Raw genomic sequence first — 56859 nt, 5'->3', positions numbered from 1 at the left:
CGGCCGGGTGCAGGAGGTGAACCTGCCTACGCGCTGGCTGCCGCTGTTCCAGATCGTCGAATATCTGCGGGCCTTCCTGATGGCGCGGCTGGCCTGGAGCCGCATCAACACCCTGATGCTGGTCTCCGGTGCCTTCGGCGTGTTTCGCCGCGCCGAGGTCGTCGCCGTCGGGGGCTTCACCAAGGGTTCGATGGGCGAGGATCTCGATCTCGTCATCAAGCTACATCGCCACATGATCGACGCCGGACGGGCCTACCGCATCCAGTTCATTCCCGAACCGGTATGTTGGACTGAGGCACCGGAGACGCTCGGCGTTCTCGGGCGGCAGCGTTCGCGCTGGCAACGTGGCGCGCTCGAATGTTTCTTTCGCTATCGCTCGATGCTGTTCAGGCCGCGTTATGGCCGCGTAGGCTTCCTTGGCCTCGGTCACATCCTGGTGGTCGACGTGCTCGGGCCGATCGCCGAGGTGCTGGGCTATGTCCTGATTCCGGTAAGCTGGTTCCTCGGCTTCCTCTCCACGCCCTATATGCTGGCTTTCGCCGCGCTGGTCTTCGTCTATGGCGTCTGCGTCAGCGTCGGATCTCTGGTGCTGGAGGAAATGGAACTGCAGCGTTTTCCGCGAGCGCGTGACCTCGCCATCCTGACCCTGGCCGCCGTGGTCGAGAATTTCGGCTACCGCCAGCTCAACAATTTCTGGCGCATCAAGGGGTGGTGGCAATATCTGCGCGCCGACCAGAACTGGGGCGAGATGACCAGGACTGGCTTGTCGGGGGCACGCAAATAGCGCTTTGCGGCACCCGTCAGGCCAAGGCACCTTCGAGCTCGGCGATAAGCCGGGCGAGCAGCCGGTGAGCGGCGGCCGGATCCGTGCCCTCGGGTGCCGTAAGGGCCGTTTCGAGCTCGAATGCGCAGCGGCTTACTTCGGGAAACCCGAAAGTGCCAGCGGCGCCTGACAGCGAATGCACGATCTTGACCAGATCCGCATGTTTTTCCGGAGGAATCGGCATTGGATCTCCGGCAAGCGTCTTCAGGGCGGCGAGTTGCCCTTGCGCGCGTTCGACGAACCGCAGCCGCAGGCGCGCAATGGGATCTTCAATAATCGAAGCCTCCTGTGTCCGAAAAGAACCGCATCCATCCTACAGCGCCGGGCGGCATGTGCAGCACACAATCTATTGGGCGCGAATTCGATCCAGATTCATCTTGTCGTTCCTGTAGGTTGCAGCGAGCGGCGTGCAGCTTTGAGGTCCAGCCTTCCGCTCGCCGGGGCGAGCCGGCGCTTCCTGTCTCAGGCATTTGTCCAGCCGCCGCTTGGTGTCAGCGGCCTTGCGTTCGGCGGATTTGACGTCGTCGGCTTTCATGTCCGCGGCGTTGGACCTGAAGGTGAAGCAACTCTTAGAAGGGCTGGTATTGCCGGCATAATTGCAGTTTCCGAAGGTGAAATAGATGCGACCGCCGACATCGACGACTTCGTAACCGCCGACATTGCGCTGATAGGTCACCTTCTGGAATCGCCGCAGCTTGATGCAATCGGAGGGAAGCGGACGCCCTGCCTTGATCTTGTCGAGGGAGACGAAAAGCGTGCAGGCAGGCTGGTCGGGATATCGCGTGTATTTCTCGCCGAGCATCTGGGCAGATGCCGATGTCGCTGCCGCAAGCGACAACGACAAGATCGTGACGAGAGACGAACTATGCATGACTCGCTCCTACTCAACCGTGGCTGCACAAATGTGATCACCCCGGTGTGGAGTAAGTGAGGCCTACAGCATCGAACCTGATTTCTGAATCAGGCTCGATGCTGTAATTCCTTGTTGCCGCATCTTTTTTGCCGAAAACCGGTACCCACTTTTCGGCGCGATGCTCTAAGGCTGCCTGCGAGTCCTTGCAGGCCGGTTTTGTGCCGATCCGGCCCACCGATAGGGCCGCGAAATCGCTTTTCTAGCCTTGGATCCGGCGCAGCACGGCGTCACAATGGTCGACGAAGGCGTCGGCATGCTCCCGGGCGAAGCAGAGGGGCGGGCGGATCTTCAAAGTGTTGCCATAGGCGCCGGCGGCGCCGATCAGGACACCGCGCTCGCGCAGCCCGTTGATCATGGCGCTGGCCGTTTCCGGCGCCGGTGTCTTGCTTTCGCGGTCGGTGACGAATTCCAGGCCGATGAACAGGCCCGCGCCGCGCACTTCGCCGATGGCAAGATGGCGATTGGCGATCTCCCGCAGGCTGTCGCGCAGATAGCGGCCGACATCGCGGGCATTCTCGATCAAACCTTCGTCGCTGATAACGTCGAGCACGGCAAGGCCGGCGGCGGCGGCTACGGGATTGCCGCCGAAGGTGTTGAAATATTTGTCGCGCGCGTTGAAGGCGGTGAGCAGGTCCGGGCTCAGCGCCATGCCGCCCATGGGGAAACCGTTGCCCATCGGCTTGCCCATGGTGACGATGTCCGGGACGATGCCGTGACGCTGAAAGCCCCAGAGAGCATCGCCGGTGCGCCCGAAACCCGGCTGGACTTCGTCGGCGATGAAGAGGCCGCCCTCGGCGTGTACGGCGGCGATGACCGGTGCCAGCAGGCCGGGCGGATCGGCATGAACGCCATCGCTCGAGAAGATGGTGTCGGCGATCATGCCGGCAAAGCGGATGCCCTTGTCCGCCATGTCCGCGATTGCCGCGGTCACGGCGGCAGCCATGGCCTCGCCGGGATGCTCGTCCGGCTTGCGATAGCTGTCCGGAGCAGGGACGGTGCGTACATGCTGCGCGAGCGGCCGGCCGGGGCGCGACGACGGCGAGATGTCGGTCACCGCCGCCGTGTTGCCGTGATAGGCCATCTCGGAGACGATGAAACCCGTGCCGCCGCTGGCTGCCTGAGCGACGCGCAAGGCCAGGTCGTTGGCCTCGCTGCCGGTGCAGGTGAGAACCACATTGCCGATGGAGGCGGGCATGGTCGCCAGCAGGCGCTCGGCATAGCTGTCGACGACCGCATTGAGATAGCGCGTGTGGATGTTCAGCGTGCCGACCTGGCGCCGGATCGCCTCGACCACGCGCGGATGGCAATGCCCTACCGATGGCACATTGTTGTAGACGTCGAGATAGCGCCTGCCATCCGCCCCCTGGATCCACACGCCCTCGGCGCTCACCGCCTCGATGGGCTCGCGATAGAACAGCACGGCACTGCGCCCGAAAGCACCCAGGCGCCGCTCCACGGCGCGGCGCGTCTGCTCGTCGCTCGGTTCGGCCGCCTGCGGGTCATAGGCGTTGAGGGCGAGGATTTCCTTCTCGATCTGCATGGCAGGGTCCGGACGGGTTTCGACGGGCTGGCCGGCATCTCGCCAAGGAGATGCGCAACTTTGCAACCACCATCGAATTGTGTGTGAGGTTCCACAATCGTCAAACACGCTCAGCACACAATTTGAAGAATATCGACATCCCGTTCCTCTGTGCCCAGAAAACTATATGAAAACCGACATGGATTTTATCCATTTGGTCAAGAAAGCAAGCGGTTGCGGGAGGGCGGTATTATGTGGATGTGAGGAAAGTTCCGCATTTTTTGTGGACATTCCACATTTATCGGAACAAGATCATGGAAGAGGACGCCAAGTCCCCTTTCCAGCAGCGACGCCAATTGGTGGGGTTATCGATGGCAAGCGATGCGCCGTCCGCGGAGAAGGAAGACAGATATCCCCGCTCGGCTCAGCCGAACCAGGAGCGGGACCGGCTTTCCAAGGAAGTGCGCCAGCAACGCATCATCGCCCAGCTTTCCGCTGCGCCGACCTTGAGGGCCTCGGAACTTGCCGCTGCCCTCGGTGTCTCCGGCGAGACCATCCGGCGCGACCTGCTCGAACTGCATGAACAGGGCCTGATCAACCGCACCTATGGCGGTGCTTCCCGGCCCTTCGCCCACGAACCCTCGCGCAGCGATCGTCGCCATGTGATGATTGCCGAGCGCGAGGCCATCGCCGCAGCCGTCTCGGCCATGATCCTGCCCAAGGAAGTGCTGATGCTGGGCGGCGGCACCACCACCTATCACGTTGCCCGCTTCCTGGCCGCGCGCAACCGCGACATCACCGTCATCACCCATGACTTCGCCGCCGCAATGGCGCTCGGCACCAATCCGACCATCCGCGTGCTGTTCTGTGCCGGCCGCCTCCACGCCAGCGAAGGCTATCTGTTGGGATCGCAGACCATCGCCAGCATCAATGGCTACGAGGCCAATCGCGCCATCGTCGGGGCCACGGGCTTGGGCGCCCGCGGCATCTATGATGCCGACGAGGAAGCCGGCGCCGTCTACGCCGCCATGGTCCAGCGTGCGGCCGAGGCGATCGTGGTGGCCGATCACGCCAAATTCGATCAGCTCGCGGTCGCCATCTGCTCGCGCTGGGATGCGATCGACCGCCTGGTCACCGATCGGCAGCCGCAAGGCTCGCTCGCCGGTGGCCTCAAGGAGGCCGGCACCGAGGTGATCGTCGCCGGTCCGCGAAGCGAGAATACCGGGGAGGGGACACGCTGACCCTCCACGCCAGGTGGCCGCAGAGCCGCTGACAGGCCCGGTCATCACCAGATTGCCGGCCAGTCATAACAAGACCGAACATCATCCAGACAGACGGAACGGGGCCACCTCATGCATCATCCTGCCATCCGCACGCGACCCGCGGCATCACGGCCGATCCATATCGGCCGGCTCACGTTGGAAATCACGCAGGCCGAGGGAGAGCGGGTCAGTCACTGCGAGCCGGCCAAAGGCGCAAGCGAGGCCTGCTACATGCTCCTGGTTCCCTTGAGCGGGAGGCTGCACTATGCGCAGGCCGGTCGTACGGGCAGTGTCGGGGCAGGAGAATATGTACTGCTCAGCCAGATGGAGTTTCACGAATTCGCCGCGCAGGCGAATACCGCGCTCATGATCCTGCGCATTCCCGTGCTGGAATTGCGGGGACGGCTGACATCGGTCGACGACCACATCGGCCGCCGCTTCGGTGCCAATGTGCAGATGACGCGCCTCATGGTGGATCTGCTGCGCAGCGTCGCCGAGGTCTTCGTCGATTGCCCGCCGCCCAATCCCGAAGCGCTCGCCACCGAGATCTTCAGTTTCGTAGCCCTCGCCATCGGCGCGGAGGACCGCGGTTCGACCGTCGATGTCCGCAATGCGCGCTACCATCTGCGCCGGCGCATCTTCGAGTTCATCGAGAAGAATCTCGGCGACCAGGAGCTGACGCCCCGCAAGATCGCCGCCAGCAGCAGGATCTCGCTGAGCTATCTCTACAGCCTGTTCAACGACGACGACACCACTGTGAGCCAGTTCATGCAGCTCAGGCGCCTGCAGCGGGCCTATGAACTGCTCGTGGCCGATCCGGGGGGACGCCTCACGGTCTCGGAGATCGCCTATCAGGTCGGCTTCAAGAACGTCTCGCATTTCTCCCGCAGCTTCAGCCGCCAGTTCAGCATGGCGCCGCGCGATGCCCGTCGTTCCGCGCAGGAGACGCCTGAGCTGAAGATGCCGCTGCCGGCGGTGGAGACGCAGGAACGCTTGCCGCGCCGCGGCTTTACGGCCCATACTCTGCAGGCTTCGCCCTGATAGCAGTTCCGGGTGCGCGGACGTCTCGTCCGCACCTTCCCTATCTCAAGCGCGGTGCGTCTCAAGAGCGGACGAGACGTCCGCGCACCCGGAAGCAAACTCAAATCTGCCGCAGCCAGCTTTCCCAGCGCGGGTCGTACATCACCTGGCGGGCGCGCATATATTTCCACACGCCATATTTCTGGTAGTCGAAATCCCAGCTGTTGAGCTTGCGGTTGACCACCGCCCAGCTCGCCCATTTCACATCGGCCAGGGCCCGGTTGAGCATGACGCGGGCGACCATGTCGGGCCGGACGGAACCGCAATATTCCTCGATCAGTTCCAGGGTCTTTCGCTCGTCGTAGAACATCTCGGCGAATAGCACGCCGAGCTCGTAGGCCCGTTCATTGTTGGAGGCGAACTCGTAGTCGATCAGTTTCATCGGCCTCGAATTGGGGGCGCCATCGGCACTGATCAGGAAGTTGCCGGGCATGGGATCGTTGAAGCAGGGCACGAGATCGAGGCCGGAGGCCAGGAAGGCAGCCTTGGCCTGGCGATAGCGATGCTCGATCCACGGCATGGCCGGCGGGAAATGCGCGCCGAGTTCGCGGCCCTGCTCGATATGCTCCTCGATCATGTCGAAGATGGTCTTGGTCAGGCCGAGCGCCGGGCTGGCATGCAGGCGGCGATAGATGCCGAGCACGTCAACCTGGATGGCGGGATCGGAGAAATCGGCATTGGTGCAGGCCCGGTAGCCGTCGAGGAATTCGCTGATCTCCAGGCCGTCGGCCGCATCGAAGAATACTACTTCCGGCGCCACGTCGATGGCATGGGCGTTGCGGGCGGCTTCGTTGGCGGCGACGCGGTCGATGAACATTTCCGAGCCCGCGCCGGGCACCTTGATGAAGTAACGCCTGGTATCGCCTTCGACCTCGGCAACCCAGTTCTGGTTCATCAACCCGCCGACGAGAGCCGTGTAGTTGATGTTGCGGCCCTGCCAGGACGGCACCCTGGCGACCGCCTGTTCCAGGCGGTGTTCGGCTTCGCTGGCGGCCTCGCCGAGACGTTTCTTGACCGACATCAGATCCTCCGCAGCGCTTCGCCGAAACGCGGCGAGTGCACGGCCATCCGGCAGCGCACCAGGCGCCAGCTGGCGAATTTATGAAATTCCAGGGTGTTTCGCGGCGAGCGGGCGGCCACCAATGTACCGATCAGGCCCCAGCGCAGGTCGTCCGCCACGCCATAGAGCCAGGCGCGGTTGTAGGCGGCCTCTTCGAAGCCTCCCTGTGTGCGGGCGAAGGCGTCGCGTGCCTCCGGCTCCTGGTCGAAGGCTTCGGCGAGGAAGCTGCCCATATCTTCGAGCGGATCGGCGTTCCCGGCGCGATCCCAGTCGACCAGACGGATCTCGCCGGCCTCGCTGATCATGATATTCGAGACATTGCCGTCGCCATGGCTGGGCACCGGCGCCTTTCGGCCTGGCGCCAGCGCTGCCCCGGCATAGCGTAGTTCCGCCAGCAGCCAGTCCGCATCGGCAGGCAATTGGCCTTTGGCCGCGCGGGTATCGCGATGGAAGCGTTCGATCTCGTCGAATACGCTGCTGGTTCGGGAAAGCGCCGGACCTTCCTGGAAACGTCGGCGTGCGGCTAGAACGCGATCGACGACGTCCTGATCGAGCAGGCGCTCCAGGGTGGCGGTACGCCAGCCGGCGTCGAGATCCTCCATCACCAGGGCTCCGGCATTCTCATCCGCCACATGGACATGGGGGCCGATGCCGAGTTCCGAGGCCCGCCGCGCCGCCTGGAAGGCGCAGGCGACGTCGATATAGAAGGCGGCGTCGGGATGCATGAGCTTGACGAACAGGCTCTCGCCGCTCGCCTTGTCGCGCACCCGCCAGGGTGAACCGTCGACACCCCGCCAGCTCGGTGAGGCAAGCACCGGTATGGCGGGCTCCGTCGTGATCGTACGCGCTGCCCAGCCGGGCAGCTGCCGGACATGGGATTCTACCCGTGCCCGCTCCTCCTCGAACATGCTCATTCCGTCGTCGGTCCCCCGGAACCTTTGCGATATCGCCAAGACCTTTGCGAAATCGCCTGGAATCGCAAAGGCATGTCGAAACATGGAGCTAGAGCAGGAGCGTTTCGTTTGACGCATTTTGCCCTAGCGATGGTGATTTTGGAGGCGATGGCGCAGGCCAGTGCCCCGAGCCTATCTTTGCCGCGAAAGGCTGCGGTGAGGATGCCTGATGCTCCATGATTTCTTGTCCGGCAGACCGCGCCCCTACCCGAGCTTCGGCAAAACCCGTTAGGTCGGCGATATCACCGGCGCTCGAATCCGCGCCGGAACAGGGAGCCTTCCATGTCCATCACCAGCCTTGTCGCCATGAGTGTCGGTGAGATCGTCGACGCCTATGCGGCAGGGGAGCTATCCCCGGTCGAGGTCACGCGCACGGTGATCGAACACGCCGAGGCGACCAATGTCGCGGTGAACGCATTGTTCTGCCTGCGGCCGGACGAGGCGCTCGCCACGGCCCGGGCCTCCGAGGCCCGCTACCGGGCCGGCACGCCGGCCGGCGTGCTCGACGGCATCCCGGTCACCGTCAAGGACAGCGTCGCCATGGTGGGCTGGCCCTATACCCACGGCATCGCCGCCAATCGCGACCAGCCGGCCTCTACCTACAATTCGCCGCCGGCCCTCGCTCTCATGGAGACCGGGGCCCCCATCTTCGCCAAGACGACCATGCCCGATTGCGGGCTGATGGCATCCGGCATCAGTTCGCTGCATGGCATCACCCGCAATCCCTGGGGCCTGTCCTGGAACACCGGAGGCTCCTCGGCCGGCGCCGGCGCCTCCGTCGCTGCCGGCATGGGGTTTCTATCGGTCGGCACCGACATTGCCGGCTCGGTGCGCCTGCCTGCGGCCCATTGCGGGCTCGCCTCGCTCAAGCCGAGCCATGGCCGGGTGCCGCATCTGCCGCCCGATACCATGCGCATGGCCGGCCCGATGGGACGGCGCGTCGAGGATATCGCCCGCATGTTGAGCGTGCTGACGCGCCCCGACGAGCGCGACACCTGGAGCTTTCCGGGGGACGGTATGCAATATCACCGGCATCTTGAGCGCGACCTCAAGGGGCTGCGCATCGGCGTCCTCACCGATATGGGGTTCGGGCCGAAGCCGGAGCCCGCCGTGCAGGCCGCCGTGGAGGCCGCAGGCCGGCTGCTGGAAGGAGCAGGGGCAATCGTCGAGCCCTTCGTCTCACCGCTCGATCAGGACGCCTATGCGCCCATCGACCTCTATCTGCAGGTTCGGGGCTTCGTCGAGTATAGCGATTTGCCGCCGCATGACGGCAACGGCATCAACCACTATGTGCGGGATTGGGCCCTGCAGGGGGCTTCGCATTCGGGCGAGGATCTTTTCCGCAGCCTCGGCGCCATCACGAAGATGAAGGCAGCCCTGCTCGCGGCCTTCGAGGGCTGGGACTATGTGATCGCCCCGACCCTGCCCGTGGTGAATTTCCCCGCCGAGGAGCCGGGCGTCTCGCGCGAGGTACCGCTGGCGCACACCGTGTTCACGGCTCTCTTCAACCAGACGGGCCAGCCGGCCTCCACCGTCTGCACCGCCTTCGACGATCGGCATCTGCCGATCGGCATCCAGATCATTGGCCATCGCTGCGACGATCTCGGCGTCCTGCAGGTGACCAAGGCGCTGGAGGACCTCAGGCCGATCACCATGGATTGGCCGCTCCAGCCCCGGGCATGAGGCGCGCATGAGTTCGACATTGAAACGCCTGCTGCAGATCTTTGCAAAGATCGGCGCCACGCCGGATGGTGGGGTCTGCCGTCTCACCGGAACGCCTGAAGATGGGGGCGCGCGGGTGCGCCTTGCCGCCGAGATCATCAGCCGCCAACTCGACCTGCATGTCGATCCCATCGGCAACATGTTCGGCATTGCTCCCCTGGCGCCGTCGTCGCAGGAGGCGGTGATGGTCGGTTCCCATCTCGACAGCCAGCCGACCGGCGGGCGCTATGACGGCGTCTATGGCGTCCTGGCGGGCCTGCTGGCGGTGGAAGCGGTTGCCGCGCGCGCGGCGGCCGAACCGGGCAAGGCCAGGCGCAATCTGGTTGTCGCCAACTGGACGAACGAGGAGGGCGCCCGTTTCCAGCCGAGCCTGACCGGCAGTTCGGTCTTCGCCGGTACGCTGGCGCTCGACGCTGCCCTCGCTCTTGCTGACGGCGCCGGCGTCACCCTGGGGGAGGCGCTGGCCGGCATCGGCTATCGCGGCACGGGGGACCTGCCCCTGGAGGTAAGCCGCTATGTCGAGCTTCATGTCGAGCAGGGGCCGCTCCTGGAGGAAGAAGGCGCCGAGATCGGCGTCGTCACCGGCTGCTGGGCGGCCCGCAAGCTGTCGCTGGTCTTCCTTGGCGAGCCCTCCCATACCGGGCCGACCCGTATGGCTCGCCGCCGGGATGCGCTGCGAGCGGCCGCCAGGGCGATCGATCTGCATCACCAGTTGATCGAGGCGAGCGGCAGCGGTGCCCATGCTTCGGCGGCCCGCATCACCGTCGATCCCAATTCGCCCAATGTGACGCCGAGCCGCGTGCAGGTCTGGTTCGAGTTTCGCCATGAGGATGCGGCTGTGGCACTTGCCCTCGGCGATGCTTTTCTGGCCGAGGCACGGGCTGCGATAGCGCCTCTGGGTGTCGACATCGAAGTCGCGGTCGACGAGCAGCGCGGCACGGCAACCCTCGATCCGCATGGCGTGGCATTGACCGCTGCGGTCGCCAGAGAGTTGGAGCTGTCTTCGATGGAAATGAAGACGATCGCCGGCCATGATGCGCTGGCCCTCAACAAGCGTATGCCGGCGTCGCTGATCTTCGTGCCGAGCCGGGACGGCCTCAGCCACAACCCCGCCGAATTCACCGACGGGGCTTCGCTGGAGAAGGGGCTGGCGGTGCTCACGGAAGTGCTCTGGCGCATGGTGACGGAGGAGTAGGGGACTGGGGTACTTGAAACCCGGCCGTTGCCGCCTCATGCTTCCTTCATGGAGGATCCGCGTCCCTATCGACAATCCAGCCGCAAATTCGCGCGAGAACGCCGGCGGCTGATGACCAGGTCGGAGAGCATGCTGTGGTGGGAACTGCGGGGCGGCGGTCTCGGTGTCAAATTCCGCCGACAGGTGCCGATAGGTCCCTATGTCGTGGATTTTGCTGCTCATGAGGTCGCTCTGGTCATCGAGGTCGATGGCCGTACCCATGAGAATGAGGAAGCGGCGGTTTATGATCGGGAACGCCAGGCATGGCTGGAAAGCCAGGGATGGCGTGTCTTACGCCTGCCGGACGATCTGGTGATCGGTTCATTGCAATTGGCGGTCGACCGCATCAAGGCGGCGTGTGTCAACCAAGCCAGATGAAACGCGACCAGCCTTCTCCACGAAGTGGGGAAGGTGTCATTTCGAAGAAATGACGGATGGGGTGTGGCGGGCAGCGCTCTGGGTGCAACGCGATGGCACGACCGTCGTGCCAGCTTTCGAAGAATAGAGCGTTGCCCGCCACACCCCATCCGACCCGGCTTCGCCGGGCCACCTTCCCCACTTCGTGGAGAAGGCTTTTTTGCGCTTTATTCTAAACCGTTCGACCCACTCAAGCCGCCGCCGACTTCTCATCTGCCCCTACGTCGAGCAGATGGCAGGCGGCAAAGCTGCCCGGGCGATGTTCCTTCAATGCCGGCGTCTCGGTGCGGCAGCGCGCGAAAACCTTGGGGCAGCGGGAGGCGAAGCTGCAGCCGGGTGGGATGTCGATGGGGCTCGGCGGTTCGCCTTCGAGCAGGTAGTCCTGCGGGTCGAAGGGCTTTTCCTCCAAGGTCGGCGCAGCCGAGAGCAAGGCCTTGGTGTAGGGATGCTGTGGCTCGAAGAAGAGATCGTGGTTGTCGGCGATCTCGACCATCTCGCCCAGATACATCACGGCTATGCGGGTGCACACCTTCCGGACCATGGCGAGGTCATGGGAGATGAAGACATAGGTGAGATCGTTCTTCTCCTGCAGGCTGGAGAACAGCTCGATGAGCTTGGCCTGTTCGCGCTGGTCGAGGGCGGACAGGGTCTCGTCGAGGATCAAGAGCTTGGGCGAGAGCACCAGGGCACGGGCGATCGAGATGCGTTGGCGCTCGCCGGTGGAGAGGGCGTTCGGCAATTCGTCATAGAGCCGGGGCGACAGGCCGACCTCCTGCATGGCGGCGATGACGCGCTCGCGCAGGGCCTTGCCGGAATGGCTGCCGCGGATCAGCAGGCTCTCCTCGATCATTCGCCCCACGGTCGTGCGTGGCGGCAGGGCGTTGTAGGGATCCTGCAGCAGGAGCTGGAACTCGCCGCGCTTGGCCAGCAATTGCTGGGAGGAGAGCGTACGCAGCGAGACGCCGCCGAGGATGATGTCACCCTGGTCCGGCGCCTCCAGCCAGGCAAGCAGGCGGGTCAGGGTCGACTTGCCGCAGCCGGATTCGCCGACGATGCCGAAATTCTCGCGCGGCAGGATGTCGAAGCTGACGCCGCGCACCGCCTGGATGTGGCGATAGGTGTTGAAGGTGCCGCGCTTGCGGGCAAGATAGGTGCGATGGGCCTCGGCCACCCGCATCAGCGGCGCGTCACTGTCGTTTCGGCGCGAGACCGGCTGCTCGCGTGTCGACCAGATCCGGGGCACGCTGGCGATGGCACGGCGGGTGTAGTCGTCGCCGGGTGCCTGCATCAGCTCGGCGAAAGGCTGTTCCTCCACCAGGCGACCCTGATGCAGCACGGCCGTGCGGCCGCCGAACTGGCCGAGCGTCGCCAGCGAGGCTGACAGATAGATGGTTGCCATGTTGTGGCGCTGGCACAGGTCATGCAGCAGCGCCACGATCTGGGCGGCGATGGTGACGTCGAGCGGCTGGGTGATGTTGTCGGCGATCAGCACGGCCGGTTCCGCGCAGATCGCGTCGACGATCATGGCGCGCTGCATCATGCCGCCGGAGAATTTGGAGGGATATTCGAAGTAGCGTTCCCTGGGGGAGGGGATACGTACTTCGCTGAGCAGCTGGACGACGCGCTCCTGGCACTCCTTCCGGCTCCAGGCCGGGCGCACGCTGCGCAGCTTCTCGCAGATCTGCACGCCGACCGGCTGGGTCGGGTCGAGCGAGCTCTGGGGCTTGGAGCCGATATAGGCGATGTCGCGGCCGATGATGAAACTGTTGCCGGTGGAATCTGTCGTGACGTCTTTACCCGCGAACAGCACCGAGCCGCGGCGATAGGCGAGGCTCTCGGGCAGCCAGTTGGCGAGGGCGCGGCTCAGCACCGTCTTGCCGGCGCCGCTCTCGCCATAGATGCCGAGGATCTCGCCAGTATGGAGAGTGAGCGCGATGTCGTCGAGCACCGGGGCCTCGTCGCGCGGCGAACCGACGGTGAGATGGCGGGTTTCCAGGATCGGGGAATTGTCCATCTCAGGCGCCTCCATAGATCTTGTTGCGCGCCTTTTCGAGGGCGGATCCCATCAGGTTGATCGATGTCAGCGCCAGGGCCAGGAACACGCCGGGGCTGGTGGCGATCCACCAGGCATTGATGAGATATTTGCGGCTGTCGGAAATGATCGAGCCGAAGCTCGGTGTCGGCGGCTGGATGCCGAGGCCGAGGAAGCCGAGGATCGCCTCGAAGATCATCATGCGGGCGACGTCCAGCACGGCGACGAAGGCGATCGGCGGCAGGATGTTCGGTGCCGCGTAGAGCAGCAGGATGCGCCAGTCGCCGGCGCCGAGCACGCGCAGGCCGCGCACATATTCCTTGCCGCGCTCGGTGACGGCGGCGCTGCGCGCGACGCGAGCATAGAGCGGCCAGCCGGACAGGGCCAGCACGATGATGATGGTGTGCACCTCCGGCTTGGTCACGCCCAGGATGGTGATGGCCAGGATGATCATCGGGATCGAGAGCTGCGCGTCGGTGATGCGCATGATGACGGTGTCCCACCAGCCGCCCTTGAAACCGGCGAGCAGGCCGAGGCCGCAGCCGATCAGGAAGACGAGGGCAACGGTGACGATGCCGATCAGCAGCGAATAGCGCAGGCCGATCAGGCAGCGCAGCAGCATGTCGCGGCCGAGCTGGTCGGTGCCGAGCGGATGCAGCCAAGTCCATTTGTCGCCGAGGAAGAGCGGGGGAATGAACTTGTCCTTCACCACCATCTTGGTGGCGGAGATCGAGGACAATTCCGGATAGATCGCCGAGGTGAGGAGCAGCGCCAGGAAGACGAACAGGCCGACGCGAAAGCTCGGCATGGCCCAGGCGCTGGCGAGGATGCGGCGGCTGATCGACTGGGCTCGCTCGAGGCTGGGAGCGGCGTCGCTGGTCACGGTGCTCATGCTCAGATCTCCACGCGGGGGTCGATGAGATAGGCCACGAGATCGACCAGGATATTGATGAAGACGAAGACGGCGCTGGTGGTGATGGCGATGCCCTGGATCACAGGAAAGTCGCGGCCGAGTACGGAAACCACGGTGAGATTGCCCAGGCCCGGATAGTCGAAGATGTATTCGATCACCAGCACGCCGCCGATCAGGGTGGAGAGCTGGATGCCGAGCAGGTTGACCAGCGGCACCGAGGCGTTGCGCAGGGCGTGGGAATAGACGATGCGCCGGCGCGACAGGCCACGCACCCGGGCTTCGTCGATGAAGGGCGCCTGCATCACCTCGCCCAGGGAGGTGGTGAGGGTGCGGATGATGAAGGGCGAGATCTCTACCGCCAGCACGAAGGCCGGCAGGAGCACATAGCTGAAGCCCTTGTAGCCCAGTGCCGGCAGCCAATCGAGCTTCACCGACAGGAACAGGATCAGCACGATGGCGAGCCAGAAATTCGGGATAGAGACGAAGAGCGACTGCACGCCGAAGGCCAGCGCGTTCTGCCAGCCATGCTGGTTGAGCCCGCCCGCGAGCCCGATCGGAAAGGAGATCAGCAGCGCGAAGACCAGGGCGACGCCGGCGAGCTGCAGGGTCAATGGCAGCCGCTCGAGGATGAGGTCGGCCACCGGCGCCATCTCGGCCTTGGTCGGGTCGACATATTGCCCGCCCGCCGCGACGCCGCCGCTGCGCGGCCTGATATAGGACTGGCCGAGATCGCCCTTGGCCAGGCCCATCATGTAGCGGCCATACTGCACGATGATCGGGTCGCGCAGGCCCATCTTCGTCGCGACTTCCTCGACGACATTGTCCGGCGCCATGCCGCCCACGATCAGGCGGACGGGGTCGCCGGGGACCACGCGCAGCAGCGTGAAGATGATCAGCGACGTCAGGGCCACGATGAGCAGGCCCTGGGCGATCCGCTTGATCAGGAATTCGACTATCAGCATCGGCAAACGGTCTCGCGTGCAAACAACCGCTGGAAAAAAGAGGAGCCGGCCGGGGGGACCGGCTCCAGTCCCTTGCGGCTCAGGCCAGGTTTGCCTTGCTCATGTCCTGCATGCCGTTCGGGTAGATGTAGAGACCATCGAGCTTCTTGGAGTAGGCGTGGATGAACACCGAGGTGAACAGGGCCAGCGCCGGCGCCTTGCGCGCGATGGTCGGCAGGGTTTCCGTCTGCAGGATCTTCTTGCGCTCCTCGATGGAGCCGGCGTTGCGCTCCTTGTCCAGCACCGCGTCGATTTCCTTGTCGACGATGCCGGTGATGCGCTTGGAGGAGGAGTGGAAGTGGGTGCGGATCACCAGGTCCGGCTCGGGCGAGCCCGTGCACCAGCCGCAATCGATCATGTTGCCTTCGCCGCCGCCCGGCTTGTCGTAGAGCAGATTGCCCCAGGCCGCGACTTCCAGGGTCTGCAGGTTCACCTTGAAACCCTGTTCCTCCAGCATGCCGGTGATCAGCTCGGCATATTCCTTGGTCTTGGGATAGAAGCCGACCGAGGAATAATAGGTCAGCTCCGGCAAGCCCTCGCCCTTGGGGAAGCCTGCCTCGGCCAGCAGCGCCTGGGCCTTGTCCGGATCATATTCGGGATAGTCGGCGACTTCGGTATAGCCGAACTTCACCGGCGAGATATGGGCCTTGGAGAAGGTGCCGGAGACGCCGAGGACTTCCAGCACCTGCTTGCGGTCGATCGAATGGCAGGCGGCGAGGCGGATGCGCGGATCGTCGAAGGGCTTCTTGGAGCAGCGGAAGAACAGATATTTGTTCTCGACCGAAACCGCCTTGTGGATGGCGAAACGATCGTCCTTGGCGATGGTGTCGACCTGTTCCTGCTCCAGCCGCTCGATGATATCGGCCTGGCCGTTGAGCAGGGACAGCGTGCGCGTCGTGGTGTCGCCGACGAAATGATATTCGACGCCCGGGATCTTGGGCGCGCCGAATATGAAGTCGGTATTGGCGGCCAGGATGGTGGTGTCGCCCTTCTGGTCGACATATTTGTACGGGCCGGTGCCGTTCATGCGGGCCGAGAGCTGCGCCTTGTTGGCGACGTCCTTGGCCGCCATGATCGGCAGGAAGGACGAGAGGTAATAATAGAGCGCGGCCGGATAGCCATAGTCCTTGGTATTGATATGGCAGGTGTGCTCGTCGACGATGTCGACTTTGACCTGGCCCGGATACCATTGCGCCGGCCGATCGGGCTGGGAGCCGTATTCGTAGGTCGCCTTGACATCGGCCGAGGTGAAGGGCGTGCCATCATGGAACTTCACGCCTTTGCGCAGCTTCACTTCGAGCGTGTAGGTGTCGATCGGCTTGAGGGACTCGGCCAGCTCGAACACCAGCTCTTCCGGATTGTCCGGCTTCATGGGCGCGCGGGTGAGATAGCCGAAGACGAAGCCCTCGACGATGAGCTGGCCGAGATTGGTATGGGTGGTCGGATCCCAATTGCCGGTCAGCGCTTCGGCGCCGAGGAAGCGCAGTGGCCGGCCTTCGGCGGCGAAGGCCGAACTGACCAGGAAGTCGGGGTTGACGCGGCCGAAGCCGAAGGCGCCGGCTCCAGCCAGCGCGCCCAGCATAAGGTCTCTGCGGTTGATCATCTCTCGTTCCTCTGAATGGGGGCGCAGAAGTTTTTCGGGCTCGCCTTCCGATCCGACGCAGTGCCGAGCCGTCCCGCCTTGTGGTTGGCGGGTAATGAAACTCTAGACCAGATGGCGCCGGAGCCTGATGCCTGCCGCTCCACGATTCCATTGCTGACCCTTCTCGCGCCATGCCCAATCAAGAGGCATGGAAACGGCACCATGTATCGAGGCGGTTGCCGGCACAGGAATGGAGGAGTTCAGGCAATAGCCGCTGCGTGCCGGGCCGGCCTATGATCCCCGCCGAATCGTGTCAGGGAATCTCGTCGATGCCGTCATTCGAATCCATGAATCTGAAGGGGATCATCTCGGATCTCGATGGGGTGGCCTATCGCGGCGACAGCCCCATTCCCGATGCCGTCGAGGCCTTCCAGCGCTGGCATGCGGGTGGCGTTCCCTATGCCTTCGTCACCAACAACGCCACGAAATCCGCGGCCGATTTCGCCGCCAAGCTGACGCGGATAGGCATCGCGACCGCGCCCGAGCAGGTGTTCTGCGCGGTCTCGGCCACGGCCAGCCTGATGCGCCGGCGCTGGCCCGCAGGAGCGCGGGTCTTCGCCATCGGCGAACAGCCCTTGTTCGAGGCCCTGGAGGCAGCTGGCTTCACCCTGGCGGGGGACGATGCCGAGGTCGTGGTGCTCGGCTTCGACTATCAGCTGAACTACGCGAAATTGAGCACGGCGGTGCGCGCGGCGCTGGGTGGTGCGGCGGTGGTAGTGACCAATCCCGACCTGCTGGTGCCCGTCGAGAACGGCTATGAGCCCTGTGTCGGCGTGCTGGCGGCGGCGGTGCAGGCGGCGGTGCCGTCCTGCCAGCCGATCGTGGTGGGCAAGCCCGAGCCGCTGATGATCGAGGAGGCGCTTGGCTTTCTCGGCACGCCACGCGAGGGGACGATCATGATCGGCGATCAGATCGCTACCGACATCCTGGCCGGCCAGCGGGCGGGCCTGCGTTCCGTGCTGGTGACGACCGGCGTGGCTCCGGTCGCTAGGCCGGACGTCACCCCCGATATCGAGGTGTCGAGCCTGCTGGAACTAATCGCCGATTGACGTGCAACCCGGAGGGTCGATCTCCTCAGCTCCATCCCTCGATGGGGCTGAGGAGATCGACCCTCCGACCCTAGCCCTTCCCACCCTCAGGCGAAATAAGTGCTCACGGTGCCGCAGGGGCCGAAATCGGCCACGATGGTGTCGCCGTGCCGCGCCTCGATGGGGCGGATGAAGGAGCCGGCGAGCACGATCTGCCCGGCCTCGATGCCCTGGCCATACTCGGCCAGCCGGTTGGCGAGCTAGGCGATGCCGCGTGCCGGCTGGTTGAGCACGCCGGCGCCGAGTCCGGTTTCCTCGACCTCGGCATTGCGCGAGACGATGGCGCCGTTCGGTTCCCTCGTGCAGGCCAGCAGCCCGCGATTTGTCCTCAGAATCGTGGAGGCGGACTTGGTTTCTTCGAATATCATCCAGGCCACGCCGCGCGTAGCGCTGCCGCAGGCGTCGAGCGTCGAGCCATCCGGGTTCCAGAAGGTCAGGCGGGCTGCGGCGTCCTCGCAATCGGTCATGACCGCGAGCTGATTGAAGCCGATGCCGCGATTACGGTCTCCCAGACGCCTGGCGATATCGCGGTCGATGATATTTGTCTGGCCGCGCAGATCGACGATGACGAAGTCGTCGCCATTGGCATGCATTTTCTGGAAATGGAGAGACATGGCTGGCTCGGGAGGCTGTTCGACGGGCAGTGCAGAGTGCGCCGCGTCGCTGCCGAGATTGGGTCGATTCCAGGCGCCAGGCAACGGGGTCGACAGGTCTTCCAGGAATTGCCTGCGAAAGACAGGGGAAGAGGCCGCCTTTGCGGGTGCGACCTCTTCAAGCATGGAATGCGACCAGGGCACACAATGCCGGGCGCCCGGCCACTTGGGACGAAACTATTGATTGATCTCGGGCTCGACCAGCCGCGCCAGGTTGCGTAGCGAGTCCTGCCAGCCCAGATAGCAGGCCTCGGGCGGGATGAGATCGGGGATGCCGGCCTGCTCGATGTTGAGCTCGGTGCCGCAGGACACCTTCTTCAGCGCTACCGTCACCACGATCTCGCCGGCCAGGTTTGGGTCGTCGAAATTGTCCGTGTAGCGCAGCCGCTCGCCCGGCACGAGCTCGAGATATTCGCCGCCGAATGAATGGCTATGGCCTGTGGTGAAGTTGCGGAACGACATCTTGAACGTGCCGCCGACCGCCGGCTCGGAATGATGCACCGTGCAGGTGAAGCCGTTCGGCGGCAGCCATTTTGCGAGGGCATCCGCTTCGAGGAAGGCCCGGTAGACCTTCTCGGGGCTGGTGGCGAGAACGCGGTGCAGGCGGATGGTGCTGGGCATGGTCATTGTCCTCTTGACTGAGAGAGCGGGAAGTCATGGTCGAAGGCATTTGCCATGCCCCGAGGACGAACACCGCTCCGCCCGTCCGACAGGGCGGCACAGATTTTTTTGGCACCCGCCTTGATCAGCCAAAGCCTCGCGGGGATTCCATTAAGGAACGGTCCGGTCGATGGGGGCCTTCACATCCCTCCGGAAGGTAGGCTTTCGGGCAAGCGGATCTGCCTTGCTTCACCGCCGCCGCTCCAGCTTTCCAGGTCGAGCTTCCACAGCGGCGGCAATTTTGCGAAGGGAGGCGTGGTATGGGCGATCACGATCGCCGCGCGCCGGCTGTCGGAATCGACCTTCAAATTGATCGCTTTGACATGGGCCTTGATGGCGTCGAGCCCGATCTCGAGAATACCGGCGATCTCCTGGTTCGACTTGCCCTGGGCGATCCAGGATGCCACCTCGACCTGGCGCGGCGTCAGTGTGGGAAATGCCAATCGCAGCCGGTGGGCCGGCGTGAGCTTGGCCAGGGTACGCTCCTGGGCCTGACGGTAACATCGCAGGATATGAGTGCGGAAGGCCTGCAGCCGATCACGATCGTCATCGCTGAAAGCCGGCCGGCCCACGATGCGATGGCCGACGATCGAAACGGCATAGCCTGAGTGTTCCATCACGATCCCGATCATCCGGCGGGCTCCGGACGGCAGGAATGCTTCCTTCGCGATCGGGAGCTCGATGAATTCCTCGTCGCTGAAGAAGTCCGACTCGCGCAAGGCCTGCTCGCCATAGAAGGCCGGGTCATGCTGCCAGAACGGATGGGAGTGCATATGCCGCGCAAAGGCCTGCATGGCAGTCGCCCGCCGGCCCGGGTCGTCGCCGACGGACACCAGAGCGCGAAAGTCGCGGCTAGGATGATGAAATTCGGTGAAGCTCACCACTTCCGCGTCGACTAGGCGGCCGATGGCGGCGAATAGAAGAGCGGGAAGCGTCTGCAGATCCGGCTCCGCTTCGTAAAGGCGAATGATCTCGGTATCGAGTTTGCTGTCCCTGTCCATGGGATCCTGCGGAAAAATCTGGGGTGTGATTTCAGTTTTTGCGTCGTTTCACCGATTGCAGAACCTACCTGCCGCAGTAACGCTCTACGATCGACACCCATATCAGCACAATCATACCCCTTCGGGTAATAGTCAGATGAAGATTTATTGGGAATGTTGCTGTTCTATCCACCGCGGCGCAGCGCGTTGGATTCGTCAGTGGCCGGCGTTGCCGTGATCGGTCCTGACCCTTCGACATTCTATCGACGGCCGCCGGGGGCATTGCGGTGACGACATGGGAAGGCGCGGCGGCGAGTTCCGCCGCAGGGCAATCTGGCGGCCGGCGTGGCGGTCGTTCCAAAATGGCATCGAGCAGGCGCCGTCTATGGGCGTTGGCCACGGTTTCTCCTCTTGCAATGATGCTCGGTGTGACCAGCCTGGCGGCCCCCGCCCGGGCCGGAGCCTGTACGGTTGACACCACCGCCTGCGACGCTGCCGGCGGTGCGGGCTATGATCGTGGCGGCATCGGCGGGGCCGGCAATGGCAGTGGCGGCAACGGCACCGCCTTCGGGCCGGGTGACATCACCGTGCAAGTCCCCGGCACGCTCGGGGATGCTGGCGAGGGCGGGAACGGCGGGGCAGGGGATGGCGCAGGAGGGACCGGCGGCGGGCGCCAGGTTATTTACGGCGTGGTTGTGGCTACTCCTGTCAAAGCCGACGACGGCTCGCCGGGATCGAATGGATTCAATTTTTCATCCGGCGGCGGTGGTGGCGGCGGCAACTACATTGTCGGAACGAATCTCAGCGTTGCGGGCATTGGGGCTCTCCGTGGCGGCAATGGCGGCACCGGCGGTTTCGGAACGTCGGGCTCGGCAAGCAATGGTGGTGGCGGGGGCGGCGGTGGCGCGGGCGTGGTCTCCATTCAGCCGAATACCGTCATCGGCAACCAAGGGCTGATCCAGGGAGGCAATGGCGGCGATGGCGGTGGTGGCGGAAACCCGGGCGGCGGCGGTGGCGGTGGCGACGGGCTGCTGGTTTTCGGCAACGCTACAAACATCGTCAACCTGGGAACGATCGTCGGGGGCGTTGGCGGAAGCGGCACGGGCGGATCGATCGGAGGCAATAGTGGCGCCGGCGTCAACCTGGTCGGCAGCGGCGTCAACCTTGTAAACTGGACGGATATTGTCGGTGGGGCCGCCAATGGCGCCGAAGCCGGCATCGGTGTGATGACCAACGGCAACAGCACCATCCAAAATCATGGGAAGATCAGTGGTGGGCTCGAGGCCAATGGCCTGACCTATGGCGCCTCCATTCGCTTCGGCGGGACCGGCAATACGCTGAAACTGTGGTCCACCTCGATGCTGGTGGGCGACATCCAGCTGATCACCAACGCTGCTGCGACAATAGCCGCACAGGATGCCGGTGTGCCGGTGGTGAGCAATGCGATCACACTCGGCACCGGCTCCTCGGTGACGTTCGACACGACCGACGGCGATCTTTCGATTTCAGGCGTGATATCCGGCGCGGGGCAGGTCACGGCTACGGGCGGCGGCACGGTCGTGCTGTCAGGCGACAACAGCTATACAGGCGGCACCATCATCTCTGCCGGGACATTGCAGCTCGGCGTCGGCGGCACCTCGGGCTCGATCGTGGGGAACGTGACGGACAACGGCCTATTGGTCGTCAATCGTTCTGACACCTCGACGCTGTCCGGTGTCGTCTCGGGTAGCGGGGCGCTCGTGCAGAGGGGCACCGGCACCACCATCCTGACCGGCGCGAATACCTATAGCGGCGGGACCACCATCGAGAAAGGCACGCTCGCGCTCGGCGCCGCAGGCAGCCTCGCGGCGAACGGCAATGTGTTCATCACCGGAGTGGGCGGCAGCTTCGATATCAGCGCTTCGGGCGGCAACCAGACCATCGGCGCCTTCGCGGGTAATGCGGGCACCACGATCGTGCTCGGCTCGAATAGCCTGACCTCGAACACTGCCTTGAACACGACCTATGGCGGGGCCATCGGCGGTACGGGCGGGCTCGTGAAGCAAGGCACCGGAACATTGAGCCTGTCCGGGCAGAACACCTATGGCGGCGGCACCACCGTAGCCGGAGGTACGCTGGCCCTTACGGGCGCGGGCAGGCTTGCTGCCAATGGCGCCGTGACACTGTCGGGCCCTGGCGCGGCCTTTGATATCAGCCTTGGATCTGGTGATCAGGCCATCGGCGCGCTCGCAGGTGTCTCCGGCACCGCGGTATTCCTGGGGAGCAACTCCCTGATCCTGAACACCGCCACATCGGTCGATTTCGGCGGCGGGATCACCGGCCAGGGCGGCCTCGTCGTGCAGGGGGCGGGTATTCAGATCCTTACCGGTGCCAACACCTACACAGGCGGTACGACGATCGCCGTCGGCACGAGTCTCCAGCTCGGCAATGGCGGCGCGGGTGGCTCGATCGTCGGGAATGTGGCGGTCAACGGCGCTCTCATTCTCAATCGATCCGACAGCCTGACCTTGGATGGCACCCTGTCGGGCAGCGGCGGGATCCTGCAGCGCGGCCAGGGCACGACGCGGCTGACGGGCGACAGCAGCGCTTTCACAGGCCGCGCCAGTGTTGTCGGCGGCAATCTCGTGATCGCCGGCCAGCTCGGCGCGCCCACTTCGGTCACGGGCGGGACCCTCACCGTGGACGGCGTGCTCGGCGGTCGGGTCGATGTCTACGGCTCTGGTATGGTGACCGGCGGGGGCACGATCGAAGGCGATCTTGTTTTCTCCGGCGGCGTTCTGGCGGGCGCGGCCGGCAAGTCCCTGACCGTCGACGGCAATCTCGACCTCGCCTCCAGCACGAACGTCAATGTTGCCCTGGGTTCGGCCTCGGCGACACCGCTCTTCCAGGTCGGCGGCAACCTCACGCTCGACGGCACGCTCAACGTCACCAACCAGGGCGGCTTCGGCCCCGGCGTCTACACCCTCATCGGTTACGGCGGCAGCTTGACCGACAACGGGCTGGAAATCGGCACGTTGCCGGCCAGTGTCGTCCCGGACAACCTGACCATCCAGACCTCGGTCGCCGGTCAGGTCAACCTCATCTCCACCGCCGGTCTGGCGCTCGGTTTCTGGGACGGTGAGAATGCCGGCCAGCGCGACAATGGCGCCGTGGACGGTGGCGGCGGCGTTTGGCGCGCCGACGGGCGCAACTGGACCGACAAGGACGGCTCGATCAATGGCCCCTATCAGCCCAACCCGACCTTTGCGGTCTTCCAGGGCACGGCCGGCACTATCCGCGTCGACGCCAGCGCCGGCGCGATCGCGTCCGCCGGCATGAATTTCGCCGTGGACGGCTATCGTATCGAGGGCGATGCCATCGCCCTCGCGGCGCCCCAGGGCGAGAGCATCATCCGCGTCGGCGACGGCAACCCGGCGAGTGCCATGACGGCGACCATCGCCTCCCAGCTCAACGGCAGCAACAAGCTGGTCAAGACCGATTATGGCCGACTGATCCTCGAGGCCGACAACAGCTACAGCGGTGGCACCCGGATCGAAAGCGGCACGCTGCAACTCGGCAATGGAGGCACCACCGGCTCGATCGTCGGCGATATCGCCAATGACGGCCTGCTCGCCGTCAACCGCTCCAACGCCTTGACCCTGTCCGGCGTGATCTCCGGTTCGGGCGGGCTCTGGCAGGCCGGCAGCGGTACGACCATCCTGGCCGGCACCAACACCTATACGGGCGGCACCGAGATCGGAAACGGTACGCTGCAGATCTCGGCCGACGCCAATCTCGGCGCGACTTCCGGCGGCCTGATTTTCAACGGTGGCAAGCTGGCGACGACGCAGACCTTCGACATGGCTCGCGCCATCACGCTGGCGCAGGCCGGCGAGTTCAATGTCGGCGGCCATACCGTGCTGGGCCTGACCGGTGCCGTCTCGGGACCGGGCGACCTGCTCAAGACCGGAGGCGGGATCCTGCGTCTCGACAATGCCGGCAATGCCTATGGCAACACCCTGGTGCGCGAGGGCGGGCTGATCGGCAATGCCGCCTCGATCTCGGGCAATATCGGCAATGCGGGGATCGTCTTGTTCGACCAGGCCACCGATGCCAGCTTTGCCGGCGATATCGTCGGCCTTGATGGGACCTCCGGTGTCATGGATAAGCGGGGAACCGGCAGCCTCACCCTCACGGGCATTTCCAGTCTCGACTGGGCGATTGAGGCCGGCAACCTCACCAGCGCCGCCGAGCGCTTCGGCGGCAGGGCGCAGATCGTCACCGGCGCTTCCCTCACCTTCGACCAGACGGCGAATGCCTTCTATGGCGGCTCCCTCCTGGGGGCCGGAAAATTCATCAAGGCCGGCTCGGGCACGCTCCTCTATGACGGCGACAGCTCGGCCTTCGCCGGGACGACGGACGTCACCGCCGGCGCGCTGATCGTCGGCTCTGACGCCGGCCATGCCAGTGCCGTGCTCGGCGGTTCGCTCAACGTCGAGGATGGCGCCTTGCTCGGCGGCCACGGTACTGTCGGTTCCGGCGTCGGTTCCGTCATCACCATCGCTTCCGGCGGCACGCTCGCGCCGGGCAACTCCATCGGTACTTTCACCGTCAACGGCAATCTCGTCTTCGACGCGGGCTCGCATCTTGCCGTGGAGGTCGATCCCGCCGGCACGGATGCCGATCTCGTCCATGTCACCGGCGATGCCACGCTGAAGGGGGGCTCCGTCGCCCATATCGGCGCTGACGGTGCCTACAAGCTGCGCTCAAGCTACACGATCCTGTCCGCCGACGGCACCTTGTCGGGCAGCTTCGACAGCGTCACCACCGATTTCGCCTTCCTGACCCCGGAGCTCGCCTATGACTATGGGGCGGGCACCGTCGATCTCAACCTCAAGCGCAATTTCATCGACTTCAGCAGCGTCGGCCAGACCCGCAACCAGCGGGCGACGGCCGGCGGCATCGAGAGCATCGGGCTGGCCGCAGGCCATCCGGTCTACGACGCGATCGCCCTCTTGCCCGACGACAAGGCGCTGATCCGCGCGGCTTTCGACCAGCTTTCCGGTGAGATCCATGCTTCCGCCAAGAGCGCGCTGATCGAGGACAGCCGCTTCATTCGCGATGCCGCCACCGGCCGTATCCGCGCCGCCTTCGGCGATGTCGGCGCTTCGTCCTTGCCAGTCACCGTCTATGGCGCGGGCGGTCCGCAGGCGGCTTCGCCCACCGCAGATCGGCTTGCCGTCTGGGGCCAGGGCTTCGGCGCCTGGGGCCGGATCGACAGCGACGGCAATGCCGCCAAGCTCTCGACCTCGACCGGCGGCTTCCTCGTCGGCGCCGACATGCCGGCTTTCGAGACCTGGCGCTTCGGTGTGCTCGCCGGCTACAGCCGCAGCGACTTCAAGGCCCGGGATCGTGCCTCTTCCGGCACCAGCGACAATTACCATTTTGGCCTCTATGGCGGCACGAGCTGGAGCGTGCCAGGCGGCCGGCTCGGCCTGCGCACTGGCCTTGCCTATAGCTGGCACGATATCGACACCAGCCGCTCGGTCATCATCCCCGGCCTCATCGACAGCCTGAAGGGCGATTATCGCGCCGGCACCTTCCAGGCCTTCGGCGATCTTGGCTATCGGGTGGATACATCCTATGCGTCGCTGGAGCCTTTCGCCAATCTCGCTTATGTCAGCCTCGACACGGGCTCCTTCACCGAGCAGGGTGGGGCGGCCGCGCTACATGCCGATGGCCAGGCTACCGACACCTATTTCTCGACCCTCGGCTTGAGGGCCTCGACGAATATCGATGTCGGCGGCACCACCGCCACGCTGCGCGGCTCGCTCGGTTGGCGCCACGCCTTCGGCACCACCACGCCGCTCTCGACCCAGGCCTTTTCCGCCGGCAACGCCTTCACTGTGGCGGCCGTGCCGATTGCCCGGGATGCGGCAGTGGTGGAAGCCGGCATCGACGTGGCGCTCTCGCGCACCGCAACCCTCGGTCTGTCCTATGACGGGCAGCTCGCCGCCTCAGCCCAGCAGCATGCCTTCAAGGCGAATTTCAACTGGAGGTTTTAACGCCCGTCGCCTGTCGATTGCCTCGCAAAGCTGATTTCCGGTATATTATTCACCAAACCCGACAGTAATGACGGCTCATAGTCGGGTCGGGCGCGGCATCATCGCGGATCGAGGCTGGGGAACGTCATGGCGAGTTTCGTGCAGTTCCTGCAATATTCCGGTGTGTTCGCCGAGCAAAACTTCCTGGTGGTCCCGGAGGGCGGCTTCAACCTGGTCTGCCTGCGGGATGCCAAGGGCGTGCACCTGGCCTATGATCATGCCCGGCTGCAGGTCGACGACGTCAAGCTCGAGCAGGTCGAAAGCGTTGCCCAGGACTATATCGATGTGCGCTACGGCGCGCAGAAAAGCCAGGAGCGCGACGACCAGTTGCTGCGCCTGCGCACCGCGCTCTATGGCACCATTCGGCCGCAGGCCGGGGCACGCGCTCTCAAGGTCCAGGCCAGAGGGACCGGCATTCCCCCGCTCACCGGCACGCGCGGTGGCACGGTCATCAAGCTCGATGTCGCCATCATGCCGCGCAAGAGCTACTCGATCGCCTTCAAGTTCCTCAGGCACTTCGACCAGGCAGGCCAGGTTGTCAACGCCACGAAATTCAAGCCCGACGACGCGTCCTGGTTCCTCACCCGGCTGAACTGGATCTTCGGGGCCCAGACCAACATCTTCTTCACCCCGGCCGGCGCCGACTGGATCACGGTGGAAAAGGCCCTGGGGCCGAAGATCATGCGGGATGTCTTCCGCCAGGACATCGTGCCGCGCAAGCAGAGCGGCGCCGATCTCACCTGCTTTCTCGTTGGCGACTACGATGCTATGGCCAGCGAAGCGGCCGGGCAATTCCTGCCCGACGAGCAGGTCTGCGTGGTCGTCGACCAGGGAAATCCGGGGGTGTTCGATTATGGCGAGGCTTTCATCGGCGTGATGGCGCACGAAGTCGGCCACTTCCTGCACCACAAGCGCAATCTGGGCGGAAGCGGACACCACAACCGCGGCGGTATCCTGCTTTCCAGCGGCCTGGAAAGCCTGTCGCTGGACAGGCAGCTCGTCAGCGACCTCAACGCCTGGACTTAGCGCCCGATTTTCCGGCGCGCCAATCCTCCTTCGGCGGATCGAGGCCGCAATGCTGCGACCTCAACGGCAGGCAACGATACGTCAGGAAACCGTACCGGGCCTTAGCCTCAGGCCGGCAACACGACCACTTTCGTCCCCACCGGCGTCTGGTTGTAGAGGTGGAGCATGTCCTGCGTGAGCAGGCCGGTGCAGCCGCTCGTAACGCCGGAGCCGATCGACTGGGGAATGATGGTGCTGTAGAGGGTGTAGAGCGTGTATTTGCCGTTCTGATAGAGATAGAGCGTGCGGGCGCCGAGCGGGTTGTTCAGGCCGGGCGGCATGCCGCCGGCATATTTGGCGGCCTCCGGCTGGCGCGCGATCATCTCCCTGGGCGGCGTCCATACCGGCCATTCGGCTTTGCGCCCGACATAGGCGTCGCCATGCCACAGGAAGCCCTGGCGGCCGACATTGGCGCCGTAACGGGTGGCGATTCCCTCGCCCTCGATGCGGTAGACATAATATTTGCTCGGATCGACGATGATCGTGCCGGCCGCTTCCTTGCTGGGGTATTGCACTTTCCGGCGATAATACTTCGGGTCGATCTTGCTGACATCGACCGCCGGGATCGGGAATTTCTCCTCGGGCACCGCCGCATAGAGCCTCGCCGCCTCGGCCCGGCTCATGCCGCCGGAGGTGGCGCAGCCGGCCAGTCCCAATGCGCCGAGACCGGCGGCGGAGCCGACCAGAAACGACCGGCGGCTGAGAAGCCCCGATCCGAGCCCGAGCCTGGCGCTCTCGTCCATCTCGCCGGCATCGGCAATCCCACCGTCCATGATCATGATGTTCGCGTTCCCTTGTCCCATTGCCCGACCAGAGAAGACAGCGGCAGGGGCCGCCGAATGTCTCGCTGGGCTGAAATTGCCCTCACACGGCCCGATTGGCAAGCTCGGGCCTTCGCGCGGCGGTCGCCATGCACCAAAATCGGTGGCGTCTGGCGGGCTCGCAATCGCATTTTCGCGGAACTTCGAGAAAGTCCCGCAGATCATCGCATCTGCATCCTGGATGGGGCCGGGGGCTTCATGCCTTGCCTATGGCGAAGGCAGCCCGCGGTTCTTCCACTCGTTGCGCGGGACCGGACTGCCGACCTGGAAGGCGAAGGTGACCACCTTCGTCGCCTGCGCATCGACTTCGCAACGATAGCTCAGATCGTACCATTGCGAATTGGAGGCGAACGCCGCCTTGGAGTCCTCGAGGATGCTCCCTTGCTCGAGCTGTTCGCGAGGCAGCATATCGGGGACATAGGAGGGCGAGGCATGCAGCAATTGCTCATGCAGTTCTGTAACGCAAAGCTGGCCGACCCGCTCGCCGCGAGACATATTGCCCATCGCAAGCATCGTGTTGATGTCGTTGGTTGTTTCCTGCGAAAACAAGGTCTTGGCTTCGGGAAGCTTGGAATTTGGTTGAGCTTGGACTTGAGCTTGGACTTGGGTTTGGGCGGGTGCAGCCGCCGTCTTCGCCGAGGCGTCCTGGGAAACCGGCTCGGTCGTGGCCGTCGCTGCGGGCAGTGTTTTGGGGCCAGTTGCCTGAGCCGGATCGGGTCGGGCCGGGGGCGAGGCAGCACCGTTTGCGGCACTGTTGCCGTCCGTAGACTTTCGGGACCCCCGATCCTTGTCGCCGAAGAGAAATACCGGCTTCATGACCGGCCGCATCGCCTGCCGCTCGTTCGCCGTCTTGGGTGACGGTGGTTTCACCGCACTTTCCGCCGGCGGCTGTGCGGGCCTAGCCGGCGGCGGGGCTTCGGCTTTCGGCTTTGGTTTCGGGGGCGGATCGACCGATTGCACCAGGTCGACCGTTATTGTCTGCTCTTCCTTCAGGGGCAATACCAGCGATCTCGGCAGGATGAGCGCGGCGACAAGCACATTGAGGAGAAGGGAGGCCAGCAGGCTCCACCGCCACCATCGCTGATCCTGCTGATCGTTTCTCATCCCTGAAGATGTGGAACCAAATATCGGCAGTATCAAGCATGAGGGTCTGACGGGTCGAAATATCCTTCCGCAAGCAGGGCGGGTAGTCGCCGCCGCCACGCCGGCATCCCCGCGACGGCTCTTCCTGCGATGAAGCCGGTTTCGCCACTTGCCAACGGCATCCTCATGGACTTCAAGGAATGAAACCAAGGGCGATTTTGGTATACTATATGGTGCTGCGTTCTCGGGGCGGATGCGCGTGATGGATCAGGAGAGAATTCTAGCTGCGGTCCTCTTGGTCGATGTCGTGGGGAGCACGCCGCTCTATGAGCGCGTCGGCGATGTCGGTGCCTTGCGGCAAATCTCGGACTGCCTGGATGCGGTGCGCGAGACCACGGCCCGCTATGGCGGCACGTTCATCCACTCAAAGGGCGATGACGTCCTCAGCCTGTTCATCAGGCCGGAAGCGGCGCTGAAGGCCGTCCGCCAGATCAGCAGCCAGCTGACGAATGGAACGTTGAAGGCCAGGATCGGATTGCATTTCGGACCGATCATTCGAATGCGGGGCGACATATTCGGCGACGTCGTCAATGTCACCGCGCGGTTGTCCACCACGGCAAATCCCGGGGAGGTGCTGGCCAGCCAGAGCTTCTTCGAAGCCCTTACCGCGGAGAGCCGCGATGCTTTGCGGCTCCTCGACAAGATGGCCTTCAAGGGAAAGCAGGAGCCTTTCGACGTCTATACCCTGCGGGAGGACGATGTGGCCCTCAGCACGCAGCTCGCTCGCCAGAGCACGGTTTTCGACAGGCTTGCCGGCCCGGTACGGCACCTCAATCTCGTCATCCGATATAGGGATCAGCTGCGATCCTGCCGCAACAACGAATCCGTGACCATCGGCCGATCCCCCGAGTGCGATATCGTCGTGCCGCGGCCCTGGGTCTCCCGGCATCACGCGACCTTCACCATTTCGAACGGCAGGGCCAGGCTCGCCGAGCGAAGCTCGTCGGGCACCTTCATGTCGACGGGCACGGATCTTGAAGTCTTCGTGCGCCGCGAAGACGTTCTGCTCTTCGGCTCCGGCTTGATATCGCCCGGTGTGCGATCATCCCTCAGCGAGGCCCAGATTCTATACTACGAAATCATCTCCGGCTGACCGCTGCTCACGCAGCTCAGCAAGACCGGCGGTTCGCCGGTCTCCCAAAAAGGATAGGTGCCGCCTCACGGATTGACCCATTTATTCTTCGGGTTCTTCAGCCAATCCTGATAGTGCCCGATGATGTCGTCGCGTGTAATCTTGTAGCCCTTCCTGGCGGCGGCTGCCTCGATGTTATCGATCATCATCTTGCCCATCGCCTGCATCACCTGATCGGCGTCGGGATTGCCGGTCGTCCAGCTCGTCGGCCAGCCTGTATAGGGGTTCCAAGGCACCGGAACGCCGCCCAGCTGAATGGGCGACAGGTTGTCGGAGGCGATCTTGAGCCCCATGGTGCTGACATAGGCAAAGGCTGCATAGGGCGCGGCCTGGTCGAACGCCTTGTCCCAATCGATATTGGGTTGATCGAGGGCATCCAGGACACCGGGCGGTTGCCACTGGAAGGTGACGACCACCGAGCGGTCGCGTTCGTCCTCGTCGAGAGACTCCAGATGCGGCCAGCTATCGCGATAGAACGGATTGGCGGACACCTGCTGCTTGGCGCCGGAGCCGCCGGACGTGAAGAATTTTGCCGACGAGCCGGCGAGCTTGCGCAGATATTTGTCGATGTTCGCCGCGCGTCGTTCGGAGAGGCCGCTGTTGTCATAGCTTTCTCCGCCGGTCCGGCTGGCATGGCCTTCGACGCCGATCCTCAGCTCGGCATGCGCCTTGATGAACAGGCGCATCACGCCATCGATCGCCTTCAGGTGGAGCGGCTTGGGGGCGTCGCTGCCCACGTCGTAATTGTAGAGGAGGAAGAACGCGAAGTTCTTCATCGGCGCCGGCAGCCAGAGGGCCAGGCCGTCGCCGGTCTTGTTCGGATCGGCTCCCTTGCCGACGAGCTGCGCCAGGACCTCGTCGCGGATGCGAAGCCATTGGACCACGAGATTGTGGTCCGCCTTCGGGTCGAGCTTGCGCGTGATGCCGGTGCGCGCTCGAAACCGCCGATCGGCCTCTCCAGCCACATAGTCGCGTTGAGGCGTGGAAAGTTGTTCGTAACGCTTCGACCAGACGCCGGGTATGTATTGGTCGGTCATGTTCGCTCCACAAATCCGTTGCTGAGCAGAACAACCGGCCCGGGCGCTTCGCCTGGCGAGCTGCGGGACCGATCGCCTGCCGCCAACTCTTGCAGGTCGCCAAAAGCAGCTGCTGTACCCAGCCGCACCGTTGCCGGTTTTCGCTATATTATGCCTGGATGTCGATCAGTATATCCCCCAAAGATGGGAGAACGAATAAGTATCGCCGAGCTTTTGTATTCATTGAAAATGGGAGATAATTTTCATGATTAAATTATATGAGCTGGAAAAAATTTATAATCGATGCAACAATTATCTACAATTTCATGAAAAATAGTAACGAATTTTAGCGAGCCGTGACGCAGCGAACCGAAGCCCTCGCTGCCATAAGAGCAGGCTGCGATTTCCGAATGAAGAGTATTCGGAGGGTTGTTGCCTTGAAGTGCTTTCTTGATTGGACGGAAGTTCATTTTTTCTCGAAGATATTCTAGCCTCCGAAACTCCTGGCCTGTCCCAGCACAGGCACGTGGCTCCTGTCGAAATAGAGCAGGGCATGGCCATCTCTGCGGCTGCGGATATACATCACCTCACCGATGAAGATGTGGTGGCCGCCCTTCGGGCGCCGATCCCACTTGCCTTCTCGTTGGCGACTATGACGCCATGGACAGTGAAGCGGCCGGGCAGTTCCTGCCGGACGAGCAGGTCTGCGTGGTCGTCGACCAGGGCAACCCGCTGGTGTTCGACTATGGCGAGGCCTTCATCGGCGTGATGGCGCTCGAGGTCGGCTATTTCCTGCACCACAAGCGCAATCTGGGCAGCAGCGGCCACCATGGCCGCGGCGGCATCCTGCTCCCCAGCGGCCTGGAAAGCCTGGCCCTGGATGAGCAACGCGTCACGGGCCTGAATGCGTGGTGAGGGGGAGGACATTGAGTAAGTGGTTACCGTAATTCGAGAAGATCATGGAGATGGATTGTATCCGTCATAGCGAATCTGACGGCTGTGGACTTCCAAACGCGTGATCGCGAACAACCGCTTAGCGCCCCTATTTTGCCGTTCAGACCACCGTTGCAGCTCCCCGAAAGCTGACGGACTGCTAAGCTGGCACTAAGGTCCTAACTGGGTGGGATGGCGGTTACTCCGCCGGTGAGCCCGCTGCCTAACGACAATAGTCGCTTTGATGTCAACGCGAGCATCCAAAACATCAGGCAAGTACTCCTAGGCTATCCGCCCGCGTGGTCGTTGCCACCGTGCGCGGCGATGAACATGGCGACGGCCGACCGGCAATAGGATTCGATTTCGTCGTCGTCCTCTGCTCTCGCCTCATCGAAGCGTGCGATAATCAGGAGATCGGATCCTTTGAAAAGCGCGGCGAACAAGCGGGCGGATCGGAGAGGATCGGGCACGTTCAGAACCGCCTTCGCGTGCAACTGACGCAACAGGGCCTCAATTTGGGCGATGACATAGGCGGGGCCGGCTTTGTAATGGAGCTTGCTTAACGACTTTTGGTTCGTCTTGTCGGCCATGATCATGGCTTCGACACTACGGACGTCCGGGCTCAACAGAGTGCGAAGCAAGGATGTTCCCACCGCCATGAGCTGATCTTCGGCCGAACCGTCGACGCCTTCAAAAAGGGCCTGTGGTGCAAACTGATGGCAGTGGGCCGCGATGGCCGCACCGAACAGCGCCTCCTTGTTCTCGAAGTGCCGATAGATGCTGAGCTTGGATATCTTCGCTCGCTGGGCGACCTTGTCCAAGGTCGTCGCTTGAAAACCCAATTCCACAAAGAGTTCGCCCGCGGTGTCGACTATCGTTTGGCCAAGCGCCTCGTTGGCGGGCCGGCCGCGCCGGGCCTGTTGGTTTTTTTCGGTCACGACAATTCCAGTCCTTGACAGTATCCTAATTCCTGCATTACGATACCATGTAGTATCGGAAATATGCAACCCAGAGATTGGATTTTACCCTGGCCTCCAAATCTAGTTTCCCGAGGCCTCCCGGCGATAACAAATGCGGCATCGCCTAGCCGGTCAACACAGTGATGGGCGACTGTCTCGGCGATGCTGGAGACATGCTCGCTGCCAGTCTCAAGCGCGTATCGCTGGACGCAATTTCGCTCCAGACCCAACCCCTCCATCCGCAACACGGAGCCCACCACCATGGATGACGTCATCATCATCGGCGGCAGCTTTGCCGGCCTTGCCGCCGCCCTGCAGCTCGGCCGTGCCCGACGCAAGGTCACCGTTCTCGATACCGGCCTGCCGCGCAATCGCTTCGCAGGCCGCTCGCACGGAGTGCTCGGCCACGATCACAAGCCACCATCGGACATTCTGACCGAGGCGCGGCAGCAACTGGCGCGTTATCCCACGATCAGGCTGCTCAATGCTCGGGCCGACAGCATCTCCGGTACCATCGACAATTTCTCCGTCCTCACTGGCGATGGCGAGAGCATTGGCGCGCGCCGCCTGATCCTGAGCTATGGCGTTGTTGACCAGATGCCTGATGTTCCGGGCTATGCCGAAAGCTGGGGCACATCCATCATCCCATGCCCTTATTGCGACGGCTTCGAAGTCGCTGGCCAGCATTGGGGCCTCGTCTGGTCGGGTCCGCAGTCGATGAATCAGGTCAGGCTGTTCCACGATTGGACCGACAGGTTGACTGTCTTCGCCGATGGTCACGACATTTCACCCGATATCCGGGCCGATCTGGCGCACCGACAGATACCTGTCGTTGATGGCCGGATCACCGGGATCGCCCGTCACGGGGACCACAATGCCACTATCAAGCTCGATACCGGCCCCGATGTCGCAGTTGATATCCTGTTCGCGCATCCGCGTAACAAGCCGTCCGCAAGCCTGCATGAATCACTGGGCCTCACCACTGTCGATACGCCAGTCGGCATCGCTATCAAGACCGACGAGCGCCGCGAAACCAGCAGGCCCGGCATCTACGCCGCCGGCGACCTCGCCAACTCCGGAATCCCGTCGGTCACCACGGCAACATGGCAAGGCGCGATGGCGGGTATCTTTACGCAGCAGTCGATGCTGGTTTGAGAAGCGATATGGAGTTCGAACAAGTCACTTTCGACCTGCCACACGGCACCTTTCACGCGTTGCAGGGTGGTGATCCCGATGGCCAACGGACGATCGTTTTGCACGGCTTCCCGGACCATCCGCCGACCGCGAAGTCCTTCCTTGCCGAGCTCGGTCGCCGTAAACGTTACGTCGTTGCACCCTGGCTTCGCGGTTACGCGCCGTCCCCGACTGCGGGGCCGTTCGATTTCGCAGCCCTCACCAGCGACGTGCTCGCGCTGATCGACTGCTGGTCTCCGGGGCGACCCGTGGAGCTGATTGGCCACGACTGGGGCGCCCTGATCACATACGATGCCTGCGTCACCGCACCGGAGCGGATTGAACGCGCGGTCACGCTCGCAATCCCGCACCCACTCACCTTCATGAGCCGGCTGATGGACCCCGCTCAGTTGAGCCGGAGCTCGTACATGGGGCTCTTTCAACTGCCGGGAAGCGGCTGGATCGCTACCGCCCGCGATCTCGCCCTCATTGACCGCCTCTGGCGTCAGTGGTCACCCGGCTTCTCGCTCGATCCTGCTCTCAAGGCGGAGCTACACGAGCACCTGCGAGCGAGCATGCCCGCGCCGCTAAAGTACTACCGGGCAATGCTGCGACCCGGCATGCTTGGGGCGACGCGCCGCATGTCTCGGCCGATCACGGTGCCCATGTTGCAGCTTCACGGTGCCAACGACGGCTGCATCCTCCCCGCGCAGGTCGACGACCGACATCGGTTCGCAGCCCGGCACGCGATGGAGATCGTCCCTGACGTCGGCCACTTCCTCCACATCGAGGCCCCCGGGGCGATAGCGGAACGGATTGCGGCATGGGCCGGGTAGCGTCCTTTCAGCCTTACGAAACACGTCGAACGAAGCTCCTCGACGGCGGGAAGTGAGCGGGCTGATGCACGGCGGCACTAAAGGAACGTCCATGCCTCTGAAGAGTAGAAAAGGAAGTGATCCTCATGAATACGACTAACCCTGGCGTCGCCGTGGTGACCGGTGCATCCTCTGGCATCGGTCTCGCCACTGCCAAAGCCTTGCAGATTGTCGGCTTTCGGGTGTTCGGAACCAGCCGCCGCGCAGTGGCTGAGAGATCTGACGGTATTACTATGCTGGCCTGTGACGTTACCGACGACGAGTCCGTCGCGAAACTGGTCGAGCGGGTCCTGGCCGAGGCCGGCCGCATCAACCTCCTTGTCAACAATGCTGGCATGGGTCTTCTCGGTGCCGCAGAGGAGTCCTCAACAGCCCAGGCGCAGGCGCTGTTCGACGTTAATGTCTTCGGCGTTCTACGCATGACCAAGGCGGTGCTGCCAGCCATGCGCCAGCAGAGAAAAGGCAGAATTATCAATGTGAGTTCGGTGCTGGGCTTGATCCCGGCTCCCTATTCCGCCGTTTATGCGTCGACCAAGCATGCCATCGAAGGATATTCCGAATCGCTTGACCACGAGCTTCGCACCTTTGGCATTCGCGTCGTGCTGGTCGAGCCCGCCTATACAAGGACGGCATTTGAAGAAAACCAAGCCAGACCAGACCAAATGCTTGACGTCTATGACGCCACGCGCGCCAGCATGAATGTGATCAATAGGAAAGCGATAGAAACCGGCGACGCCCCGGAAGTCGTCGCCAGGACGATTGTCGAAGCGGGGACCGCGTTCGTTCCGAAGCGGCGCTACGCGGCGGGAAAAATGGCGCGACGGGTCAGTCTCCTGCGCCGTTTCGTCCCCGAAGCCGCGTTCGACAAGAGTTTGCGGAAGCAAAACGGATTGCCAGTCTGATGCAAGGATCAGCCGGCTTTCGTTTCGAGCCGGAGGGAGAGCTTAGTTAAGAACGGATCAGAACAGGGATACGGCATGGCAGAGCAAAATGCTTATCAGGTCGCCGATTGGAATGGCCAAAGCGTGGAGCGCTGGATCGCTTACCAGGCCCGGCTCGATGCCATGATGGCGGTGTTCGGCCAGGCAGCGATCGAAGCCGCCGCGCCCGCCACGGGCGAACGCGTGCTGGACGTAGGCTGCGGCGCGGGAGCGTCTAGTCTGGATCTGGCCGCCCGCGTCGGCGCGGGGGGCCATGTGCTAGGCGTGGACATATCCGAACCGCTGATCGGCAGAGCGCGCGCGCTAGCGCCGCAGGATACGCCGGCCCTATTCCAGGTGGCCGACGCCAGCAGCGCCGAGTTGCCCGAGGGCGCGTTCGACATCCTGTTCTCGCGCTTTGGAGTGATGTTCTTTGACGATCCTACGGCGGCGTTCGCTCATATGCGCCGTGCGCTCAAGCCGGGCGCGCGGGTCGCTTTCGTCTGCTGGCGCGGTATGGCCGAGAACGATTGGGTGCGCTTGCCGATGGGCGCGATGAAGGGCATCCTCTCGCCGATGACGCCGCCCGGTCCCGAAGCGCCCGGCCCGTTCTCGTTTAGCGACCAGGGGCGGGTGGCGCGTATTCTAACGGTGGCTGGCTTCACCGATGTCGCCATCACGCCCTTCGATGCCTCCATCCCGTTCGGTAAGGGGGAGACGCGGGACGCGGCGCTCGACGACGCGGTGAAGATGACACTCGAGGTCGGCCCGCTGGCGCGCTGTCTCGCTGATCAGCCCGACGATATCCGCGCCCGCGCCTCGGCTGCGGTTCGTGCCGACTTCGCGGGCTGCCCCGGCGAGCGGTCGGTGTTGATCGATGGCGCGGCTTGGATCGTCACGGCGCGCAATCCGGCAAGCTGACAGGGATTAACAAGAGTAGGCGCCCCCGCTCGGTGCGGGGGCGTCTTGGCCGGTCAGCGGAACCAGATGAGGCCGTATCCGTGTTCGGACGCGGTTCCGGCGTCAACGAAGTCGGCAACCGGAATCCGCTCGGCGCCGCCGGCGGGCTCGGCGCCATCTTCGCGATCCAGGCGCTCAGGGATCAGATAGCGCCGCCGACGCTTAATCTGAATGCGCCCGATCCGGCCGGCGGCGGGATTGGCTCGCTCGTGAACAGGGGAGCGGCGCCGGAATCCGCCCCGAACTAACACGAGCAAAAAACGATCCCCATGAACATGACCAATCCTGGCGTCGCCCCTGGTGACAGAAGCATCCTCCGGCATCGGATACGTTTCCGAAAGCAGGAACTCTTTAGGGCTGCCTGGTCAACTTGAGCCCTCAGCGCCTGGACTTGGGGCGACCGGGACGGACTGCAACGAGCCAGTCATGTCGTCGACCGCTAAATGACAACATGACGGCTTTACTGGCATCGTCGGCAAAACCGGACTGTCGGCAAGCGGCCCCATTTCCGACGTTCAATTACACTCGTATTTCGCTATGCGGCTCACTCCCTACCCCCCAAAACTCCCCGCCTGCCCCAGCACCTGCGCATAGCCCCGGTCGAAATAAAGCAAGGCCTGCCCATCCCTCCGGCTGCGGATATCCATCACCTCGCCGATGAAGATGTGATGGCTGCCCACCAGATGCCGGTCGATCAGGTGGCAGTCGAAGGAGACGATGGCGTCGGCCAGGGCCTGGTTGCCGGAGGGAAGGTCGATCCAGTCGGCGGCGGCGTAGCGGGCGTCCATGTCGGTGCGCTGGCCGGCGAAATAGCCGGCGAGGTCCTGGTGCGCGTGCGTCAGCACGTTGACGCAGAAGCGGCGGTTTTCGAAGAAGAGGGTTGTCTGGGCCGAGTGGCTGTTCATGCACACAAGCAGGGTCGGCGGCTCGTCGGTCACCGAGCACATGGCGGTGGCGGTGAAGCCGCCGCGCCCGGCGCTGCCATTGGTGGTGACCACGTTGACGCTGGCGCAGACCCGCGCCATGGCGTCGCGAAACTGGGTCCGGGAGACGGGATCGGGCATGGCGGCGGCCTCACTCGGCCGCGGCGGCGCGTGCCGGTCCGGCCTCGCCGAGCGGCGGCAGCCAGGTCTCGCCGGTCCAGCCCTTTTCGTCGTAATCGGCCATGCATTGGTCGACCAGGGCTTCCATCTCCCGAAGGCGCCCGCCGCGCTCGGCGCCCTTGAGCACCTGCAGGCGGACTTCCTCGGGCGCGCCGGCATAATTGAGCTCGTACAAAGCGTGGCGGCCGGCGAATTCCGTGCCCGTGGCGTCCCACAGCAGCTTCATGATCTTGATGCGCTCGATATGGCCCATGTCGTTGGAGCCGCGCACATATTGGGCGAGGTAGCGGTCGATCTCGGGGTTGGCGAAATCCCGGGCCGAGGAGGGCAAATAGATCAGGCCGGAGGCGATGGTGCGCCTGACGATGTCGATCACCCTGGGGTAGGCCTCCGACATGAAGGTGCGGTAGGCGAGCGCCGCCTCGAGATTGGGCAGCACGGCACCATCAGCCCAGGGAATGGGGTTGTGGGCCATGGCATTGGCGAAGGACCAGAACTGGTGGCGGATGGCGATGACTTCGCCGAGCATGGCCTGGTTGCCGCGGAAGGCATCGCCCCCGGTGGCGCGCAGGGCCTTGGCGAGGAGGCCGGCGAGGAAATCGAGCTTCACCCCGAAGCGGATGCAGCCCTGGAAGCAATAGCCATGCATGAAGCCGGAGGCGGGGTGGAAGGACAGGATCTTGCCGGCATCGCGCAGTACCAGCACGTCCTCCCAGGGGATGAAGACATTGTCGAGCACCAGGATGGCATCGTTCTCGTCGAAACGGGAGGAGAGCGGATAGTCGAAGGGCTGGGCGGTGCGGTTGGCGGTTTCCTCATAGGAGGTCCGGCAGAACATCTTCACCCCCGGCGCGTTCATCGCCAGGATGAACATCACGGAGAGGGACGGGTCCTCGGTGACGGTGGCCGAGCTCTGGGCCAGGAAATTGTAGTGGGTGAGGGCGGAGGAGGTGGCGACCACCTTGGCGCCGGAGACATGGATGCCCGCATCGGTCTCCTTGGTGATGTGGACGAAGACGTCCTTCACCGCGTCGGCCGGCTTGTGGCGGTCGATCGGCGGGTTGACGATGGCATGGTTCATGAACAGCACGGCTTCCTGGGCGCGCTTGTGCCAGGCCAGCGCATTGTCCCTGAAGGGGCCGTACCACTCGGCATTGGCGCCGAGCGTGTTCATCAGCGCCGCCTTGTAGTCGGCGGTGCGGCCCATCCAACCATAGGTCATGCGGGCCCAGTGGGTGATGGCGCCCTTCTGCGCCACCAATTCGGCCGAAGAGCGCGCGACGCGGAAATATTTGTGGGTGTAGCCGCCCGAGCCCGTGTCGGTCGGCGCGGTCAGGATCGGCTTGGTCTTCTCGTCATGCAGGGCGTCGTAGAGCCGGGCCAGCGAGCGCGCCGAATTGCGCATGGCCGGATGGGCGGTGACATCGGCGACCCGTTCGCCATTGATGTAGACCTCGCGCCCGTCGCGCAGCGAAGCGAGATATTCGGCACCCGTGAAGGGTCGTTTTGTATCGGCGCGAAAATCCTCTGAGCGCATCGCCTTCCTCCCTTATGTCGTTGAGGGGAGGCTAGGCCTTGCCGTGGCGCGCCGCCATGGACAGAATGACAAAATCGATTGTACTTTTTTCGGCGGCGCTGATGTCCGACACGGTTCCGAGCTTCTTCGTCTATGGCGAGCCCGATCGCCCGATCGACCTCGGTTTCCTGCATGTCGAGACGGTGATGGAGCGAAAATCGCTGCATGCAGGCCGGGTTTCCGCCCATAAGCATGACCGCATGGCCCAGATCACCTTCTGGACCAAGGGGCGCGGCGAATACTTCATCGAGGATCGCCGGCTGGACTTTGTCGCGCCGGCCGTCAGCTTCGTGCCCAGCGGCGTCGTGCATGGCTTCACCGTCGCGCCGGAGGAGAGCGACGCCATCGTCGCCTCGATCGCGGACGGCGCCCTGCCGCCGATCGCGGCGCTCTCGGTCCTGCCGGTCGACGAAGCCATCATGGTGCGCGGGCAAAGCGGGAGCCGGCTATGGCCGTCTTTGGCCGCGACCATGCAGCGCCTGCTCGACGACTATCAGGCCGGCCAGATGAGGCCGCTCGGCGCCCTCATCGCGGTGGCGCTGAACGACATCGCTCTGCTCGGGCAGAAGGAGCGTGCCGGCGAACGCGAGGGCCGGGACCTCGCCTTGGCGTTCCGGCGCCTGGTCGACCGGCATTTCCGCGAGAACTGGCCGATCGGCCGCTATGTCGAGGCGCTCGGCACCACGCCGCATCTGCTCGCCAGGGCCTGCGGCGCCTCGCATGGCCGCTCGCTCAAGGCCGTCATCGACGGGCGGCGCCTGATCGAGGCGAAGCGCCTCTTGGTCTTCACCATTCGCTCGGTCGAGGATGTCGGCTATGAGATCGGCTTTCGCGACCCGGCCTATTTCTCGCGCTTCTTCCGCAAGCATGCCGGCGCGCCGCCGGGCGAATGGCGCGCCGGACAGGCGCAGCCTTCCCGACGAGGCGAGGTTAAGGAAGCATCGCCGACAGTTTGATCGGCCGGCGATCTATGCGAGTAGTGCTCAATGCCCGGAGCCGCTATCGGATACGATGCATGGATGAAATGAAGGAAATGCCGGTGATCGAGGAAGCAAGGCTGAAGGAAACGCGGCGTTCCCTGCCGATCGCGCTCCTGCGGGCGCGCGAGGCCGTCATGAGCCATTTTCGCCCCATGCTCGCCAATCACGGCGTGACGGAGCAGCAATGGCGCGTGCTGCGCGTCTTGAACGAGGCCGGCACGCTCGATGCCTCCGAGGTCGCCGATCGCGCCTTCATCCTGGCTCCCAGCCTCACCCGCATGATCCGTTCGCTCGAGGAGCGCGGCTTCATCTCCAAGCACAAGGACAGGGACGACGGGCGCCGCGTGCTCCTGAAGCTCGCGCCCGCCGGTGAAGCCGTCATCCACGAAGTGCTGCCCGACAGCCGCAAGATCTATGCCGTGCTGGAAGAGCGTTTCGGCCGCGAGCGCATCGATCAGCTGGTCGATCTTCTGGGGGAGCTCGCGACGTTTCGCAACGAGTCCGAAACGCCCGACGATCTTGCGTGAGCCGATGACCGCACCTGCTTCAGTCCTGCATGAGTTGCCCGGTGGGGAGGAACTGCTCGCCTGGTTCGGCCGCGTGCCGAGCTTCCACGATGGCTATTTGCTGGAGCTCGCGTTCTTCGGCAAGGGGCAGGGGCTCATGCGCATCCATGCCTGGATCCTTACGAACAAGGTCGATGACCAGGGCCGTCTGATCACCGAGAGACATGCCGTCGTCACCTTCGCCCTGGACGGTGTCAGCACCATCGAGTGCCGCGATTTCGACATGGTGCCCGGTATCATCCTCGATCTGGATGTCACGCGAGTGGAGGACAGCCTGCGCTTCGAATGGAGCACGAGCTATGGCGTGGATGGCGCGGTCACGGCGCGGCAGGCCCGCATCACACTGGAGCCAGGCAAGCCCTGACAGGCGCTCCCCGCGCGTCGGGCCGCGGCTGGTTCACCCCCCGACCTGGCGGGTCGAACATTCATAGATCCTGTTTCCCGTGCGGGCGTCGATGCCTTCCAGGCTCACCTCGTAACCCCAAAGGCTGCGGATATGGCGCAAGGTCGCGTCGCGGCTGTTGGGCTCCAGCACGATGCCGTCATTGACCTTGTGCTGCAGGCGCAGTTGCCGGTCGCCCAGCAAGTCGACGTCCACGACCTGGATGTCCGAGCGGTTGGCGCCGATATCGTAGCTATGGGCGAGGGCGGTGCGGACATTCTCGTAGCCGCGCTCATTGTGGATCGAGGCGACCTTGTAGAAGGATTCGTTGGCGGCATCGGACAGGACGAACATCCGCCATTTGCGGATCAGCGTCGGGCTGAGATATTGGCGGATGAAGGACTCGTCGCGGTAATTGGCCCAGGCATCGAGCAGGACTTCGCGCCAATTGCCGTTGCCGGCGAATTCGGGAAACCAGTCGCGATCCTCCTGCGTCGGCTCGGTCGAGATGCGCTGGATGTCCTGCATCATGTCGAGGCCCAGCGCATAGGGATTGATCCCGGAAAAGCGTGGATCGTCATAGCCCGGCTGGAACACCACGTTGGAATGGTTGCGCAGGATCTCGAGCATGGCGCCCTCGCTGATCCGGCCCCGGTCAAACAAGGCGTTCATCAGCGTGTAATGCACGAAGGTGGCGCAGCCCTCGTTCATCACCTGGGTCTGGCGCTGCGGATAGAAATATTGCGCGATGACCCGGACGATCCTGAGGATCTCGCGCTGCCACGGCTCGAGGATCAGGCTGTTCTTCTCCAGGAAATAGAGCAGGTTTTCCTCGGGAAGGTTGAGTGCCTTCTTTCGCTCGGGCGTGCCGTCCTTGGCGTCGTCGGGCCTGTCGCCGCCTTTGGAGGGCGGCAGCGTGCGCCAGAGATCATTATAGGTGCGCTCTTCATATTCCAGCCGCTCGCGCACGCCCTCGCGCTGCTTTTCCGACGACAGCTTGGGCGGGCGGCGATACCGGAACACGCCCTGTTCCATCAGCGCATGCGCCGCATCGAGAATGGCCTCCACCGCGGCGACGCCGTGGCGTTCCTCGCAACGGGTGATGAAGCCCTTGGCAAAATCGAGATAGCCCAGGATCGCGCCCGCATCCGTCCATTGCTGGAACAGATAGTTGTTCTTGAAGAAGTGATTGTGGCCGAGCGCTGCATGGGCCGTCACCAGGGCCTGCAGGGCCATGGTGTTCTCTTCCATCAGATAGACGACGCAGGGGTTGGAGTTGATGACGATTTCATAGGCGAGCCCGCGTCCACCCTTGCGGTACATCAGTTCCTGATGGAGGAAATGCTTGCCGAACGACCAATGCCGGTACATCAGCGGCATGCCGACGGATGAATAGGCATCGAGCATCTGTTCGGAGGAGATGATCTCCATCTGCACCGGATAGGTGTCGAGATGGAGCTCCTCCACCGCCAGCGCCTCGATGACGTCATAGGCCCGCGACAGCGTCTTGAAATTCCAATCCGAGCCGGAGAACAGCAAGTCGGCATTGGGCGCATGCTTGGACGTCGGCTTGGGCATCGGCGCTCCTTTCACCCGCCCTGCGAGGCGGGCTGCCTGGTGAAGAGCCGGCGGAAAACCGGATAGATGTCGGAAGCCTTGGCGATGCGGCTCATCTGGAAGTTCGGCCAGCGCTCGGTGACGGCCGCATAGGCCTGCCAGAGCGAGGTGCCGTTCTCGGTGCCGCCGAAGATATGGCTCTCGCGCTCGTCGATAATCTCGACATAGGCGAAATACTGGCACAGGCGCATGATCTCGCCATCGAGTAGCGCGATGCAACGCCCGGAATCGGTGGCGATGTTGTCGCCGTCCGAGGCCTGGGCGGCATAGATGTTCCATTCGTTGGAGGGATAGCGCTCCTTGATGATGCGCTGCATCTCCTCGAGGGCGGTCGAGACCACGGTGCCGCCGCTCTGGGTCGAGTAGAAGAAGGTTTCCTCGTCAACCTCCTGCGCCTCATGGGTATGCCGGATGAAGACGATGTCGGTGCGCTCATAGCGCCTTTTCAGAAACAGGTGCAGCAGGACGAAGAAGCGCTTGGCCAGGTCCTTTTCCCGTTCCCCCATCGAACCGGACACGTCCATCAGGCAGAACATCACCGCATTGGCGTTCGGCAGCGGCTGCGCGTCGAAGCGGTTGAAGCGGATGTCGACCGGATCGATATAGGAGATCACCCGGCGCCGGCGCTCCAGCCGGTCGAGCTCCGCGTGCAGCTCGGCGATGCGCTGGTGGGCTGCGGCTCCCGCTGTTCCGGTATCGAGCTCCTGCAGTTCCTGGAGGATCGCGTCCAGTTCCTCCTGTTTCGGGCGCTTGAGGGCGATGCGGCGGCCATGGCTGTTGCGCATGGTGCGCCCGACATTGATGTTGGTCGGCGAGCCGCTTACCGAAAAACCAGCCCGCCGCGGCTTGACGATCAGGACCTCCTTGAGGTTGAGCTTGACCATGTCGGGCAGTTCGAGATCCTCGAAGAAGAGGTCGAGCACCTCCTCGCGGGTCAGCACGAAGCGGAAGTCGTCTTCCGAGTCGGTCAGGCCGGGAGCCGAGCCCGACCCGGCACCCTGATTGGGCTTGGAAACCCTGTCGCCCGGCGCGAACTGCTTGTTGCCGGGCAGGACATGATGGCGCCCGCCGCTATCCCTGGCCTCGCGGAAGGTCGGTTCGCTGGTGCCGTGCACCGGCATCGAGACGGAATGCTTGGCATCCACATCCGCGATCTTGCCGGTCTTGATCTGGTCGCGGATGCTCTGCTTCAGCTCGGCGCGCGCGCGACGCAGGAAGCGCTGGCGGTTGCCCAGGCTCTTGTCCTTGGGATTGAGGCGGCGATCGATAAAGATTGGCATGGGAACACCACCCGGCCGGGATCAACCCGCCTTGTTTACACGCATATACCAATCCACCAGCCGACGCACCTGCCGCTTGGTGTAGCCGCGCGCCTCCATGCGCTGCACGAACTCCGTATGCCGCTTCTCGGTCACGCTGTCCTGCTTCGAGCCGAAGCTGATCACCGGCAGGAGATCCTCGACCTGGCCGAACATCCGCTTTTCGATGACTTCCCGCAATTTCTCATAGCTGGTCCAGGCCGGGTTGCGGCCGTTGTTCCTGGCCCGAGCGCGCAGTGTGAATTTCACCACCTCGTTGCGGAAATCCTTGGGATTGGCGATGCCGGCCGGTTTCTCGATCTGGGACAATTCCTTGTCGAGCACCTCACGGTTGAGGACCTGGCCGGTATCGGGATCCTTGTAATCCTGATCCTCCACCCAGGCATCGGCATAGGCGATGTAGCGGTCGAACAGATTCTGGCCATATTCCGAGTAGGATTCCAGATAGGCCTTCTGGATCTCGTGCCCGATGAACTCGGCGTAGCGGCTGGCCAGCTCCGACTTGATGAAGTCGAGATAGGTGGTTTCCGTTTCCTTCGCGAACTGCTCGCGCTTGATCGCCTCCTCCAGGATGTACATCAGATGCACGGGATCGGCAGCCAGTTCCTGGGTATCGTAGTTGAAGGTCTGCGACAGGATCTTGAAGGCAAAGCGCGTGCTGACGCCGGTCATGCCCTCATCGACGCCGGCAGCATCGCGATATTCCTGGACAGCCTTCGCCTTGGGGTCGAGCTCCTTGAGATTCTCGCCGTCATAGATGCGCATCTTGGTGTAGAGCGGCGAATTGTCGAACTCCGCCAGCCGGGTCGACACCGAGAAGCGGCTAAGAATGTCGAGCACTTCCGGTGCGCAGGGGCTGCTGGCCAGTTCGCTCTCGCGCAGCAGCTTCTCGTAGATCTGCCTTTCCTCGGTGACACGCAGGCAATAGGGCACCTTGACCACGAGGATACGATCGAGGAAGGCCTCGTTGTTCTTGTTGCTCTTGAATTGCAGCCATTCCGACTCGTTGGAATGGGCCACGACGATGCCCTGATAGGGAAAGGCGCCGAAATTCTCGGTGCCGTTATAGCTACCTTCCTGGGTGGCGGTCAGCAGGGGGTGCAGGACCTTGATCGGCGCCTTGAACATCTCGACGAATTCGAGCAGCCCCTGGGTCGTGCGGTTCAGGCCGCCGCTGTAGGAATAGGCGTCCGGATCGGACTGGCTGAAATGTTCGAGCTGGCGGATGTCGACCTTGCCGACCAGGGCCGAGACGTCCTGATTGTTCTCATCGCCCGGCTCGGTCTTGGCGATGCCGATCTGGCGCAGCCGCGAGGGTACCAGCTTGACGACGCTGAATTTGGAGATGTCGCCCGACAATTCATCGAGGCGCTTGGTTGCCCATGGGGAGATCAGGCCGTTCAGACGCCGCCGTGCAATACCGTATTTGTCTTCCAGCAGATCGCCTATCCGGTCCGGGTTGAAGAGACCCAGCGGCGATTCAAAAACCGGGCTTATCTTGCCGCCCACCTTGAGCGTGTAGATGGGGCGTTCTTCCATCAACTTCTTCAGCCGTTCCGCTAGGGAAGACTTGCCGCCGCCGACGGGACCGAGGAGGTAGAGGATCTGCTTGCGCTCTTCCAGGCCTTGGGAGGCATAGCGGAAATAGCCGACGAGACGCTCGATCGTGTCCTCCATGCCGTAGAAATCGGCGAAGGCAGGATAGGTCTTGACCGTGCGGTTGGCAAAAATCCGTCCGAGGCGCTCGTCCTTGCTGGTGTCGAGTAGCTTCGGCTTGCCGATTGCATCGATCATCCGCTCGGCCGCGGAGGCGTACATCGACTGGTCCTCGCGGCATGCGAGCAAATATTGCTGGAGGCTCATCTCCTCCTGGGCCGCGCTGGTATAATGTTCCGCAAACAGGTCGAAAACGTCGCTTCTCTCAGTCATGGCAGCCTCCCATGGTGGCTGATCGGGTTGACTGCGCCCTTGCTCACTCAACTGCAGGAAACCCGTAGAGTTCCGAGTGACTCACAAAGAACATCCGCTAAGATTGCGGCAGATTATGGTAGTCTGGTGCCGGTAAGTATTTTTATCCAGAGTGCGATCGAAAAATTAATGTTCGTCGCGCCGCCACCTCACGCTTGTGGCCATCGCCGCAAGTATGAATCGGCTGATCAACAAGGATCAATCTAGCGCATCATCGTTGATTCGTCCGTGCATGTGCGCACCGTTCACAGCCAAAATACGCTGCCGAGAGCCCAGAAGGGTGGCGTGATGCAGAGGCGTGCTTTGCCGCCCCCGGCAAGCCGCGGCAAAGCGACGCGACCGGCGTCGAGGCGGGCCGTGTGACGCGTATCTTCTCGAAGGCCGATCAGCGATAGCGGGCAAAGACCTGGGTGGTGCCGTCCTTGCGCAGCAACAGGACGTCGTATGGCTCGGCATCGGCGCTGCCTTCGCCCATGCCGGGCGAACCGATGGGCATGTCTGGTACCGCCAGCCCAACGGCTTCGGGGCGTTCGGAAAGCAGGCGCGCAATCTCGCGGGCCGGAACGTGGCCTTCGATGACATAGCCACCGATCGAGCCGGTATGGCAGGAGGCGAGGTTCTCCTTCACGCCCAGTTGCAGCTTGCGCCGCTGCAACTCGTCCGACGGGAGTTGCCGGACATCGGTCGCATAGCCCCGCTCCTGCAGATGGCGAGCCCAGGCGAGGCAGCAACTGCAGCCCCCGGTGGTGAGGATCTCGATGGTCGGCCCGGCCGCATGGGCAAGGCCGGGCAGGGAAACCAGCGCGGCAACCGAAAGGCTTCGAAGGATCTTCTTAACTGAATTTCTTTTCATTTTCAGGCTTTTGAATCGATAATTCGGCGTAATTTCTGAAGCTTGGTCTCGCGCGGTTCGTGCATGTCCAGCATACTGGCGAACTTGCCATTGGCGTCCATCACATAGACGCCGGCGGTATGATCCATGGTGTACTCGCCGCCCTCCATCGGCACCTTGCGGGCATAGGCGGCGAAGGCCTTCACCATGGTGTCGGTTTCCGCCCGGCTGCCGCGCAAGGCAAGGATGCGCACGTCGAACGAGCCCATATATTGCGCCAGCAGGTCCTGGCTGTCCCGTTCGGGATCGACGCTGACGAAGAGGACATTGAAAGCGTCGGCGGCAGGGCCGAGGGCGCTCATCAGATCGGTGAGATCGGACAGCGTGGTCGGACAGACGTCCGGGCAATGGGTGAAGCCGAAAAAGGCCAGATAAGGCTTGCCTGCAAGGCGAGCGTTGTCGATCGTCTCTCCCTTGTGGGAGGTGAGCCGGAAGGGACCGCCGACCCTGGCTATGTCGATGACGGGCGTGTCGGGCGCGGGCTTGGCAGCTTCGTTTTTCCAGGCTTGCGGCAGCACGGTATTCGCCGCGAGCAGGAGCGTGGCTCCGGCGACAGCGCTCCAAGCGGCGATGCGAATGATTTTCAGGACTGTCATCGTGCCCGCTCCTTACGCAGGCCTTGCCCTGCCAATTCCAACGTCAATTCCGTTCGCCTCCTTTGTCTCGGTGCGTTCCCGGTCTCCTGCTCGAAGGCGCGGAGCGTATTGGCAACCTCGGTCCTGAACCAGGACGAAGCCGGATCCTGATCGAGGCGGGCCGACCAGACCATCGAGACGTCCGGCAGCGTGAGATCGAGGGGAGCGGGCCCCGCCGCCAGGCCGAAGCGCGGCCCGTAAAGCTGCGCCATGCGCGTCGGTATCGTCGTGATCGTCGGGGAGGCGGCTACCGTCGCCAGCACGCTCAGAAACTCGGACGATGCCGATACCACGTTAAGCTTGGCATCGATGGCGTCGAGGGCGGCTTCAAGGCAACCTTGCAGGCTGTCGGTCAGCGTGACCAGCGCATGTGGCAGCGCCAGATAGTCGGCCAGGCTGATCGGCATGCCGATATCGAGCTGGCCAGGATTGAAGACGCAGCTCAGGGCCTGCTCGAATAGGAATTGCGCCTTGTGGCGCTGAGCAACGGCCTGGAAGCAGCCGACGGCCAGATCCAGTGTGCCGTCATCCAGCAGGCGATGGACCTCGTCGCTTCCGGCCTGCCGGCTGAGCAGCCTCACGCCGGGGGCTGCGCGGCGAAGGCGTGCCGTGAGTTCGGGTATCAGCAAGAGCTCGACCTCGCTGGAGAAGCCAGGGCGGAACGTGCGCTCTTCCGTTGCCGGCTCGAAGGTCGAGGGGGCATGAAGAGCAGCTTGAATCTGTGCCAGCGCGATGCGGATGGGCTCGGCCAGGGCGAAAGCATAGGCGGTTGGTTGCATCACGGTTCCCACGCGGACGAAGAGCTCGTCCAGCAGCAGCACGCGCAAGGTCGACAGGCTGTGACTCATCGCCGGTTGTCCAACCTTGAGACGGGTTGCCGCCCGCGTGACGCTTCGCTCCTGCATCAGGGCATCGAAAGCCACCAGCAGGTTGAGATCGAAGGAGCGAAGATCGAAGTGGTTGATGCGGGGCATGAGCCGTATCGATTTCTAATATGATCTCGATAGAGCTAAACCCTGCACCGGACAATGCCTTTCTTCGAGACGGCAGACATCAAGCATAGGGAGCAGGATATGGAACGAGCCTTCGGATCCTACCGGATCGGTGCAGCCACCATTACCAGGATTCCGGAATTGGCACTCGATGGGGTCGACCCCACCCTTCTCTATCCCGATTACGATCCCGCCGCCGGAGCCGAGGAAGCGCGAAGGCTGGGACCGGGGTCGGTCGATCGGCATACGGGGCTATTGCGCCAGAGCATTCATGCCTGGCTGGTGACGACGCCCGATCGGGTCATCCTTGTCGACACGGCCTCCGGCAACGACAAGGAACGGCCGGGCCTGGCGGTACTGCATCATCTCAACGAGCCGTTTCTCGAGCGCCTGAAGGCGGTGGGCGTCAGGCCGGGCGACGTCGATCTGGTCCTGCTGACCCACATTCATGCCGATCATGTCGGATGGAATACGTGCTGGACGGGAGAGCATTGGGTCCCGACTTTTCCGAACGCCCGCCATGTCTTTTCCGCCCGCGAACGCGCCTATAACGCGGCGCTCGCGGCGGCGACGGGTTCGGATGCCGATCTGCGGGCCGAAGCGGGCCTCGGTCCCATGGCGCGCCTGCCGCTGCCCGGCGTCTACGAAGACAGCGTGGTTCCCATTGTCGAAGCTGGGCTCGCCCGTGAAATCACGGTGGACGGCTCACAGGCGGAGGAGGGCTTCTTCTTCCTTCCCAGCCCTGGCCACAGTATCGATCATGCCTCGATCGGCTTTCGCTCCGAAGGCGAATACGCCCTGTTCTGGGGCGATGTGCTGCATCATCCCCTCCAGATTTCCAGACCAGACTGGAACTCGGCCTATTGCGAGTTTCCGCAGGCGGCCACAGCCTCGCGCCACTGGGCGCTGAACCATGCCGCCGAGACCGGCGCCCTGGTACTGACCACGCATTTTGCCGAGACCTCCGCCGGCCGCGTCCGCCGCGACGGCAACGCCTTCGGCTGGCAATTCGTCTGATTGAGGAACCTGTCATGATTTCAACCGACACCCCGTCGATGCCGCGTATCATTGCCCGGGCCCGGCTGATCGCGAGCGACACGCCGGGCATTCAGCTGCAGCTCCTCAACAAGCGGCCGGACGGCATGAACACCTTCAGCCCCGAGCGGACCCTGGTGATGATGCACGGCGCGACGTTCTCCTCGGCAAGCCTGTTCGATGTGCCCGTGGGCGAGGGGTCGTTCATGGATGTGCTGGCACGTGCGGGCTACGATGTCTGGGCCGTCGATGTGCGCGGCTATGGTGGCTCCACCCGTCCGCCCGAGATGGAGCGGCCGCCCGAAGGCGGTGTTCCGCTGACGCCGGCCCTTACCGCGGCGCGGGATCTTGCCGCGGCGGTCGACTTCATCCGCCGCGAGCGTGGCATTGCGCGGCTCGGTGTGCTCGGCATGTCCTGGGGCGCGACAATTGCCGGCATCCTTGCCAGCCGGCCCGAAGCGCCTGTCGAGAAATTGGTGCTGGTGACGCCCCTCTGGCTCTCGGAAAGGCCGTTGCGCATCGATGCGGGCGGGCCGCTGGGAGCCTACCGCCTGGTGAGCCCGCGGGTTTTCGAGGCAGCATGGCGAGCGCCGGCGCCCGAAGAGGCGAGGGGGACCCTGATTCCCAAGGGCTGGTTCGAGGCCTGGGAGAAGGCAACTCTGACGACCGATGCGGATTCGCCCGTGCCGGGCACGATCAGGGCCCCTTCCGGTGCCGTGCAGGATGTGCGCGAGCATTGGACCTCTGGCAGGCCGCTCTACGATCCGGCCGGCATAGGCTGTCCAGTGCTCGTGATCGGTGCGGAATGGGATGTCGACGTCCGGTTCGACATGGCGCATGACCTGTTCGCCCGCCTCACTAGGGCGCCTTACAAGCGGTTCGTCGAGATCGGGCAGGCAACGCACATGGTGCTCATGGAAAAGAACCGGGCGCAGGCTTTCGATGCGGTGATCGGCTTCCTTAGTGAAGGTTTCATGGGAGGCGATTACTTGGCTCGATAGCGGGCGGGCGTTCGCCCATGCCGAGCCTTGACGGTTCCGGGGTGTGAGGCGAGCCCTCGGAATCGATGGCTCAGGGAGAAGAAGGCATGAGGATGCGCGCGATCGGCTGGCGCAGAACCGTGATGGCTCTCGCCATCGCCGCCGCACTGGCCGGGCTCGCCCTGTTTTTCTTCCTCGCACGCTTTCTCGATCCCGATGCTCTCTGGAAGATCGTCAACGGGCAATGCGTGCCGGAACAACAGCATCAGGCCGAGCGCCGGCATTGCGCCGAAGTCGACCTCAGCAAGGGGGTCGATCGCGGTTTTGCCGTCCTCAAGGACAATGCCCCGACAAAGCCCTACAACTACCTGCTCATCCCGACGAAACGCATCACCGGGATCGAGGACGGGGCCCTCCTGGCACCCGATGCGGAGAACTATTTCGAGCATGGCTGGGCCGCGCGCTCCCATCTCGGCGCGCTCCTCGAGCACAAGCTGGATTGGAGCATGGTCGCGCTGGCCGTGAACTCGGCAAAGGACCGATCCCAGAACCAGCTTCATATCCATGTCGGCTGCGTCAGGCCGGACATTCGCAATGCCCTGGCAAACAATGAGGCAGGGCTTTCGAAGGGGTGGTCGCCACTGAAGCTGCCAACCTCCGATCGCCCCTATTCCGGTCTCAAGCTGATGCGGGATAGCCTTTCCGGCTTCAACCCGTTCCAGGAGGTTGCCGGTGACATTCCCGGAGCCAGGGCAGCGATGGGCCTCTACACAATCGTCGTAGTCGGCACGATCTTCAAGGACGGGAGCAAGGGCTTCTACATCCTTAGCCGGCGCCGGGAGGACGGCTCACCGGCACATGGCGAGGATCTCATCGATCCGGCCTGCCAATTGGCCAAGCAGCCGCAATAGACTGGCTGGGAGCAGAGCCCGGAGGCTGCTACGCTGACGGCCACGATGCGGCGCGGTCTCGCGATGAGGCCGAACATGGAGCTGCACGGGGAGGGCGCCATGATCGATGAGACGATCACCAAGGCCATCGTGGAACAGATGGCGGAAGCGCTGATCTTTGCGACCGTCGACGGCAAGATTGCGTTGTGGAACAGGGGGGCGAGCCTGCTGTTCGGCTTCGATCAGGATGAAGCGATCGGCCAATCGCTCGATCTCATCATCCCGCCGCATCTTCGGAATGCGCATTGGGCGGGGTTCGACGCGGCCATCCACACCGGACAATTGAAGCTGAATGGCAAGCCGACCTTGACCAGGGCGCTGCACAAGACGGGGCGCAAGCTCTATGTCGAGATGAGCTTTGCCTTGGTCGAGGCCGACCAGGGCGTCCTCGGCTCCGTCGCCGTGGCGCGTGACGTCACCGAGAGGATCGAGCGGGAACGGGCCGGCGCGGCCCGATAAGGCCTCCAGGCGTACGGAGGCCGAACGAGTCAGGGGCGCGTTCAATCGACGATGCCGTCCTTGCCTTCGATGGCCATCAGCGTTGCGGTCAGCAGGGCGATCAGCCGCTCCGTGCCCTCGCGCTCGGCAAAGACCTCGGCCTGCGCCAGCGTCAGCGCGCGCCCGGCCTTGATCACCTTGCCGCGCGCCACGATCCGCTCACCCGCCGCCGGGGCCAGGAGATTGATCTTGAATTCCGCCGTCAGGACGCCGCGGTCGATCGGCATCAGGCTGAGAGCGGCGTAGCCCGCCGCACTGTCGGCAATGGCGCTCACCGCTCCGGCATGAACGAAGCCGTGCTGTTGCGACACTTCGCTTCTCGGCACGAGAGAGATCTCGACCTGACCCGGCGACACGGCGGCGAGGGTTGCCCCGAGCGTGCGCATGAGGCCCTGCTTTGCAAAGCTGGCCCGAATGCGGGCCTCGACCTGCTTGATATCCGGTTCCGTCACGGGACCTCCCTTCGGAAGATGATCGATACGGCGTGATCATTGATGCGATATGCCGACACTACGGCACCTTAGAGCAGAGTGCGGCTTCCTCGAACCGCGCTTTGCTTTCGCGCCATGTTTCGAGGCGTCTTTGCGCTTTGAAGTGATCCCGTATAATCGCAAAACACCTTGGCTGAACGCGCTGCCGATGCCCCCATGACGTCAGCGGGGAAGAACGGTTCCAACCGATCGCAGGTCTCGGCTGGCAGAAGTGCTACGTTCTACGTCGAATAGACTGCTCAGCATCATAAGACTCATTGAAATCACTAGATTTTCTTGAGATAATGCAGGCAGTGCGAAGGACGCCCGGCTGAGGATGTTCTCAAGCAACGCACGGTGGTCCTCAAGGGCGTTTGAGCCAAGCTCATCGTAGCCTGAGAGGAGGCGCGTTATGGCAACGTTCAAAGTCATGGGGCCCTTGGGGCTCTTGCAGCACCGACGCTGGGAGGACATCGCCTCGATGATCCTCGGCGCCGCAATCATCATCTCCCCGCTATGGCTCGGCGTCACCGAAACGCCGACCGTGATGCTGGTCACGGCCTTGGTCGGCGCGGCCGTCGTAGCGCTCGCCAGCCTGGAGGTGGTATTCCTGCGACGTTGGGAGGAAATCCTGGCGCTCGCCTGCGGCGTGTGGCTGGCAATCCAGCCCTTCGTGTTCGCCTATGATCCTCCGCTGCGCAACTGGCACATCGTGCTTGGCGCTTTGGTGGCGATCCTGGCGATCCTGGAACTCTGGCAGGACCGCAATCGCGACATGTCGGCCTAGGTTGCGTGACCGGACGGATATGGCCAGGCCTCTCACCAGGCCTGGCCTGTTTGCCGGGCAGCCACCGGCCGGAAACCGAATAGAGTTCGATCCCATCCAACAAAGCGAAGAGAGTGCCGTGCAGCGCCACGGTTGGCTCTGTCGTTGTTCCCAGCAGGGTGAGGAGGCGACGTGAGGTCGATGCCGGGAATGATAGGCCGGGCTTGCTGAAAGCCCGCGAGCCGCGACTTCGAGCACGCTTGGCGGCGGATCCGATTGCTGTAGTGTCTCGGCAGCCGGATGCGAGTCGCGCCAGAAGGGAATAGATGATGACTGCCTTGTTGCCGAACGTGGACCCCGAAGGTCTCCTCGAATATTCGGTGGTCTTTACCGATCGCGCGCTCAACCACATGTCGCAGGCCTTCCAGGGCGTCATGCGGGACATCTCGCAAACGCTGCGCCGCGTCTACGGCGTGGAAGAAGCCGGGGGCGTAGCCCTGGTGCCGGGCGGCGGCACCTATGCGATGGAGGCGGTGGCACGCCAGCTCGCCCATGGCAAGAAGGTACTGGTCATCCGCAATGGCTGGTTCTCCTATCGCTGGACGCAGATATTCGAGATGGGCGCCATCCCCGCGGAGAGCATCGTGCTGAAGGCGGGCCAGACACAGTCGGAATCGGGCGCGCGCCAGCAGCCCTTCCAGCCCGTGCCGATCGAGGAGGCCGTGGCCGTCATCGAAGCGGAGCGACCGAATGTCGTCTTCGCGCCGCATGTGGAGACCGCCTCCGGCATCATGCTGCCGGACGGGTACATGAAGGCCATCGCGGATGCGGCGCACAGGGTCGGCGCGCTCTTTGTCCTCGACTGCATCGCTTCGGGCTGCGTCTGGGTCGACATGAAGGCGATCGGTGTCGACGTGTTGATCTCGGCACCGCAGAAGGGGTGGAGCGCTTCGCCCTGCAGCGGCATCGTCATGCTGAGCGAAGCTGCGAAAACGCAGGTGAAGGCCAGCACCGGCTCCTCCTTTGCTTGCGATCTGAAGAAATGGCTGGAGATCATGGAGGCCTATGAGAAGGGCGGCCATGCCTACCATGCCACCTTGCCGACCGATGCCCTGCGCGGGTTCCGCGACGCCGTGCTCGAAACCGAGGCGAGGGGCTTCGAAAAGATGAAGGCTGCGCAGCTCGAACTTGGCGCTCGCGTGCGCAAGCTCTTGGCCCAGCGCGGTTTTGCCAGCGTTGCCGCACCGGGTTTCGGAGCCCCTGGCGTCGTCGTCTGCTACACCGACGATCCCGGCATCAAGTCCGGCGCCAAATTCGTTGCGGTCGGCGTGCAGGCAGCTGCCGGCGTTCCCCTCATGTGCGACGAGCCCGCCGACTTCCAGACCTTCCGTATCGGCCTTTTCGGCCTCGACAAGCTCGCCGACATCGATCGCACCGTGGGCAATCTCGAACGGGCGCTGGGCGAAGTCGTGGGTACCGCCAACGTCAGGTAGCTATAGCGTTTTGCGATTTGATGGAGTCACTTCGAATCGCAAAGACGCGTCGAACCAAAGAGTTAGGGCAAACAAGCGTTCAGTCTTGAACGCGCTTTGCTCTACGGCATCAGGTTATTGTTGTCGCATCGCTTTTGCCGAAAACCGGCGTCCACTTTTCGGCGCGATGCTCCAGGAAGCCGGCGTGTTTCGGACGCCCGGTCTCGCGGGGAGATCACGATGGCTGGTGAAGGACGGCAGGCGCGAGCTGCAGGTCGGACAGCTGCTGGTCGCGGCGACCTCTCAATAGGTCGGCCGCGTCCCGCACCACTTTCGAGATCTCCAGCAGCTGTTTGACCAGCGGGCTGGTTTTGCGCCAGATCATGCCGATGGTGCGCGAGGGCTGGGGATTGGCGAAGCGGGCGATGGAGACCTGCGCCGAGCGCGTTTCCATCGGTACGGCCATTTCCGGAATCAGGGTGACCCCGATGCCCGCCCCGACCATCTGCACGAGGGTCGACAGGGAGCTGCCGTCCAGCAATTCGCGGGTCCGCAGGGACGGGGCATTGCAGAAGGCCAGGGCCTGATCGCGGAAGCAATGGCCTTCCTCCAGCAGCAGCAGCCGCATTTCGCTGAGCATCTCCCGGTCCGGTACTGGCTTCCCTTCGTCCTCGCTCGGCCTCACCAGCACGAAGTTCTCGGTGAACAGCGCAACCTCGTTGAAGGAGGGTTCCGATACCGGCAGGGCGACGATGGCGGTGTCGAGACGCCCGTCGATGAGCTCCTGGATCAGCCTCGGCGTCACGGTTTCGCGGACATGAATGTCCAGGCCTTCATGCGAGCGGGCGAGATTGGAGACGAGGGTCGGCAGCAGATAGGGGGCAACGGTTGGGATGACACCGATGCGCAGTGGCCCGACCAGTTGATCCTGCCAGGCCTGGGCCAGGTCTCCCAAGGCCTCGACGGCGCGCAATATGTCGCGGGCCCGTGTGGCGAACTCCGTGCCGAAACTGGTGAGCCGGATCTGGCGGGCGCCTCTTTCGAACAGCGCCAGGCCCAGGCCTTCCTCCAATTCCTTGATCTGCATCGACAAAGCCGGCTGGGAAATCGCGCAAGCATCCGCCGCCCGGCCGAAATGGCTGTGCCGGACCAGTGCTTCGACATAGCGCAGCTGCCGTAACGTCAGATTTTTCATAAGCTGACCTTATCGCGATAATCGGAAAAGCTGACTTAAACTGATGATCAGACTCTAGTAAAGCTCTAAACGGGGATGGTGATGCGAGTCGAAGGCGACTCGAATCCCGCGTGTGACCCCGCAGATGCCGCCTTGAGGGCGCACAGAATCCGGGTGGCTGCGATTAATGTCGTTTGCAAGGTGTTCCATTGCAGTGAGCGGCTGGCAGGAAGGTCGTGCCGCGCCCCGTGTGCCACTCGTCCCATTGGCCGTGACACGCGCTTGTCTTTCTCAGACGCGATAGTTCACGGCCAGGCAAATTTCATCACAAGAACCATTGGAGGCAATGATGGACGGAAGCGATACGCCGAACACCGGCAAGTGCCCGGTAGCGCATGGATCGCGTCCCGGTTTTGAGGTTCGCTCGAACCGTGACTGGTGGCCGAACCAGC

The 56859-nt window shown here is 63.6% G+C and carries 50 protein-coding genes and 2 pseudogenes (1 of these 52 only partly in view); 25 read left to right on the top strand and 27 right to left on the bottom strand.

Translation table 11 applies throughout. From position 1 onward, the window contains the following. On the top strand, positions 1-784 hold the 3' portion of the coding sequence (locus U1R88_RS27060) for a glycosyltransferase family 2 protein (protein WP_322434053.1). It extends 644 nt beyond the left edge of the window; only the last 784 of its 1428 coding nucleotides appear in the window; its start codon lies off the left edge, out of view; its stop codon occupies positions 782-784. Between the two features lie 16 nt (positions 785-800). On the opposite strand, the gene U1R88_RS27055 is transcribed toward U1R88_RS27060, so the two are convergent. From U1R88_RS27055 to U1R88_RS27045, 3 genes are all read right to left on the bottom strand, one after another. Beyond that, positions 801-1070: an Hpt domain-containing protein gene (locus U1R88_RS27055; RefSeq protein WP_322434097.1), complete on the bottom strand. Its 270-nt coding sequence runs from the start codon at positions 1068-1070 to the stop codon at positions 801-803. A 99-nt stretch (positions 1071-1169) separates the two neighbouring features. Next, positions 1170-1694 carry a hypothetical protein gene (locus tag U1R88_RS27050; RefSeq protein ID WP_322434052.1) on the bottom strand — a complete coding sequence of 175 codons (525 nt, stop codon included), beginning with the start codon at positions 1692-1694 and terminating at the stop codon, positions 1170-1172. 241 nt (positions 1695-1935) lie between these two features. Further along, entirely contained in the window at positions 1936-3276 is a 1341-nt protein-coding gene (locus U1R88_RS27045) for an aspartate aminotransferase family protein (RefSeq protein ID WP_322434051.1), read from the bottom strand. A gap of 293 nt (positions 3277-3569) precedes the next feature. On the opposite strand from U1R88_RS27045, the gene U1R88_RS27040 reads away from it, so the two are divergent. Together U1R88_RS27040 and U1R88_RS27035 are read left to right on the top strand one after the other, a co-directional pair. After that, complete coding sequence (locus U1R88_RS27040; RefSeq protein WP_245314459.1) at positions 3570-4496, top strand: DeoR/GlpR family DNA-binding transcription regulator; 927 nt, start codon at positions 3570-3572, stop codon at positions 4494-4496. A gap of 111 nt (positions 4497-4607) precedes the next feature. After that, positions 4608-5558: a helix-turn-helix domain-containing protein gene (locus U1R88_RS27035; protein ID WP_322434050.1), complete on the top strand. Its 951-nt coding sequence runs from the start codon at positions 4608-4610 to the stop codon at positions 5556-5558. A gap of 100 nt (positions 5559-5658) precedes the next feature. On the opposite strand, the gene U1R88_RS27030 is transcribed toward U1R88_RS27035, so the two are convergent. Beyond that, positions 5659-6618 (bottom strand): phosphotransferase, encoded by a 960-nt coding sequence (locus U1R88_RS27030; protein WP_322434049.1) that lies wholly within the window; start codon positions 6616-6618, stop codon positions 5659-5661. Then, the gene (locus U1R88_RS27025) at positions 6618-7571 is read right to left on the bottom strand and encodes a phosphotransferase (protein ID WP_068281386.1); all 954 of its coding nucleotides are present in this window, start codon (positions 7569-7571) and stop codon (positions 6618-6620) included. The genes U1R88_RS27030 and U1R88_RS27025 overlap by 1 nt, the downstream gene beginning before the upstream one ends. 321 nt (positions 7572-7892) lie before the next feature. Here U1R88_RS27025 and U1R88_RS27020 point away from each other — a divergent pair, with 321 nt between their 5' ends. The 3 genes from U1R88_RS27020 to U1R88_RS27010 are packed head-to-tail and all read left to right on the top strand — an operon-like array spanning position 7893 to position 10944. Beyond that, complete coding sequence (locus U1R88_RS27020; protein WP_322434048.1) at positions 7893-9293, top strand: amidase; 1401 nt, start codon at positions 7893-7895, stop codon at positions 9291-9293. A gap of 7 nt (positions 9294-9300) precedes the next feature. Further along, entirely contained in the window at positions 9301-10527 is a 1227-nt protein-coding gene (locus tag U1R88_RS27015; RefSeq protein ID WP_322434047.1) for an allantoate amidohydrolase, read from the top strand. A gap of 48 nt (positions 10528-10575) precedes the next feature. Next, positions 10576-10944 carry an endonuclease domain-containing protein gene (locus U1R88_RS27010; RefSeq protein ID WP_322434046.1) on the top strand — a complete coding sequence of 123 codons (369 nt, stop codon included), beginning with the start codon at positions 10576-10578 and terminating at the stop codon, positions 10942-10944. A 229-nt stretch (positions 10945-11173) separates the two neighbouring features. Here U1R88_RS27010 and U1R88_RS27005 read toward each other — a convergent pair whose 3' ends face one another. The 4 genes from U1R88_RS27005 to U1R88_RS26990 all read right to left on the bottom strand — a co-directional run bounded on the left by U1R88_RS27005 (position 11174) and on the right by U1R88_RS26990 (position 16532). After that, a complete protein-coding gene (locus U1R88_RS27005) occupies positions 11174-12997 on the bottom strand; it encodes an ABC transporter ATP-binding protein (protein ID WP_322434045.1) in 1824 nt (607 codons plus the stop codon). 1 nt (position 12998) lies between these two features. Further along, positions 12999-13907, bottom strand: coding sequence for an ABC transporter permease (locus U1R88_RS27000; protein WP_322434044.1), 909 nt, complete (start codon positions 13905-13907; stop codon positions 12999-13001). A 2-nt stretch (positions 13908-13909) separates the two neighbouring features. Continuing rightward, the gene (locus U1R88_RS26995) at positions 13910-14890 is read right to left on the bottom strand and encodes an ABC transporter permease (protein ID WP_068281381.1); all 981 of its coding nucleotides are present in this window, start codon (positions 14888-14890) and stop codon (positions 13910-13912) included. Positions 14891-14969: 79 nt separating this feature from the next. Beyond that, positions 14970-16532 (bottom strand): ABC transporter substrate-binding protein, encoded by a 1563-nt coding sequence (locus U1R88_RS26990; RefSeq protein WP_322434043.1) that lies wholly within the window; start codon positions 16530-16532, stop codon positions 14970-14972. A gap of 308 nt (positions 16533-16840) precedes the next feature. Here U1R88_RS26990 and U1R88_RS26985 point away from each other — a divergent pair, with 308 nt between their 5' ends. After that, entirely contained in the window at positions 16841-17620 is a 780-nt protein-coding gene (locus U1R88_RS26985; RefSeq protein ID WP_322434042.1) for an HAD-IIA family hydrolase, read from the top strand. Positions 17621-17706: 86 nt separating this feature from the next. Here U1R88_RS26985 and U1R88_RS26980 read toward each other — a convergent pair. The 4 genes and pseudogenes from U1R88_RS26980 to U1R88_RS26965 form a co-directional block, all read right to left on the bottom strand. After that, positions 17707-17946 (bottom strand): annotated as a pseudogene (locus U1R88_RS26980) (2-oxo-hepta-3-ene-1,7-dioic acid hydratase); the annotation flags it as partial. A gap of 9 nt (positions 17947-17955) precedes the next feature. Further along, positions 17956-18252 (bottom strand): annotated as a pseudogene (locus U1R88_RS26975) (diaminopimelate epimerase); the annotation flags it as partial. A 237-nt stretch (positions 18253-18489) separates the two neighbouring features. After that, entirely contained in the window at positions 18490-18933 is a 444-nt protein-coding gene (locus U1R88_RS26970; protein ID WP_322434041.1) for an SRPBCC family protein, read from the bottom strand. Positions 18934-19112: 179 nt separating this feature from the next. Next, complete coding sequence (locus tag U1R88_RS26965) at positions 19113-19973, bottom strand: helix-turn-helix transcriptional regulator (RefSeq protein WP_322434040.1); 861 nt, start codon at positions 19971-19973, stop codon at positions 19113-19115. A 407-nt stretch (positions 19974-20380) separates the two neighbouring features. On the opposite strand from U1R88_RS26965, the gene U1R88_RS26960 reads away from it, so the two are divergent. Together U1R88_RS26960 and U1R88_RS26955 are read left to right on the top strand one after the other, a co-directional pair. Next, positions 20381-25996, top strand: a complete 5616-nt coding sequence (locus U1R88_RS26960) for an autotransporter domain-containing protein (protein WP_322434039.1) — start codon at positions 20381-20383, stop codon at positions 25994-25996. A gap of 126 nt (positions 25997-26122) precedes the next feature. Next, positions 26123-27061, top strand: coding sequence for a hypothetical protein (locus tag U1R88_RS26955; RefSeq protein WP_322434038.1), 939 nt, complete (start codon positions 26123-26125; stop codon positions 27059-27061). 107 nt (positions 27062-27168) lie between these two features. On the opposite strand, the gene U1R88_RS26950 is transcribed toward U1R88_RS26955, so the two are convergent. Both U1R88_RS26950 and U1R88_RS26945 read right to left on the bottom strand, forming a co-directional pair. Next, on the bottom strand, positions 27169-27879 hold the full coding sequence (locus U1R88_RS26950; RefSeq protein ID WP_322434037.1) for a L,D-transpeptidase: 711 nt from the start codon (positions 27877-27879) through the stop codon (positions 27169-27171). 249 nt (positions 27880-28128) lie between these two features. After that, complete coding sequence (locus tag U1R88_RS26945) at positions 28129-29025, bottom strand: DUF930 domain-containing protein (RefSeq protein ID WP_322434036.1); 897 nt, start codon at positions 29023-29025, stop codon at positions 28129-28131. A gap of 241 nt (positions 29026-29266) precedes the next feature. Here U1R88_RS26945 and U1R88_RS26940 point away from each other — a divergent pair, with 241 nt between their 5' ends. Then, a complete protein-coding gene (locus tag U1R88_RS26940) occupies positions 29267-30157 on the top strand; it encodes an adenylate/guanylate cyclase domain-containing protein (RefSeq protein ID WP_322434035.1) in 891 nt (296 codons plus the stop codon). 65 nt (positions 30158-30222) lie between these two features. Here U1R88_RS26940 and U1R88_RS26935 read toward each other — a convergent pair whose 3' ends face one another. Further along, a complete protein-coding gene (locus U1R88_RS26935; RefSeq protein ID WP_322434034.1) occupies positions 30223-31233 on the bottom strand; it encodes an OmpA family protein in 1011 nt (336 codons plus the stop codon). 639 nt (positions 31234-31872) lie between these two features. Here U1R88_RS26935 and U1R88_RS26930 point away from each other — a divergent pair. Continuing rightward, the gene (locus U1R88_RS26930) at positions 31873-32127 is read left to right on the top strand and encodes a hypothetical protein (RefSeq protein ID WP_322434033.1); all 255 of its coding nucleotides are present in this window, start codon (positions 31873-31875) and stop codon (positions 32125-32127) included. A 305-nt stretch (positions 32128-32432) separates the two neighbouring features. Here U1R88_RS26930 and U1R88_RS26925 read toward each other — a convergent pair whose 3' ends face one another. Beyond that, positions 32433-33089 (bottom strand): TetR/AcrR family transcriptional regulator, encoded by a 657-nt coding sequence (locus tag U1R88_RS26925; protein WP_425545489.1) that lies wholly within the window; start codon positions 33087-33089, stop codon positions 32433-32435. 276 nt (positions 33090-33365) lie between these two features. On the opposite strand from U1R88_RS26925, the gene U1R88_RS26920 reads away from it, so the two are divergent. The 5 genes from U1R88_RS26920 (at position 33366) to U1R88_RS35725 (ending at position 37280) form a co-directional block, all read left to right on the top strand. Then, on the top strand, positions 33366-34259 hold the full coding sequence (locus U1R88_RS26920; protein ID WP_322434031.1) for an NAD(P)/FAD-dependent oxidoreductase: 894 nt from the start codon (positions 33366-33368) through the stop codon (positions 34257-34259). Between the two features lie 8 nt (positions 34260-34267). After that, positions 34268-35113 (top strand): alpha/beta fold hydrolase, encoded by an 846-nt coding sequence (locus U1R88_RS26915; protein ID WP_322434030.1) that lies wholly within the window; start codon positions 34268-34270, stop codon positions 35111-35113. Between the two features lie 125 nt (positions 35114-35238). Next, the gene (locus tag U1R88_RS26910) at positions 35239-36054 is read left to right on the top strand and encodes an oxidoreductase (RefSeq protein WP_322434029.1); all 816 of its coding nucleotides are present in this window, start codon (positions 35239-35241) and stop codon (positions 36052-36054) included. 75 nt (positions 36055-36129) lie between these two features. After that, positions 36130-36993 carry a class I SAM-dependent methyltransferase gene (locus U1R88_RS26905; RefSeq protein ID WP_322434028.1) on the top strand — a complete coding sequence of 288 codons (864 nt, stop codon included), beginning with the start codon at positions 36130-36132 and terminating at the stop codon, positions 36991-36993. 80 nt (positions 36994-37073) lie between these two features. After that, complete coding sequence (locus tag U1R88_RS35725; protein WP_425545488.1) at positions 37074-37280, top strand: hypothetical protein; 207 nt, start codon at positions 37074-37076, stop codon at positions 37278-37280. Between the two features lie 303 nt (positions 37281-37583). On the opposite strand, the gene U1R88_RS26895 is transcribed toward U1R88_RS35725, so the two are convergent. Both U1R88_RS26895 and U1R88_RS26890 read right to left on the bottom strand, forming a co-directional pair. Then, positions 37584-38096: a flavin reductase gene (locus tag U1R88_RS26895; protein WP_322434027.1), complete on the bottom strand. Its 513-nt coding sequence runs from the start codon at positions 38094-38096 to the stop codon at positions 37584-37586. A gap of 10 nt (positions 38097-38106) precedes the next feature. Beyond that, positions 38107-39672, bottom strand: coding sequence for a 4-hydroxyphenylacetate 3-hydroxylase N-terminal domain-containing protein (locus tag U1R88_RS26890; RefSeq protein ID WP_322434026.1), 1566 nt, complete (start codon positions 39670-39672; stop codon positions 38107-38109). Between the two features lie 101 nt (positions 39673-39773). On the opposite strand from U1R88_RS26890, the gene U1R88_RS26885 reads away from it, so the two are divergent. Genes U1R88_RS26885 through U1R88_RS26875 form a run of 3 tightly spaced genes read left to right on the top strand, consistent with a single transcriptional unit; the run spans position 39774 to position 41621 of the window. Further along, a complete protein-coding gene (locus tag U1R88_RS26885) occupies positions 39774-40667 on the top strand; it encodes a helix-turn-helix domain-containing protein (protein WP_322434025.1) in 894 nt (297 codons plus the stop codon). A 59-nt stretch (positions 40668-40726) separates the two neighbouring features. Then, positions 40727-41218, top strand: a complete 492-nt coding sequence (gene hpaR / locus U1R88_RS26880; protein ID WP_156771373.1) for a homoprotocatechuate degradation operon regulator HpaR — start codon at positions 40727-40729, stop codon at positions 41216-41218. Between the two features lie 4 nt (positions 41219-41222). Next, on the top strand, positions 41223-41621 hold the full coding sequence (locus tag U1R88_RS26875; RefSeq protein WP_322434024.1) for a hypothetical protein: 399 nt from the start codon (positions 41223-41225) through the stop codon (positions 41619-41621). A 33-nt stretch (positions 41622-41654) separates the two neighbouring features. Here the strand turns inward: U1R88_RS26875 and U1R88_RS26870 are convergent, their stop codons facing one another. The 6 genes from U1R88_RS26870 to U1R88_RS26845 form a co-directional block, all read right to left on the bottom strand. Beyond that, positions 41655-43217: a SpoVR family protein gene (locus U1R88_RS26870; RefSeq protein WP_322434023.1), complete on the bottom strand. Its 1563-nt coding sequence runs from the start codon at positions 43215-43217 to the stop codon at positions 41655-41657. Positions 43218-43228: 11 nt separating this feature from the next. Then, complete coding sequence (locus U1R88_RS26865) at positions 43229-44536, bottom strand: YeaH/YhbH family protein (RefSeq protein WP_322434022.1); 1308 nt, start codon at positions 44534-44536, stop codon at positions 43229-43231. A gap of 21 nt (positions 44537-44557) precedes the next feature. Continuing rightward, complete coding sequence (locus U1R88_RS26860; RefSeq protein ID WP_322434021.1) at positions 44558-46504, bottom strand: PrkA family serine protein kinase; 1947 nt, start codon at positions 46502-46504, stop codon at positions 44558-44560. A 424-nt stretch (positions 46505-46928) separates the two neighbouring features. Continuing rightward, positions 46929-47396, bottom strand: a complete 468-nt coding sequence (locus tag U1R88_RS26855; protein WP_322434020.1) for a DUF411 domain-containing protein — start codon at positions 47394-47396, stop codon at positions 46929-46931. A 2-nt stretch (positions 47397-47398) separates the two neighbouring features. Then, complete coding sequence (locus tag U1R88_RS26850) at positions 47399-48031, bottom strand: SCO family protein (protein WP_322434019.1); 633 nt, start codon at positions 48029-48031, stop codon at positions 47399-47401. Beyond that, entirely contained in the window at positions 48028-49044 is a 1017-nt protein-coding gene (locus U1R88_RS26845; RefSeq protein ID WP_322434018.1) for a LysR substrate-binding domain-containing protein, read from the bottom strand. Before U1R88_RS26845 ends, U1R88_RS26850 begins: the two co-directional genes overlap by 4 nt. Positions 49045-49143: 99 nt before the next feature. On the opposite strand from U1R88_RS26845, the gene U1R88_RS26840 reads away from it, so the two are divergent. The 4 genes from U1R88_RS26840 to U1R88_RS26825 all read left to right on the top strand — a co-directional run bounded on the left by U1R88_RS26840 (position 49144) and on the right by U1R88_RS26825 (position 52486). Continuing rightward, entirely contained in the window at positions 49144-50079 is a 936-nt protein-coding gene (locus U1R88_RS26840) for an MBL fold metallo-hydrolase (RefSeq protein WP_322434017.1), read from the top strand. A 14-nt stretch (positions 50080-50093) separates the two neighbouring features. Next, positions 50094-51098, top strand: a complete 1005-nt coding sequence (locus tag U1R88_RS26835; RefSeq protein ID WP_322434016.1) for an alpha/beta hydrolase — start codon at positions 50094-50096, stop codon at positions 51096-51098. Between the two features lie 86 nt (positions 51099-51184). Continuing rightward, on the top strand, positions 51185-51988 hold the full coding sequence (locus tag U1R88_RS26830; RefSeq protein ID WP_322434015.1) for a CDP-diacylglycerol diphosphatase: 804 nt from the start codon (positions 51185-51187) through the stop codon (positions 51986-51988). Between the two features lie 99 nt (positions 51989-52087). Further along, a complete protein-coding gene (locus U1R88_RS26825; protein ID WP_322434014.1) occupies positions 52088-52486 on the top strand; it encodes a PAS domain S-box protein in 399 nt (132 codons plus the stop codon). Positions 52487-52527: 41 nt separating this feature from the next. Here the strand turns inward: U1R88_RS26825 and U1R88_RS26820 are convergent, their stop codons facing one another. Then, complete coding sequence (locus U1R88_RS26820) at positions 52528-52977, bottom strand: PaaI family thioesterase (RefSeq protein ID WP_322434013.1); 450 nt, start codon at positions 52975-52977, stop codon at positions 52528-52530. Between the two features lie 430 nt (positions 52978-53407). Between U1R88_RS26820 and U1R88_RS26815 the strand changes: the two genes are divergently transcribed. Next, positions 53408-53782, top strand: coding sequence for an SPW repeat domain-containing protein (locus U1R88_RS26815; RefSeq protein ID WP_322434012.1), 375 nt, complete (start codon positions 53408-53410; stop codon positions 53780-53782). Between the two features lie 305 nt (positions 53783-54087). After that, positions 54088-55254 carry an aminotransferase class V-fold PLP-dependent enzyme gene (locus U1R88_RS26810; protein WP_322434011.1) on the top strand — a complete coding sequence of 389 codons (1167 nt, stop codon included), beginning with the start codon at positions 54088-54090 and terminating at the stop codon, positions 55252-55254. Between the two features lie 214 nt (positions 55255-55468). Here U1R88_RS26810 and U1R88_RS26805 read toward each other — a convergent pair whose 3' ends face one another. Beyond that, positions 55469-56428 carry a hydrogen peroxide-inducible genes activator gene (locus tag U1R88_RS26805; RefSeq protein ID WP_068283961.1) on the bottom strand — a complete coding sequence of 320 codons (960 nt, stop codon included), beginning with the start codon at positions 56426-56428 and terminating at the stop codon, positions 55469-55471. Between the last annotated feature and the right edge of the window lie 431 nt (positions 56429-56859).

The organism is Labrys sedimenti (assembly GCF_034424805.1).
Lineage (GTDB): Bacteria > Pseudomonadota > Alphaproteobacteria > Rhizobiales > Labraceae > Labrys > Labrys sedimenti.
Note: the sequence above shows the minus strand (reverse complement) of the source record. Positions and strands in the feature narration are given on the sequence as shown.

Bases quoted from the DNA above. Each gene is read 5' to 3' on its own strand.
- U1R88_RS27050 (WP_322434052.1), bottom strand. From the start codon at position 1,694: ATGCATAGTTCGTCTCTCGTCACGATCTTGTCGTTGTCGCTTGCGGCA.
- U1R88_RS27045 (WP_322434051.1), bottom strand. From the start codon at position 3,276: ATGCAGATCGAGAAGGAAATCCTCGCCCTCAACGCCTATGACCCGCAG.
- U1R88_RS27040 (WP_245314459.1), top strand. From the start codon at position 3,570: ATGGAAGAGGACGCCAAGTCCCCTTTCCAGCAGCGACGCCAATTGGTG.
- U1R88_RS27035 (WP_322434050.1), top strand. From the start codon at position 4,608: ATGCATCATCCTGCCATCCGCACGCGACCCGCGGCATCACGGCCGATC.
- U1R88_RS27030 (WP_322434049.1), bottom strand. From the start codon at position 6,618: ATGTCGGTCAAGAAACGTCTCGGCGAGGCCGCCAGCGAAGCCGAACAC.
- U1R88_RS27025 (WP_068281386.1), bottom strand. From the start codon at position 7,571: ATGAGCATGTTCGAGGAGGAGCGGGCACGGGTAGAATCCCATGTCCGG.
- U1R88_RS27020 (WP_322434048.1), top strand. From the start codon at position 7,893: ATGTCCATCACCAGCCTTGTCGCCATGAGTGTCGGTGAGATCGTCGAC.
- U1R88_RS27015 (WP_322434047.1), top strand. From the start codon at position 9,301: ATGAGTTCGACATTGAAACGCCTGCTGCAGATCTTTGCAAAGATCGGC.
- U1R88_RS27010 (WP_322434046.1), top strand. From the start codon at position 10,576: ATGGAGGATCCGCGTCCCTATCGACAATCCAGCCGCAAATTCGCGCGA.
- U1R88_RS27005 (WP_322434045.1), bottom strand. From the start codon at position 12,997: ATGGACAATTCCCCGATCCTGGAAACCCGCCATCTCACCGTCGGTTCG.
- U1R88_RS27000 (WP_322434044.1), bottom strand. From the start codon at position 13,907: ATGAGCACCGTGACCAGCGACGCCGCTCCCAGCCTCGAGCGAGCCCAG.
- U1R88_RS26995 (WP_068281381.1), bottom strand. From the start codon at position 14,890: ATGCTGATAGTCGAATTCCTGATCAAGCGGATCGCCCAGGGCCTGCTC.
- U1R88_RS26990 (WP_322434043.1), bottom strand. From the start codon at position 16,532: ATGATCAACCGCAGAGACCTTATGCTGGGCGCGCTGGCTGGAGCCGGC.
- U1R88_RS26985 (WP_322434042.1), top strand. From the start codon at position 16,841: ATGCCGTCATTCGAATCCATGAATCTGAAGGGGATCATCTCGGATCTC.
- U1R88_RS26970 (WP_322434041.1), bottom strand. From the start codon at position 18,933: ATGCCCAGCACCATCCGCCTGCACCGCGTTCTCGCCACCAGCCCCGAG.
- U1R88_RS26965 (WP_322434040.1), bottom strand. From the start codon at position 19,973: ATGGACAGGGACAGCAAACTCGATACCGAGATCATTCGCCTTTACGAA.
- U1R88_RS26955 (WP_322434038.1), top strand. From the start codon at position 26,123: ATGGCGAGTTTCGTGCAGTTCCTGCAATATTCCGGTGTGTTCGCCGAG.
- U1R88_RS26950 (WP_322434037.1), bottom strand. From the start codon at position 27,879: ATGATCATGGACGGTGGGATTGCCGATGCCGGCGAGATGGACGAGAGC.
- U1R88_RS26945 (WP_322434036.1), bottom strand. From the start codon at position 29,025: ATGAGAAACGATCAGCAGGATCAGCGATGGTGGCGGTGGAGCCTGCTG.
- U1R88_RS26940 (WP_322434035.1), top strand. From the start codon at position 29,267: ATGGATCAGGAGAGAATTCTAGCTGCGGTCCTCTTGGTCGATGTCGTG.
- U1R88_RS26935 (WP_322434034.1), bottom strand. From the start codon at position 31,233: ATGACCGACCAATACATACCCGGCGTCTGGTCGAAGCGTTACGAACAA.
- U1R88_RS26930 (WP_322434033.1), top strand. From the start codon at position 31,873: ATGGACAGTGAAGCGGCCGGGCAGTTCCTGCCGGACGAGCAGGTCTGC.
- U1R88_RS26920 (WP_322434031.1), top strand. From the start codon at position 33,366: ATGGATGACGTCATCATCATCGGCGGCAGCTTTGCCGGCCTTGCCGCC.
- U1R88_RS26915 (WP_322434030.1), top strand. From the start codon at position 34,268: ATGGAGTTCGAACAAGTCACTTTCGACCTGCCACACGGCACCTTTCAC.
- U1R88_RS26910 (WP_322434029.1), top strand. From the start codon at position 35,239: ATGAATACGACTAACCCTGGCGTCGCCGTGGTGACCGGTGCATCCTCT.
- U1R88_RS26905 (WP_322434028.1), top strand. From the start codon at position 36,130: ATGGCAGAGCAAAATGCTTATCAGGTCGCCGATTGGAATGGCCAAAGC.
- U1R88_RS26895 (WP_322434027.1), bottom strand. From the start codon at position 38,096: ATGCCCGATCCCGTCTCCCGGACCCAGTTTCGCGACGCCATGGCGCGG.
- U1R88_RS26890 (WP_322434026.1), bottom strand. From the start codon at position 39,672: ATGCGCTCAGAGGATTTTCGCGCCGATACAAAACGACCCTTCACGGGT.
- U1R88_RS26885 (WP_322434025.1), top strand. From the start codon at position 39,774: ATGTCCGACACGGTTCCGAGCTTCTTCGTCTATGGCGAGCCCGATCGC.
- hpaR (WP_156771373.1), top strand. From the start codon at position 40,727: ATGGATGAAATGAAGGAAATGCCGGTGATCGAGGAAGCAAGGCTGAAG.
- U1R88_RS26875 (WP_322434024.1), top strand. From the start codon at position 41,223: ATGACCGCACCTGCTTCAGTCCTGCATGAGTTGCCCGGTGGGGAGGAA.
- U1R88_RS26870 (WP_322434023.1), bottom strand. From the start codon at position 43,217: ATGCCCAAGCCGACGTCCAAGCATGCGCCCAATGCCGACTTGCTGTTC.
- U1R88_RS26865 (WP_322434022.1), bottom strand. From the start codon at position 44,536: ATGCCAATCTTTATCGATCGCCGCCTCAATCCCAAGGACAAGAGCCTG.
- U1R88_RS26860 (WP_322434021.1), bottom strand. From the start codon at position 46,504: ATGACTGAGAGAAGCGACGTTTTCGACCTGTTTGCGGAACATTATACC.
- U1R88_RS26855 (WP_322434020.1), bottom strand. From the start codon at position 47,396: ATGAAAAGAAATTCAGTTAAGAAGATCCTTCGAAGCCTTTCGGTTGCC.
- U1R88_RS26850 (WP_322434019.1), bottom strand. From the start codon at position 48,031: ATGACAGTCCTGAAAATCATTCGCATCGCCGCTTGGAGCGCTGTCGCC.
- U1R88_RS26845 (WP_322434018.1), bottom strand. From the start codon at position 49,044: ATGCCCCGCATCAACCACTTCGATCTTCGCTCCTTCGATCTCAACCTG.
- U1R88_RS26840 (WP_322434017.1), top strand. From the start codon at position 49,144: ATGGAACGAGCCTTCGGATCCTACCGGATCGGTGCAGCCACCATTACC.
- U1R88_RS26835 (WP_322434016.1), top strand. From the start codon at position 50,094: ATGATTTCAACCGACACCCCGTCGATGCCGCGTATCATTGCCCGGGCC.
- U1R88_RS26830 (WP_322434015.1), top strand. From the start codon at position 51,185: ATGAGGATGCGCGCGATCGGCTGGCGCAGAACCGTGATGGCTCTCGCC.
- U1R88_RS26825 (WP_322434014.1), top strand. From the start codon at position 52,088: ATGATCGATGAGACGATCACCAAGGCCATCGTGGAACAGATGGCGGAA.
- U1R88_RS26815 (WP_322434012.1), top strand. From the start codon at position 53,408: ATGGCAACGTTCAAAGTCATGGGGCCCTTGGGGCTCTTGCAGCACCGA.
- U1R88_RS26810 (WP_322434011.1), top strand. From the start codon at position 54,088: ATGATGACTGCCTTGTTGCCGAACGTGGACCCCGAAGGTCTCCTCGAA.
- U1R88_RS26805 (WP_068283961.1), bottom strand. From the start codon at position 56,428: ATGAAAAATCTGACGTTACGGCAGCTGCGCTATGTCGAAGCACTGGTC.